Here is a 56,179-nt window from a genome sequence, read left to right as displayed (position 1 = left end):
CGGCCGAAGCCATGGCGCCCGGCGCTTTCATGCTCTGGCTCGGCCTAGCCGCGGCGGTCGTGTTCGGGTTGGTGCTGGTGTTCCCGGGGTTGACCGTGCTGGCCCAGGTGGCCGCATTCGTGTTGCTCAGCTTCGTCTCGATCCAGGTCTACCGCACCTGGTTCCGCGGCCGCGAGCGCCAGAGCGACCGGCCCTTGCTCAACCGCCGCGCCGACCAACTCGTCGGCCGCGTGGTGACCCTGGAGCGCGGCATCGTCCAGGGCAGCGGGCGGGTGCAGATCGCCGATGCGTACTGGGACGTGACCGGCCCGGAGCTGCCGGCCGGAGCCGCCGTGCGCGTGATCGGCACCGACGGCATGACCCTGCGGGTCGAAGCGGTGACCTGAGGCGATGACGGCCCTGCGCACATCGGCGATGGTCGCGTTGCTGTGCACGGTCGTTCCCTGTCCGGCCGGCGAATCGCACGGCAGCGAGACCTGGATCGGGCGCGTGGTGCCGCCGTTCCCGGACGGCTTCAAGTCCAACACCGGCGGCTGCGTCGGCTCCGGGCGCAGTGCCGAGCAGATCTGCGCGCGCAGCATCGGCACCATCGATGACGCCGAGGACCGTTCGCTGAAGTTCTACGCCGCCGAACTGGTCGGCCGGATCGGCAACGAGGCGCGCTGGAAGATCACCGACGTGGTGCCGTACCCGAAGCTGCTGCGCGGCGAACGCGTGTCGATTTCGACCTGTGTCATCGATGGCGTCGGCGATCCCGGTGTGATCGCCGTCATCGATACCGCGGTCGAGAATGCCGAAACACGCGAGATGTTCGACGCCTCGCGTTGGGCGGTGCGCCTGGACCGCCATAAAGGCCGCTTCGTCGAGGTCAAGCCAACCGAAGTAAGTTGTTACAACGAAGGCGCCGAAGGGGAATAGAACCGGCCGCGGAACAGCAGCCAGCGCGCGACCGCGCAGACCGTCGCAGGGCATCCGCCCCGGGCTTCGCGCCAGATCGCCCCGGACTCTTCGCTGCGTGGGCAGCAGCGATGCGAGCCGGGAATGCGGAACCCCGCGTGTTGTCACAGTGTTTTCGCGGTCGCGGCTCGCGCCGTCGCTACCCCGAAAGCAGGCCTTGCGCGTCCATGCGCTTGCGTACCGAAATACGTTGCCACGGGCGGCGCGCGCTTCTGGGATAATCGCCGGCTCAACCTCCCCAGCAGAGCAGGCAGCGCCCCATGAGCCAGAAGACCATCCTCAACGACGCCCATCGCGCACTCGGCGCCAAGATGGTGGATTTCGGCGGCTGGGACATGCCGATCAGCTACGGCTCGCAGATCGAGGAGCATCACCAGGTGCGTCGCGACGCCGGCATGTTCGACGTCAGCCACATGACCGTGGTCGACCTGCGCGGCGCGCGCGTGCGCGAGTTCCTGCGCCACCTGGTCGCCAACTCGGTCGACAAGCTGCAGAAGTCGGGCAAGGCGCTATACACCTGCATGCTCAACCCGCAGGGCGGCGTGATCGACGATCTGATCGTGTATTTCCTCGAGGAAGAATTCTTCCGCCTGGTGGTCAACGCCGCCACCCGCGAAAAAGACCTGGCCTGGATCGGCGAGCAGGCCAAGGCCTACGGCGTCGAGGTCAAGGAACGTCCGGAACTGGCGATGATCGCGGTGCAGGGCCCGAGCGCGCGCGACAAGCTGATCGGCCTGCTGCGCGAGGAAGACCGCGCCCGCATCGGCAAGCTCGGCAAGTTCGTCGCCGGGCAAGCCCGGACCGCCGACGGCATCGAGCTGTTCGTCGCCCGCACCGGCTACACCGGCGAAGACGGTTTCGAAGTGGTGGTGCCGGAAGACCGCGCGGTGGCGCTGTGGGACGCGCTGCTCGCCGCGGGCGTCAAGCCGGCCGGCCTCGGCGCGCGCGACACCCTGCGCCTGGAAGCCGGCATGAACCTCTACGGCCAGGACATGGACGACAGCGTGTCGCCCTACGAAGCCGCGCTGGCCTGGACCATTGCCCTGGACGAAGGCCGCGACTTCATCGGCCGCCAGCCGCTCGAACAGCTCAAGGCCGCCGGCAGCGCGCGCCAGATGATCGGCCTGGTCATGGACGAGAAGGGCGTGTTGCGCCACGGCCAGAAGGTGCTGACCGCGCACGGCGAGGGCGAGATCCTCTCGGGGACCTTCTCGCCGACGCTGAACAAGTCGATCGCGTTCGCGCGCGTGCCGGCCGGCGAGATTCCGTTCGGCAGCGCCGGCAACGTCCGCGTCGACATCCGCGGCAAGGAAGTGCCGGTGCGGGTGGTGAAGTTCCCGTTCGTGCGCGACGGCCAGGCCCAGGACGGCGTGCTGGTCTGACCGGCGCCGCGGCCATGGTCGACATCGAGTACTACTTCAGCCTGATCTCGCCCTATGCCTACCTCGGGCACGCCGCCGTGCTCGAGGCGGCGCAGGCGAGCGGCGCGCGCCTGGTCTACAAGCCGGTGCGCATCTTCGAGCTGTTCGCCGCCAACGGCGGCCTGCCGCTCGGCCAGCGCGCGCCGGCCCGGCAGCGTTACCGTCTGTACGAGTTGCAGCGCGCACGCGAGCAGCGCGCGCTGCCCTTGAACCTGGCGCCGAAGTTCTTCCCGGTCGATCCCGGCCTGGCCGATCGCTGCGCGATCGCCCTGGTCGAGGGCGGCGCCGATCCGGCCGCCTACATGGACGCCGCGTTCCGAGCGATCTGGGCGCACGACCAGGACCTGGCCGATCGCGACACGGTCGCGCGCCTGTTGCGCGATCACGGTCACGATGCGGAGGCGACGATCGCCGCCGCCGGGACCGCCGAGGTCGCCGCGCGCTATCAGGATTACACCGCACAGGCGATCGCCGCCGACCTGCCGGGCCTGCCCGGCTACGTGCTGCGCGGCGAACCGTTCTGGGGCCAGGATCGCGTCGAGGCGCTGCGCGAGGCGCTGCTCAGCGCTCGCGCGCCGTACCGGATCGACGACGGCGGGAGGGCGAGTTGAATGCGCCCGTCCGGCGTCCCGGCCGCCGCCCCTGTGGCATGTCGCGCCCGCATCGTTAAACTACCCGCCATTACCAGCCGCTCCCGTCACGTTCGAGGCCAGCCATGAGTGAAATCCCCGGCGATCTGAAGTTTATGAAATCCCACGAGTGGGCCCGCGTCGAAGGCGACGGCAAAGTCACGGTCGGCATCTCCGACCATGCCCAAGGCCTGCTCGGCGACCTGGTCTACGTCGAACTGCCGAACATCGGCGACCGCGTCGAAGCCGGCACCGCCTCGGCGGTGGTCGAATCGGTCAAGGCCGCCTCCGACGTCTATTCGCCGGTCTCCGGCACCGTGACCGCGGTCAACGCCGCGCTGGCGGACAAGCCGGAAACGATCAACGAAGACGCCTACGGCGAGGGTTGGATCTTCACCGTCGAGATCGACGAGCCGGACCAGCTCAACGAACTGCTCGCTCCGGACGACTACGCCGAGCTGCTCGAAGAAGACGACCACTGATCCCAGCCGATCCGGCACCGTCGCCCTGAGGGCGACGGTAGCGGGGAGCGCAGAACCGGACCGCGATCGCGGCAGCCGGCTCTCCGCTCCCCGTTTTCGTTTTGGGCGGCGCGGTTTCGGAGCGCGCGTTCGATGCCGGTCTCGCCGCCGCGCCCGGCGAACGCAGCCGACGAGCGGTCGTTGTGGAGCGACGAGGCGGCGCTGAGCGGAGGGCGAACCGGAGATCGGCCGACGCGTGCCGGCGGCGTTCGATGTCGCGACGGTACCGATGCCGTCGCGCGCGCCGAGCACGCATCGCCGGTTTGCCGGAACCCGGTCGCGACGGCGCGAACCCGGCCGACGACGGCGCCTCGTACCGACAAGACGCCCGAGCGCGACGCGTGGACTCGAGGTGAAGAGCGCCGCCGCTCGCTCGCTGCGAACCTCGCGTCGCCGGCAGTCGACGCCGCTCGCGACGACTCGCAGCGGAGCGGTCGAGACCGGCGCGGCGCGACCCTTGCCGTGCTCGTCGAGGCAGCGGGCCGAGTCGCGCGCGATCGATGCGCTCAACGCCGAAGTGCCGAAAACAAGCGTTTTTTTGCGAGCCGGCGAATCGTCGCGACGGACCGGCGATGCCGTCGGCGAACGCCGGATGCGGTCGAGGGGTCGGTCGTCGCGGCTGTCGGAAAACGCTTTCCACTTCGCCGCGCTCGCGCTGCGTCGAGGCGCGAGCGCGGCGACTTCGGCAGACGAACGGTCGTCGCCTCGCGTGCCGGCGTTGCCGTTCGTCGGCGCCGCCAAGGTGCAGGCACACATGCTCGGCGACGTCGTTCGTCGCCGTCGTTCGAGCGAGCGAGTCGTCGCGTCGGCATGCTCGTCGCTCCGACGAGGCGGCCGTCGAACGTCGCTGGAGGCCAAAAACGGTTCGCGCAGTTTCGCGCAATTCGGCTTGTGCGACGCGAAATCCGCGCCTGCCGCGGACCGGAATTTTTTCTTCCGGATTCGCCTTCGCAGATCGCCTTCGACAGCCTCGCGCGGCGACGCGCGTTATCGAAAAAACTCCGCGCGAAAAAACATCGCATCGCCGAAACCCGCGCCACGCTTGGGTTTCAGCGATGTCGAAAGAAACGCATCGCGAATCGGTCGGATGCGCGCGCGCGCACTCGACGAACGCGTGCGCCACCGACGCCGCGGTCGCCGGGGCGGGCGGCCCGGAAAAAAAATAGGCTCGGTTGTTGACAGTATGAAAAAGCGTGATTAGGTTTCGCCCAGCAGACGTTTCCTGCAGACGAGAGTGAGAAAACCCAGCGCGACAACATGCAGCACAAAACGGACCTCCGCCCGGACAGTCAAAACGGTGGACGCAGGATTCGCTTCCTCTGCAGAAATGTTGACCGCACTCTCTTCGCCGATGACATCCAAAACCCAGATGACATCGTTGGCGTCCTGTTCCATGCAACCCGGTTCGCGTTCGGCGGGCCGGGTTTTTGTTTGGCCGCGCCCCTTTGCGGCCCCCTCCGTCCGCCTTTCCGGCGGATGCGCCATCGGTCCCGCCGCGCCTGCGGCCGGATGCGATCCCCGATCCGTTCCGGCGCGCAGTGCGCGTCGGCGGTTGCACGCGGGTCCGACTCCCGCGGCTCTGTCTTCACAGAGTCCCTTTCCACTGGGCTTACCGCACCACCACTGATCAATCCCTGATCACCACTGACGAGGAGCCATCACATGGCCGTTAAGAAAGCTGCTAAGAAGTCCGCCGCCAAGAAGGCGACGAAGAAGGCTGTTAAGAAAGCTGGCGCGAAGAAGGTTGCCAAGAAGGCCACCAAGAAGACCGCCAAGAAAGCAGCCAAGAAGACCGTGAAGAAGGCCGCCAAGAAGACCGCACGCAAGGCCACCAAGAAGACGGCCAAGAAGACTGCGAAGAAGGCGACCAAGAAGACTGCTAAGAAGACCGCCAAGAAGGCCGCCAAGAAGGCGACCAAGAAGACCGCCAAGAAGGCTGTGAAGAAGGCCGCCAAGAAGACCGCCAAGAAGGCGGCTAAGAAGGCCCCGAAGAAGGCCGCCAAGAAGGCTGCCAAGAAGACTGCTAAGAAGGCCGCCAAGAAGGCCCCGAAGAAGGCTGCCAAGAAGGCCCGCAAGTCCAAGGCTGCAGCTGCGTTGCCGGCCACCCCGGCTCCGCTGATCTAAATAAGAAAAACCCCGATTAAGCCGTAATCAAGCTCTCTCCCCGCAGCCCAGGCGGGGGGAGAGTTTTTTTTTGGGGTGAGCAAAGGCGCTTGCGAGCCATTGGCTCGCGCCTTTGCGAACGCCCGAGCGCTATGCGCGAGGGCCGGGCGAGCGAAAGACTCCCCAGCCACTGGCTCGCGCCGTCGCGAACGCCCGAGCGCTATGCGCGAGGGCCGGGCGGGCGAAAGACTTCCCAGCCACTGGCTCGCGCCTTCGCGAACGCCCGAGCGCCATGCGCGAGGGCCGGGCGGGCGAAAGACTTCCCAGCCACTGGCTCGCGCCTTTGCGAACGCCCGAGCGCTACGCGCGAGGGCCGGGCGGGCGAAAGACTTCCCAGCCGCTGGCTCGCGCCTTTGCGAACGCCCGAGCGCTATGCGCGAGGGCCGGGCGGGCGAACAGTCCCGGCTGGGTCGGCTTTTACTTTCGCGGACACCCGACTTCCACACGCCGAGGCGCCAAGAGCAAATCTCCCCCCAACTGCTCTTTTTCAAAGAGGGGAGTACTGGCGGCGCCGCCTCTCGTCGGCGAGCCCGGCGCGATCGCTTCCGATCGCCACGGCAGCGGTTAGGATCGGGCCTGGTCCAAAAACCCGGGAAGCGCCATGAAAGCCTTGCTGAAGGGATTGCTGTATCTCGTCGTACTGCTCGCTCTGGTGTTCGTGGTCGGCGGCTTCCTGCTGCCGGACAAGACCCACGTCGAACGATCGATCGCGATCGACCGGCCGCCCGGCGAAGTCCACGCCATGCTCGATTCCTATAAGCGCTTCAACGAGTGGTCGCCGTGGTACGAGCTGGAGCCGACCGCGAAATACGTCTACAGCGGTCCCGAGTCCGGCGTCGGTGCGTCGCTGGCCTGGGAAGGCGCGAAGGTCGGCAAGGGCAGCCAGCGCATCGCCGAGTCGGTGCCGCAGCAGAAGGTCGTCAACGCGCTCGACTTCGACGGCACCCAGGCGGTCGGCACCTTCGACCTCAAGGCCGAGGGCGACGGCACCCGCGTGACCTGGTCGCTGGATAGCGCGCACGGCAACAACCTGGTCTCGCGCTGGTTCGGCCTGGTGCTCGACAAGATGGTCGGCAAGGACTACGACAAGGGCCTGGCCAAGCTCAAGCGGGTGCTCGAAGAACAGCCGCGCTGAGCGCCGTCTACGGTCCGCCAGCGGCCTGCGTCGGGCCGCTTGGTAGCCGTGCCGGCGAGTTTGAAACCCGGCTTGAAACGAAACGGGCCGCGGCATTGCCGCGGCCCGTTTCGTATCCGGCCACCGGTCGCGCCGGTGGAGCGCTCGCGCCTCAGCGCGGCGCGGCGGTCGATTTCTGCGCGTTGCTGCCGTTAGGGTCGCGTTGCTGAGCCGGGTTGGACTCGGCCGCGTACAGACCCGGGTCGTCGAAGCCGACATCGATCCAACGCTCCGGCGGCAGGCCGATGGCGCGGTCGAGGATCGTCGGCAGCATGCCGGTCGGCAAGCCGCTTTCGCTGTTCCAGAGCAGGGCGATGCCGAGATCGCGTTCGGGCAGCAGTGCGACCACGCCGCGATACCCCTGCACGGCGCCGGCATGGAACACCATGCGGTGGCCGGCGTAGTCGTAGACGCGCCAGCCCAGCGCGTAGCCGGCCGAGCTCAGGCGCTGACGGCGCCAGCTCGAACCGCGGATCTCGGTCGGGGTGTCGACCAAGGGTTGGTGCAGCGTCGCCAGCAAGGGCAGCGGCAGCACATCGGGACGGTGGCCGGTCTGGGCGATCAGCCACTGCGCCATGTCGCTGGCGCTGGCATTGACGCCGGCGGCCGGCGGCAGTTGGTAATAGGTCGGCTTCGGCGTCAGCGAGGCCCAGCCGCCGCGAGCGCGTACATGCGGCTTGGCCCAGCGCGCGCTGGCGGTGATGCCTTCCAGGCCGAGGCTGGCATCGTTCATGCCGAGCGGCTTGAACAGACGGCGCTGCACTTCCTGGCTATAGAAGTCGCCGGTCGCGGCGAACACGACGTCGCCGATCAGGCTGAAGGCGATGTTCTGGTAGCCGTAACAGGTGCCGGGCTGGCAGGTCATCGGCGCATAGGCCAGCTTCTGGGTCAGCACGCGGTAGTCGGCGTAGTTCTCCAGATCGCGGTCATAGGTGTTGTGGGTCAGGCCGACGCGATGGCTGAGCAGGTCGGCGACGGTGATCTGGCGCGCGGCGTTCGGATCGACCAGTTGGAAGCTGGGCATGTAGTCGACCAGCTTGCTGTCCCAGCGCAGGGTGCCGTCGTTGACGAGCAGGCCGGTCAAGGTGCCGGCGAAGCTCTTCGACAGCGAGGCCAGGCGGAACACGGTATGGCCGTCGATCGGCTCGGCGTTGCGTACATCGGTGATGCCGTAGCCGCGTGCGCTGAGGACCTGGCCGTTGTGCACGACCGCCATGGCCATGCCGGGAATGCGCTGGTCGGCGACGAGCTGCTGCGCCATCGCCTCGAATTGGCGGATGTCGAAATCGCTCGCAAGCGGCAGCACGCGGCCGTTGGGATTCTGCGCCGAGACGATGTGCTGGCCCGGCGCGAGCGTGCCGTCGAAACCTTGCGCGCGCGCGACCGGCGCCTGCGGTTGCGGGCTTTGCCAGCGCAGGGAAGTTTGTGCGGTCGAACCCAGGGTCAAGGTCAGCAGGGCAGCGAGCGTGCCAAGGCGCCAGGGGTTGAGTGACCGCCGGGGCGAGCCCGGATTCTTGTCGTGTTTCATCGGTCGCAGCGCCTGCGTGAGCCGGGTTACAACGATTCTAGCGCCGATCTCAGGGAATTGGACAACAAGCGCATTCAGGATTCTGATTTTTCAGGCTTTAATGGCCTGATGAACCGGCCTTACTGCGGCTTGGTTCAGGAACTTGTCGGCGCAGGCGACGAGCGGTTGCGGCGGTCCGACTGGAGGGCGCCGCCGTACCCCGATGCGTTGGTTTCGCAGCTCTGATCGATCTGCTCAGAGCCGCCCACTGATCAGGTCGGAAGCGCGCTCGGCTATCATCATCGTCGGCGCGTTGGTGTTGCCGCCGATCAGGCTCGGCATGACCGAGGCGTCGACCACGCGCAACCCTTCGACCCCGCGCACGCGCAGCCGCGAGTCGACCACCGAAGCGTCGTCGTCGCCCATGCGGCAGGTGCCGACCGGGTGGTAGACGCTCTCGGCCTTGGCGCGGACGAACTCGACCAGCTCGGTGTCGCTGAGGTCGTCGCGGGCCGGGAAGATCGGCGCGCCGCGATAGGGGTCGAAAGCCTTCTGCGCGAACACGGTGCGCGAGAGCTTGGCGCACTCGAGCATCATCTTCATGTCGAAGCCTTCCGCATCGCTCAGATAATTGGCTTCGATGCGCGCCTTGTCGCCGGCGCTGGCGCTGGCCAGGCCGATGCGGCCGCGGCTGCGCGGACGCAGGAAGCAGGCGTGGGCGGTGTAGCCGTCGCCGGGGAGACGGTGGCGGCCGTGGTCGTCGAGCATGGCCGGGACGAAATGCATCTGGATGTCGGCGCGCTCGTCCGGCGCCAGCGCCGAACGCACGAAGGCGCCGGCTTCGGCGATGTTGCTGCTGCCCGGGCCGCTGTGGCCGCGCAGGTAATAGTCGAAGGCGATGCGCACATCGCTGACGCGGTCGTAGGTCACGCGTCGGGTCGAGTGCTGCAGGGTGCAGATGTCGAGATGGTCCTGCAGGTTCTGCCCGACCTGCGGCGCGTCGTGCAGCACCTCGATGCCGTGACGGCGCAATTCCTCGGCCGGGCCGATGCCCGACAGCATCAGCAACTGCGGCGAATTGATCGCGCCGCCGCTCAGCAGCACTTCGCGCGTGGCGTGTTGGTGATAGGCGCGGCCGCCGACGCTGTAGGTCACGCCGGTGGCGCGGCCGCGTTCGACGGTGATGCGGTTGACCAGGGCGCCGGTGACGATGTGCAGGTTGTGGCGTTCGCGCGCCGGGTCGAGGTAGGCGACCGCGCTCGAACAGCGCGCGCCGTTCTTCTGGGTCACCTGGTAAAGGCCGAAGCCTTGCTGTTGCGGACCGTTGAAATCCGGATTCGCGGCATAGCCGGCCTGTTGCCCGGCCTCGATGAAGACGCCCGATAGCGGATTGGTGTAACGCAGATCGGAGACATACAGCGGGCCGTGACTGCCGTGCAGGGCGCTGTCGCCGCGGCTGTTGCGCTCGGAGCGGCGGAAATAGGGCAGCACGTCGCTCCAGCCCCAACCGCTGGCGCCGGCGGCGGCCCAGTCGTCGTAGTCGCCGGGCACGCCGCGGATGTAGCACATGGCGTTGATCGAGCTGGAACCGCCGAGCACCTTGCCGCGCGGCCACCACAGCACGCGCTGGTTGAGCTGCGCCTCCGGGGCGGTGTCGTAATCCCAGTTCACGCCTTTCTTGCCGACCAGCTTGGCCAGCCCGGCGGGCATGTGGATGAAGGGATGACGGTCGCGCGGACCGGCCTCGATCAACAGCACTCGGGCGTCGGGATCCTCGCTGAGACGGTTGGCCAGCACGCAACCGGCCGAACCGGCGCCGACGATGATGTAGTCGAACTCTTGGGGCATTCTCGGGCTGCTCTGCATCGGTCGCTTTACCGTGCCGCGAACGTAAGCGCCAAAACTAGAGCATATGCTCCCAATCTGCGCATCGCTGCCGCCCGACGCAGTGCTGGCGGTGGCTGGCGCCTTGGGCTACCGTGCCGGCAACGAACGGGGCCGGAGCTTTCCGGCGCCGCCAGCGGCGAGGAGACCGGGCCCGGCCCGGCCGCGCCGATGACCCGCACAACCGTCGGCCCCGCCGGCAGTCCCACACGGAGCGACGGAATGTCGGCAGTCCAAGGCGCCAGCCTGCAGACCGGGCGCGTCCACAGCGGGGAATGGAGCGCGGTCGCGTTCTCGCTGGCGTATTTCTTCTGCGTGCTGACCGCGTATTACGTGATCCGCCCGGTCCGCGACCAGCTCAGCGCCGCGGTCGGCTCGACCCAACTGCCCTGGTTTTACGCGGCGACCTTCCTGGCGACGCTGGCGCTGACGCCGGTGTTCTCGGCCCTGGTCTCGCGCTATCCGCGCCGGGTGGTGGTGCCGCTGGTGTACGGCTTCTTCATCGCCTGTCTGCTCGCCTTCGTGCCCTTGTTCAGCGCCCACGGCGTGCTCAGCCCGCGCGCGCTCGGCACCGTGTTCTTCGTCTGGATCAGCGTCTTCAATCTGTTCGTGGTGTCGGTGTTCTGGAGCTTCATGACCGACATCTGGAGCGAGGGCCAGGCGCGGCGCTTGTTTCCGCTGATCGCGGTCGCCGGCACGCTCGGTTCGCTCGCCGGTCCGGCCCTGACCCGGTTGCTGGTCGGGGTGATCGGCGTGGCGCCGCTGCTGATGGTCTCGGCCAGCCTGCTCGGCCTGGCACTGGTGTTCGTCGCCTTGCTCGGGCGCTGGTCGCGCATCCACGGCACCCGCCGCTTCGAGGCCTCGCACGAGTCGGCGATCGGCGGCGGCATGCTCGACGGCCTCAAGCAGGTGTTCGCCAACCCCTTCATGCGCTCGATGGCGATCCTGCTGTTGCTCGGCGACTGGATCGGTACGGTCAACTACGGTCTGGTCGTGGACTACTCGAAAGCGACCTTCGTCGACGCGGTCGCACGCACGCGCTTCGCCGCCGACCTGGACCTGATGACCAATATGATCGCGCTGGCGGCGCAGTTGCTGTTGACGCCGTGGCTGCTGGCGCGACGCGGCGCGGCCACGGTGATCGGGGTGTGGTCGGTGGTGACGGTGTCGATCCTGGCGCTGGTCGCGCTGGTCGCCGACCCGCATGCCCCGCTGACCCAATTATTCCCGGGCTACGGCGCGCTGGTCGCGACCCTGCCGCAGGGCATGGCGGCGATGCTGCTGCCGATGCCGGCGGTGGCGATGGCGCTGGTAATCAGCCGCGGGCTCGCCTACGGCATGGTCGGCCCGGCCCGCGAAAGTCTGTTCAGCAGCGCCGCGCGCACCCTGCGCTACAAGGGCAAGAACGCGGTCGATACCGCCGCCTGGCGCTTCGGCGACGTCGCCGTGGCGACGGCGATGGTCGGCTTGCGCGGCGTTGGTGTCGGTGTCGCCGGCCTGGCCGGCATCAGCGCGGCGGTCGCCGCCGGCGCCGGCTTGATCGGTTGGAACGTCGCGCGCTGGGTGCAGCGCGGCGGCGCCTCGGAAACGCGAGAGACCTCGAAAGCATGAAACGCGGTTGGCGGCCGTGGCCGCGTCAGTTATGGCTGCAGCGCTTGTTCGTTGGCCTGGTCCTGTCCGGTGTCGGATGTTTCGCCTGGGGGTTCTTCTGGGAGCCACGGCAACTGGTCGAGCGCGATTACGAATTCCGCCTGCCGCACTGGTCGCGCGACTGCGACGGCCTGCGCATCGACGTCGTCGCCGACTTGCACACCGGCTCGCCGCACAACGGCCTCGACCGGCTCGACCGTATCGTCGAGCGGCTGGTCGCGAGCGACGCCCAGGCGGTGTTGATGGCCGGCGATTACGTGATCCTCAGCGTGCTCGGCGGCACCTATGTCTCCGCCGAACAGATGGCGCCGCATCTGCGGCCGCTGACCCGGCGCAAGCCGGTCTACGCGGTGCTCGGCAACCACGACTGGTGGAAGGACGGCGTCCGCGTGCGCGCCGCGCTGGAGTCGGCCGGGGTGATCGTGCTCGAGGACCAGGCGCAGGCGGTGCAACTGGGCGCCTGCCGGGTGTGGATGGTCGGCATCGGCGACAAATGGGAGACCGCGCACGACATCGACCGCGCCTTCGCCGGGGTCGCCGACGATGCGCCGGTGCTGGCTCTGACTCACAACCCTGACCTGTTTCCCGATGTCCCGCCGCGCGCTTCGCTGACCGTGGCCGGGCACACCCACGGCGGCCAGGTCCGCCTGCCGTGGATCGGCACCCCGGTGCTGCCGGCCGACCAACGTTATGCCGGTGGTTACCTGATCGAAGACGGCAAGTCCTTGTTCGTCTCGACCGGCATCGGCACCAGCATCCTGCCGGTCCGCTTCGGCGTGCCGCCGGAGATTTCGCGCTTGACTCTGAGGGCGGTCGTGCCCGGTCGGGAACGACACGCGCCCGATTGAGCCGTTGTCTCAAGCTGCAGCTCCAGGCTTTCGATAGGCGCTGGCGGCAGCTGAGCAAGCGTGTCGTCGAATCGCTCGGCTGGACTAGACCGGACCGGACTGGGCCGCGGACGGCACCGGTCCGGACCGAGCGGCGGTCGCCTCAGCGTGCGAAAGCCTGCGGTTGCGGATCGTTCGGGCCGCGAAGGCTCTGCGCTTCCTGTGCTTGCGAGGTTTGCTGGAGCTTGCTCAGTCCCTGCGAAACCTGCTCGATCGGCGGGGATTGCGCAGGATCGGCGCTGATATGAAAGCCCGGAGTATGGCCGCCGACCCAGATCTTGCCGCCCACCAGGCCGATCTCGTTCGAGTTCACTTTCGACGGATCGGTCAGGCCGCCTTGCTTGGCCAGCAACATCGCATGCGCCACGGCATTGTCCGGAACGCTGGCCGGCAATTTGTCGCGCAGCAGTTGGAAATATCCGTTATCCGGGTGGCCGACGTCGCGGAAATCGCGCGAGGCTGCTGGAGGCGCGCTCGCCGCGGTTGGGGTGACCGGTGCCGGGGACTCGGCTGGAGCAGGCCCGACTGGAGCAGGCCCGGCTGGGGTCGGGCGGGCCAGGCTCGGGCTGGTATCGGTAAAGCTTGGCGGCAATCTGAGGCCGGTAAGGCCCAGTTCCTTGAGGTTGACCTTGATCTCAGGTGCGGGGTGGCTGGGGTTGCCGACTCGGGCGGCGGCCAGGGTCTCGTTTTCTATCTTGTTGATCAGGGCCAGAGACCGAGGGCCGTAGACCTTCGGATAGCCGTTGGCCTCGTAGAAATGCTCGCCGATGGCGTCGATATTCGCTGTCGTAGCGGCGATCTTGCCGTTCTTGTCGATCGTCAGCCCGGCTTTCGGCGTGTATTTTTCCTTTCCCGGTGTGCCGCTGACATCGAAGTACTGCTCCATCTGGTTGGAGGAGTGAAACAACTTGTCGTAAAGCTGTTCCTTGCTGGCTTTCGGGTTCTCCCTGCGCACGTGCGCGGCCAGCACGTTGAACCCGGCGATCTGGTCGTTGGCCTCGCGCTTGCGGCTCTCGCTGTTGCGATCTTTGACCAGGGAGGTGTAGTCGTGCGGCGACGGGCCTTCGGCGATCTTGCGCACCTTGTCCTCGAAGGCCTTGTTGCCGTCGGCGATGGCCGTCTTGTTGACGGAGTGCTCGATCTCGTGGCCGAACACCAGCCTCAAGGTATTGGCGTTGCGCGGATTGGTGTCGGCGCTGTTGAGCATGTCCATCGGCAGGGCGATGGATTTGTCGACCGGATTGAAACCGCCCATGACGCCTCTGGAGCGCAGGGCCGGGTCCAGCGGTTTGATCGTGTCGAGGTTGCCGAGCTCGATCGATTTGACGATGCGCGCTTGCAGCTCGGGCGTGGACTTGAGCAGGTCTCGCAGGTTCTTGCCACCGGGCGCGTTGGCACTCTCGAAATCCGTGAGCATCGCTTCCAGTTTTTCGGTGGGCGTGGCCATGGCGGTCTCCTTCAAGCCTGAGTGCTGATGGCGAGACTCGAGATGCAGGCCCGGCCTTGCTCGGGGTCTTGGTTGCCGTGGATGTAGACCGCCACTTCGACCTTGCCGCGCACGAAACTCCAGGGCTCGGCCCCGCGGTAGCCGAAGCCGGGGTCGCTGCCATCGCCGCTCGGCAAGGTCTGGGCCTGGAAGCCGGCCGAGGTCAATGCCTGGCTGTAGTCCTTGAAGTCCATGCTACAAATCGGCGCGATGTCGACGGCGCCTTGGGCCTGGCTCAGGAAGCGGAAATCCAACCGTGTGGGTTTTTCCCCCTGCCTGTACGACACCGAGGTCAGGCTGTACGACCATGCGTTTGTCAGCGCGCCGCCGAAACCGTATTCGGTGCGATCCTCGGAATGGATCTCGACCTTGATGCCGGTCTGCTTTTCGATGTTCTCGGGAGAAAGGTCCTGGGCACCGTGAATGCTGTCGATCAGTTTCAGCACTCGCTTGCCGATCTGTTCGGCATCGAGCCGAGCGCTGTCGGCGAGGGTCGGCGATTGCGTGGTCATGGCGGCATTCTCCTTGGCCGATGCTTGGGGTTGGGGCGTGGTGGCGCAGGATGCGATCAGTGCGCAGAACATCAGTGTGCAGAACAGGGCCGGAAGCAGGCCGGCTCCAGCGGCGGTCGCTGCGGTCGCGCGCATGGGCATCCTCCGTTGATGCGATGGGGAATCCGCAGGCTACTGCCGCGATGCCCACTGGACAATCGAACTGGCGCCGAAACCGTGTTTCTCGGACGGCCGATTCAGGCTTTTCCTACAAATCATGCGAATCGGCACGGAAACGACGGCTGGCTTTGCCGAGCTTGTTCAGGCGCCGGGGCGTTCGCTCGATCCGTTTCGGAACCCGACTGAGTCCCCGATCACGGCTTGCGTACACCGGGGCTCGGAACGTTGCCGCCCATGCCGAAGGTCGGTATGACCATCCGCAGGGGCCGCACGCGGGCCCCCCAGCTAGTTTGGGCGGGGGAACGGGAGCAGCGATGATGCGCAAACCGAGCGGGCACGACGAGGGTGGACGCGTATCCGCGTCGTTCGCCACACGCAGCGCTCATACCGATGCGATCAGGGCACGGACATGAGCGCTGCGTCTGCCAACCCGCATCCGACCCGGCGCCTGTCCTCGAATGCGCCGCTGTGGTGGTCGCTGCTGTATTTCTTCTGCCTGCTCTGCGGCTATTACGTCCTGCGCCCGGTGCGCGATGCAATGGGCGCTTCGGCCGATGCGGCCACGGTGTTTCCGCAGGCGATGATCGTCTGGACGCAGGCGCACGGTCTGGAACTCAGGGACTTCGTGCTGCAGGTGCTGTTCACCTGCACCTTCGTGACCATGCTGGCTTTGCAGCCAGTCTACGGTGCCCTGGTCGCGCGGTTTCCGCGGCGGGTGCTGCTGCCGGTGGTGTATGCGTTGTTCATCGCCTGTCTGTTGGCGTTCCATTGGGCGTTCAACGCCGGCGTGCCGGGGCGGGGCATGGTGTTCTTCGTCTGGACCGCGGTGTTCAACCTGTTCGCGGTGACCGTGTTCTGGAGTTACATGGCCGACGTGTTCGACGATGCCCAGGCGCGTCGCCTGTACGGCTATATCGGCGCTGGCGGCACCGCCGGCGCGGTGCTCGGGCCGATCCTGACCCAGTGGCTGGTGCAGCCCTTGGGCGTGGCCAATCTGTTGCTCGTCTCGGTGGCGTTCCTCGCGATCTGCGTGCTGTGCATCGTGCGCCTACGGCCGTGGGCGATCCGGCGCGAGCGCGAGCACGGCCTCGACAGCGGCGAAGGCGCGATGGGCGGCTCGGTCTGGGCCGGCCTCAAGTTGGTCTGGCAGCGGCCGGTGTTGCGGGCGATGGCGGTTACCTTGTTCTTCAGCGTCGGCGCGGCGACCTTGCTCTACAACCAGCAGGCGGCGATCGCACGCGAGTTCTATCCCAGCGCCGAGGCCGCGACGCGCTATTTCGCCCGCATCGACAGCGCGGTCAACTTGCTCGCGATCCTTACCCAATTGCTGTTGACCCGCTGGCTGTTGAATCGGCACGGCGTCGCCCCGGCTTTGTTGATGCCGGGGCTGACCTTGTTGCTCGGCTTCGGCGTGCTGCTGGCCTCGCCGTTGCCGGTGATGGTCGCGATCGTGCAGGTGCTGCAGCGCGCCGGCGAGTTCGCCCTGGCCAAGCCGGCACGCGAGACCTTGTACACGCGAGTCGATCGGCCCTCGCGCTACAAGGGCAAGGCGGTGATCGACACCGCGGTGTTCCGCGGCACCGACCTGGCCTTCGTCTGGATCCACAAGGGCGTGGCCCTGTTCGGCACCCAGGCGGTATTCGCGGCCGGTGTGCTCGCCGCCGCCGGCATGACCGCGAGCGCCTGGAGCATCGTGCGCACCCAACGCGGCCTGCCGGGCGCGGCCGCGAATCTTCCTTCCGACATCCGATCTCTACGAGGTGAAGCATGAAAACCAGTCGTCGCGATTTCCTGGCCGCGGGCGCCGCCGGCGCCGGCCTGCTCGCCTTGCCCTCGTTCGCACGCAGCCTGCGCAAACCGGCGCCGTTGAAACTGCTGGTGCTCGGCGGCACCGGCTTTCTCGGCCCGCATTTCGTCGAGATCGCGCGCAAGCACGGCCACACCCTGACCTTGTTCAATCGCGGCAAGACCAACCCGGGCAAGTTCTCCGGCGAGCAGTTCAGCGACATCGAACAGCTGCACGGCGATCGCAAGACCGACATGAAAGCCCTGGAAGGCGAACGCCGGTGGGACGCGGTGCTGGATACCTCGGCGTACTTGCCGGCGGACGTGACCCGCTCGGCCAACTTGCTGGCGCCGAGGGTGAAGCAGTACGTGCTGGTGTCGACGATCTCGGTGTACGCCAAGAACGATGTCCCCAGCGACGAGAAATCGCCGCTCGCGGTGCTGGCCGATCCCGACATCACCGAGGTCACCGGCGAAACCTACGGTGGCCTCAAGGCCTTGTGCGAGCAGGCCGCCGAGCGTGAACTGCCCAAGCGCACCACGGTGGTCCGTCCGGGGTTGATCGTCGGCCCCGGCGACACCACCGATCGTTTCACCTATTGGCCGGCGCGCGCAGATCGCGGCGGCGAGATCCTGGCGCCCGGCAGCGCGCAGGACCCGACCCAGTTCATCGACGTGCGCGACCTGGCGGCGTTCTTGCTGGCGACGATCGAGCACGGCCATTTCGGCACCTACAACGCCGATGCCGCGCCCGGCGCGCTGACCATGGGCGCGGTGCTGGCCGAATCGCAGCGCGCGGCCAAGGCGAAGTCGACCGTTACCTGGGTACCGGCGGATTTTCTCGAAGCGCAGAAAGTGTCGCCGTGGCAGGACATGCCGGCCTGGATTCCAGCGCGGGGCGAGTACGCCGGCTTCGGCCGCACCTCGGTGGCGAAGGCGCGCGCGGCCGGCCTGAGCTATCGGCCGCTGCGCGAGACCGTGCGCGACACGCTCGCTTATTGGCATGGCCTGCCGGCCGAACGCCGCAGCAAGCCCAAGGCCGGGATAGCGCCGCAACGCGAGGCCGAGGTGTTGCAGGCCTGGCATGCGGGCGCAGACGCGGGGAAGGGGCAGGAGAAGTGAGTGCGGAGGAGTGAGAAGTGAGCGAAAGCCGGCCGCCCGAGGCTTTACTCGTTCCTCACTCCTCGCTCCTCGGCGCCGATTCCCCCCCAGCTGCGCGGCGCCGAGCCAAAGCCTTATGCTGCGGTTCCAACACCCGCCTTAGCCTAGGAGCCAGCCGATGCACTGGATCGCCGTCGCCCTGATCGTCCTGGTCGCGCTGCTGCATCTGTACTTCATGGTCCTGGAGATGTTCCTGTGGACCCGGCCGCTCGGGCTCAAGGTGTTCCGGCAAAGCCTGGAGAAGGCCGAGCAGTCGAAAGTGCTGGCGGCGAACCAGGGCCTGTACAACGGTTTCCTCGCCGCCGGCCTGATCTGGTCGCTGGTGTGCACGCGCCAGGACGTCGCGTTGTTCTTCCTGGCCTGCGTGGTGGTCGCCGGCGTATACGGCGCGGCCACGGTCAATCGCCGTATCTTCTTCATCCAGGCCTTGCCGGCCCTGCTCGGCTTCCTGGCGGTGTGGCTGCACTGAGCGCGGTCGCGGTCTCGCCCGGCATGGCCTGCCGTCGTACGGGCAGGCCGGGTCCGTCTTGCGGCCTCAGCCGCGCAGGATCGAATCGCCCGCGGCGAGGCGCCTGAGCACGCGGCTTTCGTCGAGCACGACGAACTCGTCGATGTCCTGGCCTTCGCGTTCGTCCGCGTCCAGGCCGTCCCATTCCTCGCGATCGAGCACGCCGTCGTCGACGAGTTCGCTGAGGCTGTGCGGAGGCAAGGGCAGGGGTTGCTCGTCGACGATGACGTAGGCGCTGGTGCGCGCCACGCGCAGGCCGTCGGCCCGGTCGAGGGTCAACCAGCCGGCATCGCCGGACAGCAGCACCGGCGCCTGCACCCTGCCGGCGACATGGGCGGTGCTGTCGCCGAGGTCGGCGACCACGGCTTCGCTCGCGATCAGATCGCCGGTGACGACCAAATGGAAATCCTGGGCCACGACCAGGTTGCGGCAGCGCAGGTCGCCGAGCACGATCAACGCGCCCTGGTCGTGCTCGCCGGTGCCGATTATCGCGTTGCCGGCGAGGTCGAGCGAGCCTTCGACGATCAGGAAGGCTTGGCTGGGGCGCCACGCCGCGGCGGACGAGGCCTGGCCCCGGATCGAGGCCCAGCCGACATCCATCGCCAATAGCTCCCGCGCCTGAGTGGCGGCGGCGCCGTCGCCGATCAGCGGCAGGCGTTCGATCAATTCATCTGCGGGGGACGACATCGTTGCGTTCCTTCGACAGGTGCGGGTCCGTGCGCGGCGGAACTGCATGCCGGGAAGCGGCTGCCGATGCGGCGCCGGAGAAGCGCGCGGTGCCATCGGCGGTACCTGTCACACTGTACGTACGCAATCGCGTGTCCGACAGGGCCATGATTTGCCGTAATCGGCCAATGCGGGCGCGAAAGTGCGTCGTCGGCCACACCGAGCTGCCGGCCGCCTGGCCGAGGCCGCCCGCTCAACCGTGCAGTTTCCTGGCCACCTCGGCGACTTCGCGGCCCTGGTAGCGCGCCGCGTCGAGTTCGTTGTCGCTGGGCTGGCGCGAGCCGTCGCTGCCGGCGATGGTGGTGCTGCCGTAGGGCGCGCCGCCGGTGACTTGGTCCAGGCGCGTCTGCCCGGGGAAACCGTAATTGAGGCCGACGATCACCATGCCGAAGTGGAGCAGGTTGGTGATGATCGAGAACAAGGTGGTCTCCTGGCCGCCGTGCTGGGTCGCGGTCGAAGTGAAGGCGGCGCCGACCTTGCCGTGCAGTACGCCCGAGGCCCACAGGCCGCCGGCCTGATCGAGAAAATTGGCCATCTGCGACGACATGCGGCCGAAACGGGTGCCGGTGCCGATGACGATCGCGTCGTAGTCGGCCAACTCGGCGATCTTCGCGATCGGCGCCTGCTGGTCGAGCTTGTAGTGCGACTTGCGCGCGACCTCGTCAGGCACCAGTTCGGGTACGCGCCTGATGTCGACCTGCGCGCCGGCTTCGCGCGCGCCCTCAGCGACGGCCTGCGCCATCGTTTCGATGTGGCCATAGGCCGAGTAATAGAGCACCAGGATCTTCGCCATCGCCATAGCCTCGTCGCCGAATAGGGCATCGAGCCTAGGTCGGCGCGGTTCGAGGTCGTGTGAGGGTGCGATGGCGTGCTGTGACGATGATCGCGCAGAGCTCGCGACGCAGGCCCGACAGCCTGCCGCATCGTGTCGTCATCGACTAGAGCGCGATCCGGGATTGACAGTCCCGAATCGTCGTTAACTCGCGAACGCACGCGGTGGCGCGGCTTGCCGCGATCGTTCGCTGTCCGGAACGATGAAAGCATGGCGATGCGGTTTATCCGCGCGCCGCGATTTTCTAGATTGGTCCCATGCGCCGCACACGGCGCGCCCAGATCTTTCCCCTCATCCCTCCACACCGGCCCGATCGATCGGGCCGTTGCGTCTTCGTCTGCGGAGTCTGTCGTGCTACTGCCTCTTCTGTTGTTGTCGGCGGCCGGTTTTACCGTGCTGACGACCGAATTCATCCTGGTCGGCCTGCTGCCGTCGTTGGCGCGCGATCTCGGCGTCAGCGTGTCGCAGGCCGGCTTGCTGGTGACCTTGTTCGCCTTCGCGGTCGCCGCCAGCGGTCCGTTCCTGACCGCGTATTTCTCGCGTTTCGAACGCAAGCGTTTGTTCATCGTGGTGCTGTTGTTGTTCGCGGCCTCGAACGCGGTCGCGGCGATGGCGCCCAACCTCGGCGTGATGGCGTTGGCGCGCTTGATTCCGGCGCTGGGCGTGCCGGTGTTCTGGGCGCTGGCCAGCGAGACCGCGGTCGACCTGGCCGGGCAGGAGCGCGCCGGTCGCGCGATCTCGGTGATTTCCTTCGGCGTGATCTGCGCCACCGTGATCGGCGTGCCGACCGGCACCCTGATCGCCGATGCCTTCGGCTGGCGCGCGGCCTTCGTCGCTCTGTCGATCGCTTCGCTGTTGAAGGCGACCTTGCTGTTCGTGTTCCTGCCGGACAGCCGCATGGACAAGCCGCAGGTGAAGCTGAGCCAGCAGTTCCGGGTGCTGCGCGATCCGCGCGTGAGTGGGCATGTGCTGCTGTCGGTCTTGTTGTTCACCGGCATGTTCACCGCCTACACCTATCTGGCCGACATGTTCGAGCGCCTGGCCGGCTTCGACGGTTCGGTGGTCGGCTGGGCGCTGATGGCGTTCGGTGCGGTCGGCCTGATCGGCAACACCCTGGGCGGCCGCATCGTCGACCGCAATCCGCTGGCCGCCTCGATGATCTTCAGCGTGCCGATGGCGCTGGGCTTGGTGCTGGTGGTGCCGTCGATCCACTCGCTGCCGCTGTTCGCCGCCACGCTCGCGCTGTGGGGCGTCACCCAGGCGGCCTTGTTTCCGGTCAGCCATGTCCGGGTGATGAAGTCCGCGCCCGAGGCGCCGGCGTTCGCCGCGTCGCTGAACATCTCCGGCGCCAACCTGGGCATCGGCGTCGGCGCCATCGTCGGCGGCCGCGTGATCGATGCGATCGGCGTCGGCGGCCTGGGTTATGCCGCCGCGGCCATCGTCGGGGTGTCGGTGCTGGTGGGGGTGGTGCTGATGTCGATGGGCGCGCGGCCGGAGCCGGTCGAAGCGGTGGATTGCGCGACCTGAGCGGCGAGGGGCTGCGCGGCTCGCCTGAGCGAATCGCACGGTCGGATCGTATTGGCCGGCTCAGACGAACAGGTTGCGACGAGCCGGCCCAGATGAGCAAGCCCAGACGAGCAAGCCCAGACGAGTAAGCTCAGACGAGCAAGGGCATGGCGAAGATCACCGCGCCCAGCACGAACAGCGCAGTCAGCACATGCACCATCGGCCGGTTGATGCGCAGGAACACGAACTGCTCGATGGTGCGGCCGATCCAGAACAGCGACATGCCGACCAGCACCGCGCGGCCCAGCGCGGTGTCTTGCAGTTCGTCGGTGTAGAAGAAGCACAGCGCGGCGATGCCGAGCAGGACGTAAATCAGGCGCAGGTTGAGAATCTGCAGGATGGCGCGGTCGGCGACGGTGGCGGTCTGCAGGCTGCGGCGCCAGCCGAACAGTTTCCAGAACGCCATGTGGAAGGCGGCGAAGGCCAGGCTGTGCAGGCCGCCCAGCCAGATCCAGGCGTTTGCGCTCATCGCGGTTCTCCCGGGTTCGTGAGGATCTGTCGCGGATGGTACGCCGGGGCCCCGGCCGCGGGCTGTGCCGGTAGCGCCAATCAGCCGCGCTTGGGCTTGGGCGAGACGCGCATGGCGATGCGGGCGCGGAACACCGCGTCGCCGGCGGGGTCGGTGACGACGACGTCGACCGGCAGGTCGTAGGCGCTGGCGGATTCGACGATGGGCGCGGCCGGGGTCGCCACCGCGCGTACCTGGCCGACCGCCTTCTTGAGGTATTCCACGCTCATGCCGACCGGGATCCAGCGCATCGAGCGCGGGATGCTGACGTCGGTCATGACGCCACCGGTGAGTTCGGCCAGGTTGCACATGGCGATGGCGTGCACGGTGCCGAGGTGGTTGGTGATCTTGCGGCGGTGGCGCATGGTCGCGCTGCAGCGGCCGGGCTCGAGCGACTCGAAGCGCGGCGAGATGCTGGCGAAGTAGGGCGCGTTCCAGCAGATGGCGCGCGAGAACAGCCAGTGGCCGGCGGGCCAGCGGGTCATCTTGTTGTACAGCTTCAGGACGTCGGTGCTCATGGGCGGTGGCCGGATGGGTGGTGGAAGGGGCGCGCGTTATTTCTTGCCGTCGTCCCCGCGCAGGCGGGGGTGAATGGATGCGCTTGCGAGCCACTGGCTCGCGCATCCATCAACGCCAGGGTGCTGTGCGCCCTGGCTGGGCGGCAGAGACTTCAGAGTCATGTCGCGATGGAGCCCTGGATCCCCGCCTGCGCGGGGATGACGGTAGGAGGAGGCGCGGCGCGGAGTGTTGGAAACCATGCGAGGGATGCCGGAAACCAAAACGGCGAACCCGAAGGTCCGCCGTTTCGATTCATGCAGCGTGTCGCATGTGAGGCCTGCGCTTATGCCGCGGCGCGGGCGTCGCCGTGGTCGGCTTCGTGCAGCGCCTTGTACCCGGCCGAACGCAGCTCGGCGGCGTCGAAGTCGTCGACGCTGATCGCATCGATGGTCATCTCGCGCAGCTCTTCCAACTGCTTGCGCTCTTCGGCAGTGATCCAGCCTTCGCGCACGCCCTCGTCGAGCTGGCTCGGGAAGTCCAGCGCTTCGATGTCGCTGTTCTTGAGCGCCTTGAGGAACTTGCGCTCGACCGGCTCGGCCAGGATGACCTTCTGCAGGTAGCTGTTGATGCGGCCGGCCGGGTTGTTCTCGCAGGGGGTGATGAACAGACCCTCGGCGAGACGGTCGCGCGCGTCGTTCGGCGACATCAGCAAGGACGCGGCGCGATGGCCGAGACGGTCGCTCGGCGCCTGGGCGCGGCGGCCCCAGGGGAAGATCAGCGCCCACAGCAGCCAGCCGACCGGGCGGATCGGGAAGTTGCGCAACGCACCCGACAGCGCCAGTTCGATCTTATGCACGGCGTCGTGGAAGGCCCAGGCCAACAGCGGCTGGTCGCCGGCGGGGCGGCCCTGGTCTTCGTAACGCTTGAGCATGCTGCTGGCGATGTAGAGCTGGCTCAGCACGTCGCCGAGGCGGCCCGACAGCGATTCCTTGAACTTGAGCTTGCCGCCGAGCAACAGCATCGAGGTGTCGGCCATCACCGCCAGCGTTGCCGAATAACGGTTGAGCTTGCGGTAGTAGCGGCGGGTGTAGGCGTCGCCCGGGGCAGCGCCGATGCGCGCGGCGGTCAGGCCGTACCACCAGCTGCGCACGGCGTTGGAGATGGCGAAGCCGATATGGCCGAACAGGTTCTTGTCGAACTCGCGCAGGCGCTCGGTCTCGTCGGGCAGCATCGCCGCCTTCATTTCCTTGAGCACCCACGGGTGGCACAGGATCGCGCCCTGGCCGAAGATCATCAGCGAGCGCGTCATGATGTTCGCGCCTTCCACGGTGATCATGATCGGCAGCGCCTGCCAGTTGCGGCCGGCGTAGTTTTTCGGCCCCAGGATGATGCCCTTGCCGCCGTGGATGTCCATGACGTCCTTGGCGACTTCGCGGGCCATCTCGGTGCAGTGGTATTTGGCGATGGTCGAGGGCACGGCCGGGTTTTCGCCGCGCGCGACCGCCGCGGCGGTGGCCTGCGACAGCGCGCTGACCGCGAAGGCGTGGCCGGCGATGCGCGCCAGCGCTTCCTCGACGCCTTCGAAGCGGCCGACCGACAGGCCGAACTGCTTGCGGATGCGGGCGTAGGCGCCGGTGACGATGGCGCCCATCTTGGCGCCGCCGCTGCCCGAGGAGGGCAGGGTGATCGAACGGCCGATCGACAGGCATTCGACCAGCATCTGCCAGCCCTTGCCGGCGTAGGCTTCGCCGCCGATCAGCTGGCTCAGCGGGATGAACACTTCCTTGCCGCGTACCGGGCCGTTCTGGAAGGTGCAGTTGAGCGGGAAGTGGCGACGGCCGACTTCGACGCCGGCGGTGTCGCGCGGCAGCAACGCCAGGGTGATGCCGATGTCGCGCTTGTCGCCGATCAGGCCGTCCGGGTCGTACATGCGGAAGGCCAGGCCGATCAGGGTCGCGACCGGGGCCAGGGTGATGTAGCGCTTGTCGAAGGTCAGCTTGACGCCGACCACGCGCGCGCCGTTCCAGTCGCCCATGGTGACGATGCCGAAGTCCGGGATCGAGGTCGCATCCGAGCCGGCCCAGGGGCCGGTCAGGCCGAAGCAGGGCACTTCACGGCCGTCGGCGAGGCGCGGCAGGTAGTGGTCCTTCTGTTCCTGGGTGCCGTAGTGCATCAACAACTCGGCCGGGCCGAGCGAGTTCGGCACGCCGACGGTCGAGCTGACCACGCTGGAGACCGAAGCCAGCTTCTGGATCACCTTGTGGTTGGCGAGCGCGGTGAAACCCAGGCCGCCGTATTCCTTCGGAATGTTGAGGCCGAAGAACTTGTTCTTCTTGATGTAGCCCCACAGCTCCGGCGACAGATCGGCATCGATATGGGTGATCTGCCAATCGTTGGTCATCTTGCACAGCTCTTCGACCGGGCCGTCGAGGAAAGCTTGTTCATCGGCGCTCAGCACCGGCTTGGGCTGGGACAGCAATTGCTGCCAGTCGGGCTTGCCCGAGAACAGTTCGCCTTCGAACCCGACCGTGCCGGCCTCGAGCGCGGTGCGCTCGGTTTCCGACAGCGGCGGCAGGATCTTGGTGTAGAAGCCGAGCAGCGGCTTGGTGATCAGCGGCAGGCGGATCGCCGGCACCAGCAGCGGCACTGCGATCAGCGCGACCAGGGTCGCGGCGACGATGGTCGCGACCGGGTTGGCGCCCAGCAGATAACAGCCCACCAGTACCGTCGCGGTCAGCGCGGCCCAGACCGGCAGGCGCAGGCGGTGATAGGCGGCGATGGCGCCGACCAGAAGGAAGGCAAGGAAGGGGATCGCGATACTCATGGCGGCGCTCCGGAGGATGCGGCTAAGACTCAAGCTAATCGGGCACGCGTGATGTCGGTGCGGATGGCGATGCCTCCTGGCGGCGAGCCGATCGGCATTCAAACGCTGGCATCAAACGCTTAACATACGGCCGAGTATGGAATCGCCGTTTCGAGCTGTCAACCGAACCGCCGGGATTCGGGATTGGGGATACGGGATTCGGTGTGGCAGCGGGCGGCAGCGTGGTTTTTTCCGGGCGGGTCCGGGCTCTTGCTGTACCAATCCCGAATCCCGAATCACCAATCCCATCGCTTTTTGCTGCACTGCGTACTGTTCCCGACCGTGGCGTATGGTTAAACTTGTCATCCATGAACCAGCCTGCCTCGAACAAGCCCGAGCCGAAGCTCGACACCCCGCCCGCCGTCTCGGCCGCCGACGCCAAGCCGGAGGCCAAGCCTGAGCGCAGCGGTCGCCTCAGTGCCGACGACTGGGCCCAGGCCGCCCTCGACTTGATCGCCGAACAAGGCGTCGCTGCGGTAGCGGTCGAACCGCTCGCGCGCCGTCTCGGCGTCACCAAGGGAAGCTTCTACTGGCACTTTCCGTCGCGCGATGCGTTGCTCGTCGCCGCGTTGGAGCGTTGGGAAAAAGTCGAGCAGGAAACCGTGTTCGGCCAGCTCGAGCCGATTCCCGATCCGCGCCAGCGCCTGCGCTCGCTGTTCCACCTCGTCGCCCACGAGGTCAAGTCGCACATCATCTATTCCGAGCTGCTCAAGGCACTGGACCATCCCGCCGTGCAGCCGGTGATCGGGCGCGTTTCCGAACGCCGCCTCGATTACCTCACCGCTTCTTTCCGCCAGGCCGGCCTCAGCCGCACCGATGCCCAGCATCGCGCGCGCCTGCTCTACGCCGCCTATGTCGGCTTCCTGCAACTGAACCTGCAGTTGCATCAGACCCGCATGCAACACGACGAATTCGAGGCCTATGTCGAGCACATGATGGCCACGCTGATTCCTTCGTCATGAACCTTGTTTCCACTTGATTCGCTTTTTTTCCCGTTCCCCCGGCTGGAGAGCAATGCCGTGAATGCCAATTTGAAAGACGCCGCCCCCGCGACTGCCGTGCCGGGGAGCGCGGGCAGTCTGCTGGTCGCACTCAACGAATGGGTCGCGCAAGTCGCCGCGCTGACCCGTCCCGACAAGATCCACTGGTGCGATGGCAGCGATGCCGAATACGACGCCCTGGTCGCCCGGATGCTGGCCGACGGCACCCTCGAAACGCTGAATCAGGACACGCACCCGGGCAGCTATCTGCACCGCTCGCATCCCGACGACGTGGCCCGTGTCGAACACCTGACCTTCGTCTGCACCAACGAGCGTGAAGACGCGGGTCCGAACAACCACTGGATGGCGCCGGCGCAGGCGCACGCCCAGATGGACGCCTTGTTCGACGGCTGCATGCGCGGCCGCACCCTGTACGTGATTCCGTACTGCATGGGCCCGATCGACTCGCCGCTGGCGCGTTGCGGCGTGGAAATCACCGACTCGCCGTACGTGGTCGCCAACATGCGCGTGATGACGCGCATGGGCGCGCAGGCGTTGGCCCGCATCGAGCGCGAGGGCAGCTTCGTGCGCGGCCTGCATTCGATCGGCGAGCTCGATCCCGAGCGCCGTTTCATCATGCATTTCCCCGACGAGCTGGCCATCAAGTCGTTCGGTTCGGGTTACGGCGGTAATGCTTTGCTCGGCAAGAAATGCCACGCGCTGCGCATCGCCTCGCACCAGGCGCGCAACGAAGGCTGGCTCGCCGAGCACATGCTGATCGTCGGTATCGAGAACCCGCTCGGCGAGACCCATTACGTCGCCGCCGCGTTCCCGTCGGCCTGCGGCAAGACCAATCTGGCCATGCTGATTCCGCCGGAAGGCTATCGCCACGCCGGCTGGAAGGTGTGGACGGTCGGCGACGACATCTGCTGGATGCGTCCCGGCGCCGATGGCCGCCTGTACGCGATCAACCCCGAAGCCGGTTATTTCGGCGTCGCGCCGGGCACCTCGGCCAAGTCGAACCCGAACGCGCTCAAGTCGATCCAGAGCAACACCATCTTCACCAACGTCGGCGTGACCGCCGACGGCCAGCCGTGGTGGGAAGGCCTGGACGACGGGCAAACCCCGGTCACCGATTGGCGCGGCAATGCCTATGACGCCGCCAAGGGCCCGGCCGCGCATCCGAACGCACGCTTCACCGTGTCGGCCAAGCAGTGCCCGAGCTACTCGCCGGAAGCGGAAAACCCCGCCGGCGTGCCGATCTCGGCGATCGTGTTCGGCGGCCGCCGCGCTTCGCTGGTGCCGCTGGTGTTCGAGGCCCGCGACTGGACCCACGGCGTGCTGGTCGGCGCCGCGATGGGCTCGGAAACCACCGCTGCCGCGACCGGCGCGGTCGGCGTGATGCGCCGCGACCCGATGGCGATGAAGCCGTTCTGCGGCTACAACTTCGCCGATTACTTCAGCCATTGGCTGTCGTTCGACCGCGACGGCGCACAGCTGCCGAAGGTGTTCCACGTCAACTGGTTCCGCAAGGGCGACGACGGCAAGTTCCTGTGGCCGGGCTTCGGCGACAACCTGCGCGTGATCGAGTGGATGATCGGCCGCGTCAAGGGCGAGGCCGGTGCCACCGAGACCCCGATCGGCCACCTGCCGGATGCGCAGGACCTCAACCTGGCCGGTGTGAGCCTCAGCGACGAGGCCTACGCCAAGCTGTTCGGCTTCGATCATGCCGGTTGGAGCGCCGAGTTCGACAGCATCGGCGATTACCTGCGCGAGTACGGCCCGCGCATGCCGCAGGCCTTGCACGACGAGCAGCAGCGCATCGCGGCGGTACTCAAGGGCTGAGTCTGTAGCTTAGGAACGAGTGGAGAGGAACGAGTAACGAGCGGGCCGCGGTCGGGCCTGCTCGGGACTCGTTCCTCTTTCGTTTCAGGCTTGGCCACCGGCGGGCTTCCGCCGCGTCAGGGGAGGGGGCTGCGCGCCCTCGTTGCCGATCTCTGGTTCCTCTCTCGATCAGGCTCCCGACCGGCGGGCTTCGGCCGGGCTCCGGGGAGGGAGCCGGCGCGACGCTCGTTCCTCGTTCGTCGTTCCTGATCCTCTCGTTGCCGCCCTTAAACCCTGAGCCGCGATCGCGCATCGGACTCAGTATGCTGACCGCCGTGAACGACCACATGCCAGACACCGCAGCCTCGATCGAAGTCGACGACGACCGTGCCCTGGTCGCCGCCGCGGCGGCCGGTGGCGTCGCCGCCTTCGAAGCGCTCTACCGCCGCCACGCCGGCCGGGTCCAGGGTGTGATCGCCCGCCTGGTCGGTTACCACGGCGCCCGCGCCGAGGACCTGACCCAGGAGGCCTTCGTCCGCGCCTGGCAGGCGCTGCCGAACTTCCGCTTCGAATCGGCGTTCGGCACCTGGCTGCACCGGCTGGCGGTCAACACCGCCCTGATGGAACTGCGCGGACGGCGCAGCCGGCCGTTCGAGGACAGCGACGAGGACGCGTTCGAGCTGATCGGCAGCGCCGACTCGGCCGGTCATGTGATGGCCTTGTCGATGGACCTGGAACGCGCCGTCGCTACGCTGCCGCCCCGCGCCCGTGCCGTGTTGGTGCTGTACGACGTCGAAGGCTGGAAGCATGAGGAGATCGCCGCCGAGCTCGGCATGGCGGTCGGCAGTTCCAAAGCACAGTTGCATCGCGCCCGCAGTCTGCTGCGGTCGCGACTTGGAGAGCAGGCATGAGCGACCACAACCGAACCCCGGAAGGCCATACCCCCGACGGCGAGCTGCCCGACGCCTTGCGCTGGCAGTTGCGTGCGCTGCGCCGGGATGCGCCGCCGACGCGCGATCTGTGGCCCGGCATCGCCGCGCGCCTCGGCGAGCAGGCCCCGCCGGCCGCTGCGCATACGCCGGCTGTTGCCGCCGAAACGCAAGCGACCGCGCCGGTGACCGCCCTGCGGCCGCGTGAAACCACCCGCAACCGTTGGATGGCGCCGTTCGCGCTGGCGGCCAGCGTCGCCGCATTGGCGATCGGCATCGCCGGGCAGTACCGCGCCCAGCCCGAAACCTCGGTGCCGGTCGCCGCTCAGGCCAAGGCGCCTGCAAGCCTTGTGCAGCGCGAAGCCGACGGCATGACCCGCCAGTACCAGGCCGCGATCCGCGAGATCGCCCCGGCCACCGAACAAGCGAAAGCGATGCAGCCGGCGTTCGACGAACTCGACCGCAATGCCGCGCTGATTCTCGATGCGCTCGCCCACGATCCCGATTCGCGACTGTTGCTCGAACAACTGCGCCGCACTTACGCCCGCCGCCTCGCGCTCGCACAGCGCGTGGTCTACACCTGATCCACGGAGGACGCCACGATGACCACCGCTCACCCCCGCAACCGCAGCGCTCTCCGCAATCGCCGCCACATCGCTCCCGTGCTCGGCCTGTTGGCACTGGCCCTCGTCGCGGCGATGCCGGCCTGCGCCGCGACGCCGATCAACGAGACCCGTCCGCTCGACCCGATGGGCAGCATCGACATCGACAACGTCAAAGGCCTGATCCAGGTCCGCGCCTGGGACCGTCCCGAGGTCAAGATCGAGGGCAGCCTCGGCGAAGGCGTCGAGAAGCTCGAGATCGAAGGCGACCGCGAGCATCTGTCGATCAAGGTCCGCTACCCCAACCGCGGCAGCGGCATGGGCTTCCTGGTCGGCGGCGACAAGAGCGAGCCGACCGAACTGCGCCTGACCGTGCCGCTGCAGGCCAAGCTGGAGATCGATGCGGTCTCGGCCACCGTCGACGTCAACGGCGTCGCCCCGCGCGACCTCAGCATCGACAGTGTCAGCGGCGACGTGATCGTCGCCGCGGCCCCGCGCGAGGCCGAAATCGAGAGCGTCAGCGGCGACCTGCGCCTGACCCTCAACAGCCCGAAAGTCTCGGCCCAGACCGTCAGCGGCGACCTCAGCCTGCGCGGCCGGCTCAACGGCGAGGTCGACATCGAGACGGTCTCCGGCAAGGTCGACGTGACCACCCGCGAATCGCGCTTGGCCAAGCTGTCGGGCAATTCCGTGTCGGGCGACCTGCGCGTGACCGGGGCCCTGGCCGACGGCGGCGAGATCTCGCTGGAAACGGTCAGCGGCGATGTCCGCTTGTCGCTGCCGCGCGCGCTGTCGGCGACCGTGCACGGACAGAGCTTCAGCGGCGACCTGAGCGCGCCCGATGCGCAGATCGTCCGGCCCAAGCACGGCCCGGGTTCGAGCTTCGAGCACCGCTACGGCAACGGCAGCGGTTCGATCAAGATCGAGACCTTCTCCGGCGACGCCACGCTGGAGCTGAACTGAGCGCTGCGCGCGCGCCGGGATCGCCGGAATCGCCTATTTCGCGCGCAGGCCGCCCAGCGCCGCCACTCTGTGCGGCGCAACGCCGCCGGTGTATGTTCCTCGCCTAGGCGCGCCAGGCGCGCCATCGATGCAGTGCCGATCGCGCCCCAGGGACGCGGTCGCAGTTCCGTCCGGCGAGGGAAGCGGTCTTGAACGAACAGGTCAATCAACTCGTCCAGGCCGCCGGCCTGGCCTCGCGCGCGGGCCGCTGGCAGGAAGCCGAAGCGCTCTGGAGCCAGGTGCGCAGCCTCGCGCCGCAGCATCCGCAGGCGCTCTATAGCCTCGGCATCCATGCTCTGCAGCGCGGCGACACCCGCGGCGCGGTCGAACTGCTGCAGGCCGCGCATCGCGCCGCGCCGAACGATCCGATGATCCTGCTCTCGATCGGCATGGTCGAACGCGAACGCGGCGACGCCACCGCCGAATGGGACGCGATCAGCGCCGCGCTCGCCGCCGATCCGTATTTCCTGGCCGGCCTGCTGGCCAAGGCCGCTTTCCTCGAACGCACCGGTAAGTCGCGGGCGGCGGCGCAGGCTTATCGCAACGCCTTGACGGTCGCGCCGCCGGAGCCGCATTGGCCGGACATGCTGAAGACCCAGTTGCTCCACGCCAAGAGCAAGGTCCAGCAGTATTCCGACGAGTTCAGCGAGTTTCTCGCCCATCGCGTCGGCGGTCCGCGCGCCGCGCTGGAGGCCGGCGTGCATGGGCGCTGGGACGAAGCCGCCTCGATCATGGTCGGGCGCAGCAAGCCGTATCATTCCGACTGCAACCAGCTGTGCATACCGCGGCTGCCGGCGATCCCGTTCTACGACCGCGCCCAGTTCCCCTGGGTGCCCGAACTGGAAGCGCGCACCTACGATATCCAGCGCGAGATGCGCGAGGTACTGCGCAACGAGCAGGCCGAGTTCACGCCTTATATCGAGTACCAGCCCGGCGACCCGGTCAACCAGTGGCAGGAGCTCAACCACTCGCGGCGCTGGAGCACCTACAAACTGTGGAGCTACGCGCAGCCGGTGCACGAGCACCTGGCGCTGTGCCCGCAGACCCGGGCCGCGCTGGAAGCGGTGGAGATGGCGCAGATCGCAGACGTCTGCCCGAACGCGATGTTTTCGGCATTGGCGCCGCACACCCACATCCCGCCGCACCACGGCGAGACCAATGCGCGTCTGGTCGTGCATTTGCCGCTGATCGTGCCCGAGCGTTGCCGCTACCGGGTCGGTTTCGAGCGGCGCGAGTGGACGGTCGGCGAAGTACTGATCTTCGACGATTCGATCGAGCACGAAGCGCACAACGACAGCGACGAACTGCGCGTGGTGTTGATCTTCGACGTCTGGAACCCGTTGTTGTCGCTGGCCGAACGCGACATGGTCGACGCGATGATGCGTGCGCACCGGGATTTTTTGGAGGGCTGATTGGCGCTCGCGATGGGCCGGGTCGCCTGGTTGGCGCTTGGCTCGGTGGCTGTTCCAGTTCCAGTCTCAGATTCGCTACAAGCCCTCAGACTAGCTCTAGCCATTGCCGTTGCCGTTGCCGTTGCCGTTGCCGTTGCCGTGGCCGTTGCCGTGGCCGTGGCCGTGGCCGTGGCCGTGGCCGTGGCCATGGCCATGGCCATGGCCGTTGCTGTTGCTGTTGCTGTTGCTGTGCGTAGCTTTGCGCTCGCGAAGGCTAGAGAAGACCCGGAGGGCGGCACGCATGGATGCGTGCCGTTTTTCATCGGGACAGGGATGTCCCGTATGAAAAATCCCTGCGTCGGCATCGCTCGTGCGGGCTAGTGATTCAAGGAAAAGCATTTTTCTTTGGTTACCTTTCTTTTGTTGCTTATGACAAAAGAAAGTAACCCGCCGCTTTAGTGGCGGAAGCTCTTGGAGTTTGATCTTGCTTCGCAAGAAGCAGCAAGCCTCAAGCAAGAGCAAAGCTTCCGTCCGCTGACGCGGCCGGGTTACTTTCTTTTGCTGGCCCAAAAGAAAGCTAACCAAAGAAAAGGCCTTCCTTGACGAAGCTCCCCTGCGAGCACTCAGCTCGCGCCGGGATTTTCCGATAAGACGTCCCTGTCTTATCGGAAAACGCCGCACGTCCTGTGCGGCGCCCTCCGGGTCTCCAGGTGTTCTCGCGAGTTCGATACTGCGCCAAGCTCTTCACGGCAACGGCAACGGCAACGGCAACGGCAACGGCAACGGCAACGGCAACGGCAACGGCAACGGCAACGGCAAGGGGCGCCTCCCCATCACTTTCCAGTCGCCACAAAAAAAGGCGGGCCGAAGCCCGCCTCAATTCGACTCGGATGATGCTTTTTATTAGAAGCGCATCGTCAGGCCCAGGGTGTAGTAGCGACCCAGGGTGTCGTAGTACTGCGGGAACGTGTTGCCGCTGTTGAAGCCGGTGCTGCCGATGTTGCTGCCCACGACCGGCGGCTTCTTGTCGGCGACGTTGTTCACGGTGAAGTTGATGCGAGCGTTCCACGGCAGTTCATAGGCCATGGTCAGGTCGAAGTAGTCGTACGAATCGATCGAGGTGTAGTCCGGGAACCACTCGATCGGACCCGGTTCGACGTCGACCGAGCTCAGGTGACGCCAGTTGAAGCCGAGCTCGAAGTCCTTGATCGACCACACCGCGCGGAAGTTCGACTTGTAGTCGTACACGATGCCGGCGATGACGTTGCACGAGACGCCGTAGACGCCGACGCAGTCGTGCTTGCCGACCTGCGGGTCGCCCTGGTAGTCGTACGTGTCGGTCTTGGTCAGATCGAGCGCGAAGTCCAGGCGGCCCCAATCGTTGCTCAGCGGGATGCCGTAGCGAACGCCCAGGTCCCAACCGTCGGTGGTGATGCGGCCCTTGTTCGAGCGGTTGAGGAACGGACCGCGCGCTTCGCCGTTGAGCGAACCGTCGGCCACTTCGCGCGCGCCGATCATCAGCTGGCACATCGGGTGGGTGATGCTGAGGGTCGGGTTGAACTCGCGGTCGTAGCAACCGAACAGCGCATCGCCGAGCACCGGACGGGTGATCGCGTCCTTGATGTCGATCTTCCAGTAATCGAGGGTGATCGACAGCTCTTCCATCGGCTGCCACACCAGGCCCAGGGTCTGGGTGTCGGCCTTTTCCGGGCCCAGGATCGGGTTGCCGCCGACGAAGGCGTTGGCCTGACCCGCGCTCGGACCGTCGACGCCGCCCTGGCTGTCGAGGATCGCCTGCGGCACGCCGGTCGCGACGCACAGTGCGGCCACCGAGCCGGTCACGCCGCCGTTGAGAGCCAGCTGCGAAGCTTCGCAGGGATCGACCGCGGTGTTGTCCAGGCCGGTGACGACCGGCTGGAACAGCTCATTGATGTTCGGGGCGCGGGTCGCGCGCTGGAACATGCCGCGGAAGCGCAGCGTTTCGATCGGAGCCCATTCCAGGCCGTACTTGTAGCTGCCGTAGTCGGTGTCGGTCTGGCCCGACTTGAACTCGGTGTGGCGGTAGCCGGCTTCGAAGTTCAAGGCGTGCGCGCCGGTCTTGCCGCTGATCAGCGGAACGATCGTTTCGAAGTAGGCTTCACGCAACTTCAGGCTGCCCTCGACGTCGGGATTGGCGCCGCCCGAACCCTGCACTTCTTCCGGATCGCGCGAAGCCGCGTCGGCGCGGTTCAGCGCCGTCATCTTGCGGCCTTCCAGACCGAACGCCATACCGATCGGGTAATCGGCCCACGGGCTCTTGAAGTTGTCGCCCAGGTCGCCGTTGACCGAACCGGACCAGACTTCCTGTTCGACGCGCTGGGTGGCGAAGGTCAGCACTTCGAGGAACTTCTTCGCGTCCTTGCTGATCGTGCCTTCCACGCCCCACAGGTTCAGCGGGATGCAGCCGTTGGTCGGGTCGACGCAGTTGATGCCGTCGGTCGACAACAGGGCCTGCTGGGTGCGGGCCTTGGACAGGAAGCCGGCCGACACGGTCAGCTGATCGGCTTCGCCGTGCGACCAGTAGGCGTCATAGCGCCAACGGTCGTTGATCTCGCCGCGCAGACCCAGGGTGGCCTGGAAGACCTTGTTCTGGAAGTCGGTCGAGCGGGTGCCGAGCTCGGTGGTACGACGGTTCAAGGTGGTGTTGACGGTGGTCGGGCTGCCGACCACGCAGTCGCCTGCGGCCACGCCGAACTGGGTGCAGATCTGCTGACGGGCCGGTTCCGGAATCAGCGGGTTGCCGATGCCCAGATCGAAACGGCCGCCGAACAGGCCGCCCGGAGCGATCTGCGAGAACACGTTCGAACGCGTGTAGAGCAGCTGGGTGTAGGCCTCGGCGTGCTCGTTGATCTCGTAGCGGCCCAGTGCGGTGGCCTGCCAACGATCCAGCGCGGTCTGGTTGAAGTTGTAGGGGTTGTAGTTGAACGGCGTGACGATGCGGTCGAAACGGCCGGTGGCCGGATTGATCTGGCCGAGCGGACCGACGCGGGTCGGGATCGAGGTGCCCGAACCGCCGGCTTCGCCGTTGGTCGAGTCGAGGTTGAACTCGGAGAAGCCGCGCGAACCCTGCAGCAACGGGTCGTTGTCGGTCTTGCCCAGGCTCAGCACGAAGTTGCCGCGGCCGTCGTCCAGGTTCATGCCCAGGGTGACGGTGGTGTTGCGGCGGTCGCCGTCCTGCTTGCTCGACTGGCCGTAGCTGGTGTTGACCTCGACGCCTTCGAAATTGCGCTTGAGGACGAAGTTGACCACGCCCGAGACGGCGTCGGCGCCGTACACGGCCGATGCGCCGCCGGTAACCAGGTCGACGCTGTCGATCAGCGCAACCGGGATGACGTTGGTGTCGACCACGCCGAACAGGTTGAACGGAACGACGCGACGGCCGTCCATCAGCACCACGGTGCGGTTGTCGCCGAGGCCGCGCAGGTTGATCGTGGCGCCGCCGTTGGCGCCGTTGTTGGTGCCGGGGCCGATGGCCGGCACGGCGCCGGGCAGGACCTTGAGGAAGTCTTCGGCGGTGACCGGCTGGTTGCGGTCGATCTCTTCGCGATCGACGGTCATGACCGGGCTGTTGGTGGTCAGGCCGGGAATGGAAATGCGGCTACCGGTGACCTGGATGCGATCCAGGGTGGTGGCGTCTTCGGCGGGCGCAGCGGCGGGTGCCGCGGCGTCCTGGGCGGAGGCAAGGCCGGTGCCGGCCAGGCTGGTCGCGCCCACGCACAACGCGAATACGATCGCGTCGCGCAGTTTGGTGGTCTTCAGGGTCATCTCTCTCTCCAAGTCTGTCCTGAACGAACGGGTCCCAAGCAAAGGGGCTAGCCAAACGGCGCATACGTAAAGGCCTAAATTGGCAAAGCCGGCCCGATAGTAGACGCCTTGGCCGAGTAATTAAAGTGTTGTTAAGTGCTTTTTTGTCGCAAAAGCCCCTGCGACCCGGTTTTCGGGCACAAAAGAAAACGGCCTCCCGAAGGAGGCCGTTCTCGTATTGCGGCAACGCGTGGTGCTTAGAAGCGCTGCTGGTACTTCATGTACACGAAGCGACCGATGTCGAACTGGCCCTGGTAGGACACGTTCGCGCTCGGCTGGCTGTACACGGTCGGGCCGACGTGATCGAACACGTTGTTGGCGCCGAGAGCGACAGTCGCATTCCACGGGGTCGCGAAGCGGACTTCGAGGTCGTGGAAGGTGTTGGAACCGAGCTTGTTGGTCGGACGGGTCTGGGCCGGGTTGGCGGCGCGGAAGGTCGGGTTGTCGCACTCGCTCGGGAAGAGCGTGGCCGACAAGCAGGTTTCCTTCATCGAGGAGTAGTAACGAGCACCCCAGGTTGCGCTGACCGGGCCCTTCTCCCAGCTCAGGCTGGCGTTGGAACGGACACGGAACGTGCCGGTGAAGCCCGGCGACGTCGCGTAGCCGACCAGCTGCTGCGGCAGGGTCGTCGGGTTGGTGTCGGTCTTGATCTCGTCCTTCGTGGTGTAGGTCGACTGCCAGTTCAGGCTGAAGTTGCCGTACTGCGTGGGCAGACGGTAGTTCAGCTCGAGGTCGTAGCCTTCCGCCTCACGATAACCGGCGTTGATGCTGGTGAAGTTCAGGCTGTTGACATAGCCCAGGACCGGATCGCGGGTGAAGCCGGCGCAACGCGCGGCGTCGTTCTGCAGGTAGCAGTCGTTGAGCATCTGCGTCGGCGTGTCGGCGACGATGGTGTCTTCGATCTTGATCGTCCACCAGTCGAGGCTGACGTTCAGGCCTTCGACGAAGCCCGGGCTCCAGACCAGACCCAGCGTCTTCGATTCCGAGGTTTCCGGAATCAGGTTCGGGTTCGAACCGGAGAAGAACGCCACCGGCGTCTGCGCGTTGGTGCCGGTCGCCGGGACGAAGCCCTGCTGCAGCTGACGGAAGGTCGCTGCGTTGACGATGTCGGCCGAGCAACGCGCGTTGCCGCGAGCGGCGCCGAAGGTCGTGTCGCAGGGATCGGTGAAGAACGAGAAGGTCTGCGAACCGCCACCGTACAGATCGTTGATCGTCGGAGCGCGGAAGCCTTCAGCCCAGGTGCCGCGGACCAGCAACGAGTCGATCGGCTTCCACTTGAAACCGAACTTGTTGTTGACCGTGTCGCCGAAGGTGTCGTAGTCCGAGTAACGGCTGGCGACGCTGAAGCTCAGCTCCTTGGCGCCCGGCAGATCGGCGAGCAGCGGGATCGCGAGTTCGACGAAGAACTCGTCGACCTTGTACGAACCTTCGGTCGGACCGCCGGCGAGGGTGGTCGAGTTGCCGGTCACGGCCTGCGCGTCGGGGATGAAGCGACCCTGTTCCTTGCGGTGTTCATAGCCGACCGCGAAGCCCAGGTCGCCGCCCGGCAGGGCGAACAACGAGCCGGCGAGGTTGGCGCTGTACACGCTGGTTTCGGTCTCGCCGCTGGAGTTCAAGCGCTGGAACAGGAAGTCCTGCAGCGCCTGGTTGCCGGTGAGGCCGCCGTCGCCGGTACGGCCGAACGGGATGAACGGATTCCACGGCACGCACTGGGTCAGCGGGATCGGGCTGGCGGCCGAGCCGCACTGGACGACACCGTTGGCATTGAGGAACGACGGGCCCACCGCTTGCTTGGTGCGCTCGATGTTCAGGTTGCCGTAGTTTTCCTGGGTGACCTTGTTGTTGTTGTACAGGTAGCCCACGTCCCAATCGAAGGTGCGCTCGCCGATGTCGAAGTTGCCTTCGAGGCCGGCGGCGAAACGCCAGGTGGTCGAGGTGGGCTTGTCGGTGCGCGGAATTTCCCAGGTACGGCGCCAGAAGTTGACGTCCTGCGGGGTGGCGAAGCCGTGCTTGGTGCCGACCGGGTTGTAGTAGCTGTCGCGCGACATGCGGAAGCCGCCCGGGACCGGACCGGCCGAAGCGCTCTGGAACGGATAGCCGGCGACCTGACGCTCCGCATCGCGGGACGAGTACAGGATGTCGCTGCGGAAGCGCAGCTTGTCGTTGATGTCGAACACGCCGTTGACGAACAACGAGCGGCTTTCCAGCGGCGTACGCAGGTGCGTCTGCAGGTTGGTGTTGCTCTTGTCGATCACCGAACCGTTCGGATCGGCAGCGGTGCCGCCGGTGTTGCTGTTCTGGGCGTGGTAGTTGGCGATGTTGCGGTAGTCGGCGCCGGCGTTCAGCACGCGGTTGCCGCCGAGCGCGGTCGGCAGGTTGATCACGCCCCACTGGCTGACCGTGGTCCAGCCGCGGGTCGGGTGCATGCCGCCCTGCGGATAGGCCGAGAATTCGCGGTCGCCCGAGAACACGGCTTCTTCCTTGCGGTATTCGACGGCGGCGGTCAGCGAACCGCGATCACCGGTGAAACCGAGGACGAAATCGGCACGCGTGGTTGCGCCGTCGCCCTGGCTGTACTGGCCGTAATAGGCGTTGGCGGTGGCGCCTTCGAAGTTGGTGCGGGTGATGATGTTGACCACGCCGGCGATGGCGTCGGAGCCGTAGATCGACGAGGCGCCGTCCTTCAGCACTTCGATGCGCTCGACCGCGGCGGTCGGGATCAGCGAGACGTCCTGGAGACCGCTGGTGCTGATGCCCAGGCGCTTGCCGTTGACGAGGATCAGGGTGCGCGTGGCACCGAGGTTACGCATGCTGATGAACTGGCCGCCGACGTTTTCGCCGGCCGACAGGGGCATAGCGCGGCTGATCGCCGGTGCGCCGACTGCAGAGATGTTCTGCAGGATTTCGGCAACCGACTGGAAGCCTTGCTTTTCGATATCCGCGCGGGTGATCGACAGAACCGGCTGTGCGGTTTCGAGATCGACCTGACGGATGCGCGAACCGGTGACCTCGATACGGTCGAGGGTGGTCGCTTCCTTCTGGGCGGGGGCGCTCGCTTCCTGCGCGCCGGCGGCACCTGCGAGGGCCGTCGAGCCCACAGCGAGCGCGAAGGTAATCGCGTCGCGGAGCTTGGTAGTTTTAAAAGTCATTCTCTCTCTCCGAATCGGTCTGGTGTACCCGTGTATCCCGCCGGAGGAGTCAAATCAGACGCCAAGGCCGGCAAGGTTCGCCGATCCTAACCGCGCCTTCGGAAAAATTAAAGTGTCGTTAAGCGTCTATTTGTGACGTATGCGGCGTGGGGGCTGTGAGCCAGTCTCCACCGTACTTTCGCGTACATTTTCTGGGAGCGGCCATCACGTTCGGCTAATGTGCCTATTCAGCTAGCTGACGCGGCCGAGCGAGGCCGGCATGGCTGGAGAGGAGGCGCGAGCAAGCGTCCGCGGCGCCGTCGATGGGCGAGGTCCGCTCGTCGAAATTTGTTCCAGGATGATCACTTCGCCGCGGCGAGCAGGCAGAACGGCTAGCGACGCCAGGCCGATGCGCAGTTATTGACCACTGCGGCCGGGATGGCCGAGGTCGCTCAGGAAATGGATGGAGGCAGGCGTGCCGCCTCGGATCGATAGAACCGGTCGGGTTGGGACCCGATCAGAGATCCTGCTCGTAGCGGACGTAGGGCACGGTGCCTTCGTCCTTCTCGCCGTTGCCCGGGGCGAACGGATTCTTGCCGCGCGTGACGACGTTTTCGGCGCCGACGGTCAGCTGGCCGCTCCACGGCGTACGCCAGGTCAGGCCGACGCCTAGGCCTTCCCACTGGCCCGGCCCGGGAGTGTCGACGACGCGGCCGATGATGTTGGCGCCGAAATTACCGATGCCGGCACCCACGGTGATGCTCTTGCTGCTCCAGCGATCGGCCAAGCCGGGCATTTCGCCGGCCGGGATCAGGCGCGCGCGCGCCCAGGTGCCGCCGATCGAGACCAGGGCGTCGCCGCGACCGATGTTCTTCTGGCCGTAGACGGTGAGGGTGTTCTGGTCGACGCGGCTGGTACGGCTGTTCGGGCTCAACCAGGCCGGCATGGTGTCGCGGCCGGTACCGACGGCCACGCCGACGCGGCCACCGGGGCGGCTGACGCTGGCGCCCGCGGAGACCTGACGGCTGTCGTTGCGAGCGTCGTCTTCGTCGAGGGAGGCGAGCAGGCAGTGATTGGCGAGATTGCCGACTACGCCGGCCAGGCCGGTCTTGCGATCGCAGACCAAGCCGAGGCCATCGCCGGCGTCGAGGCCGAGCGCGGCGTCGAAGGTGTTATTGCCTGCTTTCCAGCGTATGCCGGCCGCCTGGTTGCTGGCGGGCTCCAACTGCAGCAGGTACTCGAGCTTGCCGTTGTTCTGGTTCCACACCGGCAGATAGGTCGTCTCCGCATGCTTGCCCGGCAGTGCCTGCGCATGCGCGCCCGCAGCCACGCCGAAGGCGAGCGACAGGACAAGCGGCAATTGGCGCAGGTGCTTGAGCATGGATTCTTCAGGAGTGCGGACCGTCGTTATGACCGGGTGAAGCCGGCCAAGTTCCCCATTTCTTGCCGGCCGACTATAGCCGGTTTATGTTTATTTAACAATCGGGACGATGTCTCAAATCCGACCGATTCGCCCTCACTGTAGCCGGTCCGGAGCCTCTATTTCATGGGCTGCGACAGCGAACAGGGCGGCAATTTGGTTGCGGTCGAAACCATAGCGTTGGCCGCAGAACTCGCAGCGGATCTCGGCCTCGCCGTCGGCCGCGGCGGCCTCGGCTTCCTCCTGGCCGAGCGAGACCAGCATGGCCTCGACCCGCTCGCGCGAGCACGAGCAGGCGAAGCCCAGCGGCTTGCCGCCGAGCAACTGGATGCCGTCCTCATGGAACAGCCGGGTCAGCAGGGTGTCGGTCGGCAGCTCGAGCAATTCCTCGGCGCTGAGGGTGTCGAACAGGGCGCCGACCCGGACCCAGCCGTCGTCGTCGCCCTCGTCGCCGGGCAGCTTCTGCAGCATCAGGCCGGCGGCCTGCCGTTCGTCGGCGGCCAGCAACAAACGGGTCGGCAATTGCTCGGACTGGCGGAAATAGCCTTCGAAAGCGCCGGCGAGCGAGTCGGATTCGAGCCCGACCAGGCCTTGGTAACGGACCGGTTCGCGGCCGTGCAGGCCCGGGTTCTCGATGGTGATCGCGAGCATCGCGTCCGGCCCCATGCCGCGCAGGTCGCGCGGCGCCGGGCCGGCGTCCTCGTCGAGCTGGACGATGCCGCGCAGGGTGCCGGCGGCCGTGCATTCGGCGAACAGGGTGCGCAGCGCGCCGTTGCCGCGCAACTGCACCGAGAGCCGGCCGTCGACCTTGGCGTGGCCGGTGAACAAGGCCGCCGCCGCGGCCGCCTCGCCGAGCAACTCGGCCGCGGCGGCCGGGTAATCCGAGCGTTCGCGGATCTGCTGCCAGGTATCGTGCAGGTGGACGCGCACCCCGCGGACGCCGGCGCCTTCGATCAGAAAACGGGTCAGGCGGTCGCGGTCGTCGGTGTGGGCGGCGGGGCGGGCTTCGGTCATCGTCGTACTCTCGGTCGCGCGGATCGTGCGGTTATGCGAATGCGGGACGCGGCATCGCGGATAATGCGCGGGTTCCTGTGAAGGGGGGAGGTAAAGCATGCCGACGCGTTCGGAGCGAATTTCAGCGGTGCTGGCATATGGGCGCTTGCGCGGCCACCGGGCAAGAGTGGGGACGGAGGCGATGCGGTGCAAGGCTTGACCGACCGTGTGTCCGCGCCTCGCGCAGGCGAGCCGGCGGCGCCGGCACCGCGCCCGCGGCGTCTGCGGCGTTGGCTGCGCTGGCTGATCGCCCTGCCGTTCCTGTTCCTGCTGGCCTCGGTGCTGCAGGTCGCGACCCTGCGCTTCGTCGATCCGCCGTTCTCGGCCTTCATGATGATCCGCCAGCTCGAGGCCTGGGGCTCGGGCGATTTCGGGTTTCGCATCGCCCACGATTGGCGCGACCTCGAGGAGATGTCATCGAACGTGCCGGTCGCCCTGGTGGCGTCGGAAGACCAGAATTTCGCCGAGCATTTCGGCTTCGACCTCAAGGCGATCGAAAAGGCGCGCAAGAACAACGCGCGCGGCCGCAAGGTCCGCGGCGGCAGCACGATCAGCCAGCAGACCGCGAAGAACCTGTTCCTGTGGAGCGGACGCAGCTGGATCCGCAAGGGCGTCGAGGCCTGGTACACCTTGCTGATCGAATCGATGTGGTCCAAGCACCGGATCATCGAGATGTACGCCAACTTCGCCGAGTTCGGCGACGGCGTATACGGCGCTCAGGCAGCGGCCCGCACCTACTACCGCAAGGACGCACGCCAGCTCGGCGCGGCCGAAGCCGCGCGTATGGCCGCGGTGCTGCCGAACCCCAAGCGCTACAGCATCTCCCGGCCGGGCCCTTACGTGCAGCGCCGCGCCGGCGCGATCCAGCGGCAGATGCGTTCGATCGGCGGCAACGGCTATCTGAAGCAGATCGAATGAGTACGCAGTGAGCAGGGCCGAGCAGGCCGGTATTGATCGGCCCGGGCCGCTGCGTCTGCGGCACCGCCGACCGGCGGTCACATCGGCGCGGCAGGCCTCGCCGCTACTATGTCGGGCATGAATCGCGATCTAGTCACCGTCGTCCTGGCCGCCTTCGACGAAGCGCTCAGCCTGCCGTTGCTGCAGCCGCGCATCGCCGCGGCACTGGATGCGCTGGCCGCGCAGGGCGTCGAAGGGCGGGTGCTGTATATCGACGATGGCAGCCGCGACCGCACCTGGGAGATCCTGCAAGGCATCGCCGCGGCCGATCCGCGGGTCGCGCTGCTGCGGCTGTCGCGCAATTTCGGCAAGGAAGCGGCCCTGACCGCGGGCCTGGACCGGGTCGAGCAGGGCGCCGCCCTGATCCTCGACGCCGACGGCCAGGACCCGCCGGAACTGATCCCGCAGTTCGTCGCCAAGTGGCGCGAAGGCTACGACGACGTCTACGGCACGCGCCTGGAGCGCGAGGGCGAGGGTTGGTTCAAGCGCGCCACCGCGCACACCTTCTATCGCGTGATCGGAAGGCTCTCGCGCACGCCTATCCCGGCCGACACCGGCGACTTTCGCCTGTTGTCGCCGCGCGCGCTGGATGCGTTGCGGCAACTGCGCGAGCGCCACCGCTTCATGAAGGGCCTGTTCGGCTGGGTCGGCTACAACCGCATCGCCTTGCCCTATCACCGCGAAGCGCGCGTGGCCGGGGCCAGCAAGTTCAACCTGTGGCGGCTATGGAACCTGGCCCTGGAGGGCATCACCAGCTTCTCGACCGCGCCGCTGCGCCTGGCGACCTATCTGGGCCTGGCGACCGCGCTGGTGGCGTTCGCGTTCGGCGCCAAGGTCGTGCTCAAGGCGCTGTTGTTCGGCGACCAGGTCCAGGGCTGGCCGACGATGATGGCGGTGATCCTGTTCCTGGGTGGCGTGCAGCTGATCGCGCTGGGCCTGATCGGCGAGTACCTGGGCCGGCTGTACGAAGAGTCGAAACAGCGGCCGCTTTACCTCATCGACACCTGGCAGCCCGCGCCAGGAGTATCCTCGGATCAGACACGGTTTCCCCAGTTCGCGGAAGGAGACAGTCATGCGCACCGTAAGACAGTTGTTGGAGGCGAAAGCGCCTGAGATCCATGCGATCGGTCCCGACGCGCCGGTCATCGACGCGATCCGGCTGATGGCCGAAAAACGCATCGGCGCGGTGCTGGTGATGGATGGCGTGCGATTGGCCGGGATCCTGTCCGAGCGCGATTACGCCCGCAAGATCGTATTGCAGGGCCGGTCCTCGGCCGATACACCGGTGCGCGCGATCATGACCGCCGAGGTCGTGGTGGTCGGGCTGGGCGACAGCGCCGACCATTGCATGCAACTGGTGACCGACCAGCGCATCCGCCACCTGCCGGTGGTCGACGGCGGCCGCGTCATCGGCGTGGTATCGATCGGCGATCTGGTCAAGGCGGTGATCGAGGACCAGCAGGTCGAACTCGACCAGCTGCAACGCTACATCGCCAGTTAAGAGCCGCGCCAGCTGAGGGCGGGCGGCAGACGATGCCGCCGCGCCGCGATTCGCGGCCGGCAGGCAGCGCCCGCACGGCCGCGACGACGATCCATTCGCAGGAAACCCGCGCGCGATGGGATGATGTCCGTTCCGCGTCATTCCCGTGAAGGATCACCATGAGTCGATACCGTTTCGCCGCCTTGCGCCCGTCGATTGGCGGCTTCTTTGCTGCCTGCCTGCTCGCCGCGGCGATGGCCGGATGCGCCGCGTCGTCCGACGCGCCTGCCGAGGCTGCCCGGACGCCGGACAAGACGGCCGCGGCGAAGCCGCCGGCCCGGCCGCAGCGTCCGGCGCAAGCGAGCGTCGCCGACGACGGCAAGCGCATCGATGTGGCGTCGGCGGTGCTCGATTTCCCGATCGAAGCGGCCGATGTGTTCGACGGCCGCGTGCTGCGGATCGATCGGGTCGCGATTCTGGGGCAGGAAGATCGCGGCGAGCGGTTCGACCTGTTGTTGCGCATCGAGGGGCCGAGCGACCCGAAGGCCGAGGGTGGGCGCTGCCGCGACGGACGCGAGATCGTGTTGCGCGAGATCTCCTTCGACGGCAACGACAACATGATCACCGGCTCGCAGAACTTCGAGTCCTGCCTGAAGCGGATCCGCCCGGTCGCCGAACGCCGCTTTCCCGACGGGCGCGTCGAATACGATCTCAAGCAGACCTATCCTGCCGGCGATACCTGGGACGTGTACCTGAAATACGACCTGGCCCATCCGGGTGCCGGCGTGACGATGTAGATATTTAGTGGGACTTCGTCCGGTATCGCGAATCCTTCCTCTGTAGGAGCGACGTGAGTCGCGACCGCGGAACGCGCAGAGATAACAAGCCGATGCCGCTCATCGAGGCGGCGCGTCGGCGCAAGGGTAGGAGCGGCGCGAGCCGCGACCGCGCCGTTTCGGTTTCGCGACGCATTGCTCAAGCAAGATCAGGATCAGGATCAAACGCCAAGAGCTTCCGCCACTAAAGCGGCGGGTTACTTTCTTTTGTCATAAGCAACAAAAGAAAGGTAACCAAAGAAAAATGCTTCTTTTTGAATCACAAGCCCGCACGAGCGATGCATACGCAGGGCTTTTTCATACGGGACATCCCTGTCCCGATGAAAAACGGCGCGCATCCCTGCGCGCCGCCCTCCGGGTCTTCTATCGCCTTCGCGAGTGCGAGGCGACGCACAGCAACAGCAGCAGCAAGAGCAGTAGCAAGAGCAGCAGCAAGAGCAGCAGCAAGAGCAGCAGCAAGAGCACTGCCACAGCGGCATTGGATGTTTAGGTCATGGTTTAAGCATCAAACGGCAACCGCTCAATTCACCACATGCCCCGCACAGCCCGCATCCTTGCCTGGACCCAGCTCGATGGTGGCCAGCAGTGCCGCCGGCGGCGCGATGCTGCCCAGGGCCACTGCGGCCGCTCCGCGCAGGCCGAGGCGTTTGAAATCCGGGCGGGCGCTAGGGTGTTTGAAGCTGCCGGTGACGGTCAGCGGCGTGCGCAGTGCGAGCAGGCTGCGGTCCTTCGGGCGCGGACGGATCAGCAGGTCGAGTTTCTCCTCGCCCAGGTCGATCGTGCCGCTGCCGACCAAAATCGTGTCGCTGGTGTCGAAGGCCAGCGCGCGCGCGGTCATGATGCCGTCGTCGACGGTGAAGTCGCCGAAGGCGCAGCGGATCGGGATCTTGCGGTCCTGGGTCAGCTTGAACTTGAGGATCTCGGCCAGGTCGAGTCCGGCGAATTCCATCAGCAGGTTGCTGATCTGGCCTGGGCCCATGCCGACGGCGACATTGCCGTCGCTGCTGGCGAGCATGGTCGCGATCGAATTGCCGTTGCCGGTCAGGGCGATGCGCCCGCCGACCTTGCCGACCGCGTCCTGCGCCAGCTTTACCTTCGGCACCAGCTTGGCGAGGGTCAGTTTGCGCGCGGTGATGTCGGCGCGGGTGCGGATCGGGGTGCGGCGCGCGTCCATGGTGATGATCGAGCGGATGTCGCCGTCGGCGACGCCGAAGTTCAGCGGGTCGAGTTTCAGCAGGCCGTTCTCGAGCAGCAGATGCGCTTGCATGTCGTCGAGCGGCCAACCCGGCGCCTCGATGCGTGCGGCCTTGAGTTTCACCTCCGCATCCATCGCCCGCAATTTGTCGAGCCGATACGGCGTGGCGGGCAACAGCTTCGGGCTCGCGTCCAGGCGAGCATGTTCGGCGGCGAGTTCGGGGTTGGTGCTTTCGCCGCGCCCGGTCTGCGGGGGCGCTCCGACGAAACCGGCGAGGTCGTCGAGATCCAGGCGCTTGGACACCAGGTCGGCGCGCAGATAGGGGCGCGGGCCGCCGGTATCGACGCTGGCGCTGCCGGCCAGGTCGCTGTCGCCGACCTTGCCGGTGAAGCGGTCGTAATGCCAGCGCACGCCGTCGCGGCTCAGGCGGCCGTCGAGCGCATAAGGCGGTGTCGGCGGAATCGCGATGCCGATCAGCGGATACAGATCGGCGAGGTTCTTGCCGGCGAGGGCGAGTTGCAGATCGAAATCGCGCAGATGGAAGGGGTCGACGAGTTCGCCGCGGGCATGCGCGCGGGTGGCGCCGGCCGCGGCGCGCAGGTTCAGTCGATACGGGCGCTGCGCATCGCGCAGCGCCAGCGGCGATTCGGCGCGGCCTTCGAGGGTGAAGCGGTTGTTCTTCCAGCGGCCGCCGCCTTCGACCTCGACCGGCGGCGCGGCATCCTGGCGCTGCGCCGCACGGCTGGCGACGGCCAGGTCGATGTCGGTCTTGCCGGCGGCGTCGAGGAAGCGCAGGCGCCCGTCGTCGATCCAGATGCGACGGAACACCGGCAATTCGCCGCCGCTGTCGCGCCCGAATTTCCAGTTGCCGCCGTGCTTGGGATCGCTCTGCAGGTTCAGCCGCGGCTGGATCAGGCGGATGTCGGGGACGCGCACCTCGCCTTTGAGCAAGGGCCAGAATTCCACCGCGATTTCCAGGCGCTGCGCCGAGGCCATCAGCGGCTGTTTGGCCCAGTCGGCATTGGCGAAGCTCAGGCCGTCGGCGCGGATGACCGGCACGCGCCCTAGATCGACATCGAGATTGCCGGCGATCTCGAAACGCCGGCCGGTGCGGGCTTCGACCTGGCGTTCGATCGGGCCCTTGAACCAGTTCCAGTCCCACAGCAGGAGCAGCACGACGATGGCGAGCGCGAGCACGCCGAGCAGCGCGCGCCAGGGATGGCGGCGCAGGCGGGTCTGCCACGACTGCTCGGCAGGCTCGGGCGCAGACTGGGGTGTCGGAGAGTCGCTCATGACATGAAGCGCTTGGGCCGATCGTGCCGGCGATACCTACGCCATCGGCCCGCGCGGCGGGACCTGGTCGCTACGATGGCCTCACCATTGCGGCAGGGCGGTAAAGCGAAGGTGAATACGCCGTGGACGCGGCGTACGGTGTTCAGGCCGGCGAGGGGACGACCTGGGCGAACACCGAGATGTAATGGCAGACACTGCCGGCGACCACGAACAAATGCCAGATCGCATGTGAATAGCGCAACGAGGGACGGTGATAGAACACCGTGCCGAGCGTGTAGCACAGGCCGCCGGCCAGCAGCCAGCTCAGGGTCCAGACGTCGAGCGCGTTGAGCAGGGGTTTGATCGCGACCAGCACCAGCCAGCCCATCGCGATGTAGATCATCGTCGATAGCAGTTTGAAGCGGCCGGTATAGAACAGCTTGAACACGATGCCGGCGAAGGCCAGGCCCCAGATCGCCGCGAACAGGCCCCAACCCCAGGGGCCGCGCAGGCCGATCAGGGTGAACGGCGTGTAGGTGCCGGCGATCAGCAGATAGATCGCGCAATGGTCGAAGACCTTGAGCCGCCCCTTGAGCACGGGATGCTGGATCGCGTGATACAGGGTCGAGGCCAGGTACAGCAGCAGCAGGCTGATCCCGAACACGATCGCGCTGCCGAGTTGCCAGGCGTCGCCGTAGATCGCGGTCAGGGTGATCATGACGGCGCCGCCGGCCAATGCGGCGGTGGCGCCGAGACCGTGGGTCAGCGCGTTGGCGATCTCTTCGCGGATCGAGTGGTCGCCGTGAGCGGGGGCATGGGCGATAGGCATGGTCCCGGCATCCTAGCGCGGTCTGGAGCCAATGCTCGCAGTCAGGATGAAAGGACAGGGACGGTAAGGTGCTCGCGGTCCGGTTTCGCGACCCGGGTCACGGGCGCAGGAAGGCCGGAACGTCTCGGGCCTGCCGGGAAGCACGGCCCTCGCACACAGGGCATGGGCGGGTCGATCCGGCCCGGAGCGGCGAGCCCCGGGCCGGACCGGACCAGATACACGGGTCAGGCGGCCGGGACCGCGGCCATGTGGCTCATCGACGGCATGCCGACGATCAACAGGACGATGCCGACGATATAGATGATCAGCGGAATCTTGTTCTGGGCGAAGTTCATGATCGCGAATACCACGGCCACGAACGGAATCAGCAGCGAACCCAGTCCCCACCAGATGTTCTTGCGAAACGCGTTGACGACGATCCACAGACCGCCGACCAGGCACAACACGATACCCAAGTAATACATACGTCCCCCTCCAGGTTGGATGCCGGCTCGACTGCCCGACCGGCCGATGCTAGTCGATGCTGCCGCGCAGCATCGGCGAAACACGCGGCTTCGTCGCAAACACGCAGGGGAAACCGGACCGCAGGGCGCGCAGGACGGCTACAGGCTGTATCAGGGGGCGTAGACCATGTTGTCGGAGAAGTGCATCTGCGCGATGTTGATCGCAAGAAGCACGGATCCGGCGGCGTACAGCAGCAGCGGGGTCTTGCTCTTATGCCAATGGATGATGCCGAAGACGAGCAGAACGGGTGAAACGAACAACGAACCCAGTCCCCACCAGATGTTTTCCTTGAAGGCCAACACCAACAGCCATAGACCGCCGATCGCGAGCAGGGCCAGGCTGAGAATCAATAGCGCCAACATCATGTCGAACTCTCCTTGTGACCGGCGTCCTGCCGGCGCGGCCATGCTAGCGAATTTCGAGTGTGCAGGGAGCGCCCCGGGAAAGTCGCAGCGCCTGCGGGTTCGATCAATCGAGCGCGTTCAAACGGCGGACCTTGCGCAGTCGTCGCAGAATCTTATGCGGCCGGTCGAAGCGGTATTCCTCGACTTCGACCGTCAGCCCGCTGTCTTCGCCGAACGCCTCGCGCATCGCGTAGAGGCGGCCGTTGCCTTCGAAGGCGAGCCAGCGCTCGCCGTCGCGCACGACCTTGATCTGCGAGACCGAAGGGATGATCTCGTTCAAGCTCGCCAGGTCGAGTCGGCCGCGTGCGAGCAGTTCCTCGCGCCGCGCCCGCAAGGCCTGAGCCCGCGCATGGGTGGCCTGCAGCGCCGATTCGCGGTCGATGCGGTGGATCGGCTGCAGGGCGCGCAGCGGCACCATCGCCTGGGCCTTGCCGCTGCGCAGGCGATGGATGTCCATCACCACCTTGGCCATGTAGGCGTCTTTATAGTCGAGCGCGGCGACTTCGCTGCGCTTGCCCAGCAAGTACAGCCACCATCGCCGCAGCGCCGACATCAGTCCAGCGCCACCGCGTGCGCGTGCTCGCGCGTGGCAAGGAATTCGACGCCGGGCGCGCGCTCTTGGGCGAGCTGCAGGTTGACCCGGGTCGGCGCCAGATAGACCAGTTGCCCGGCCGCGTCGAGCGACAGGTTCAGCGCGTTCTTGTCGCGGAATTCCTCGAGCTTCTTGGCGTCGCTGCAACGGATCCAGCGCGCGGTCGCCACGCCGACCTGCTCGAAGCTCGCGTCCACGCCGTACTCGTCCTTGAGGCGGTAGGCGACGACGTCGAACTGCAGCACGCCGACCGCGCCGAGGATCAGGTCGTTGCTCATCAGCGGGCGGAAGAACTGGGTCGCGCCTTCTTCCGACAACTGCGCCAGGCCTTTCTGCAGCTGCTTGAGCTTGAGCGGATCGCGCAGGCGCGCGCGGCGGAACAGTTCCGGGGCGAAGTTGGGGATGCCGGTGAAGGCGAGCGCCTCGCCCTCGCTGAAGCTGTCGCCGATCGAGATGGTGCCGTGATTGTGGATGCCGATGACGTCGCCCGGGAACGCGCTTTCGGCGATCTCGCGGTCGCTGGCCATGAAGGTCAGGGCGTTGGCGAGCTTCACTTCCTTGCCGGTGCGGGCATGGAAGGCCTTCATGCCGGCGCTGAACTTGCCCGAGCAGATGCGCATGAAGGCGACGCGGTCGCGGTGCTGCGGGTCCATGTTGGCCTGGATCTTGAACACGAAGCCGCTGAGCTTGTTCTCCGCGGGCTGCACTTCGCGGGTGGTGGTCTCGCGCGGCTTCGGCGACGGGGCGTGCTCGATGAAGAAATCCAGCAGCAGCTGCACGCCGAAGTTGTTGACCGCCGAGCCGAAGAACACCGGGGTCTGTTCGCCGGCCAGGTACTTGGCCTTGTCGAACGGATGCGAGGCGCCTTCGACCAGTTCCAGCTCCTCGCGCAGCTCGGCCAGCATCGCCGCGCCGATGCGCGCTTCGAACGCGGGGTCGTCGATGGAGGCGTAGATGGTCGAGTCCTGGCGGGTGAAGTTGCGGCCCTGCTCGTACAGATGCACTTCGCCGCTGATCAGGTGGACCACGCCCTTGAGGCGCTGGCCCATGCCGATCGGCCAGGTGATCGGCGCGCACTGGATGCCGAGCACCGACTCGACCTCGTCGAGCAGATCGATGGGGTTCTTGCCTTCGCGGTCGAGCTTGTTGATGAAGCTCATGATCGGCGTGTCGCGCAGGCGGCAGACTTCCATGAGCTTGATCGTGCGTTCCTCGACGCCCTTGGCGACGTCGATGACCATCAGCGCCGAGTCGACCGCGGTCAGCACGCGGTAGGTGTCTTCGCCGAAGTCGGCGTGGCCGGGGGTGTCGAGCAGGTTGACGATGCGGCCCTCGTAGGGGAACTGCATCACCGAGGACGTGACCGAGATGCCGCGTTCCTTTTCCAGGGCCATCCAGTCCGAGGTGGCATGGCGCGCGGCCTTGCGGCCCTTGACCGAGCCGGCCATCTGGATGGCGCCGCCGAACAGCAGCAGCTTTTCGGTGAGCGTGGTCTTGCCGGCGTCGGGGTGCGAAATGATCGCGAACGTGCGGCGGCGGAGGGCTTCTTGGGAGACTTCGGACATGGGAACGGCGCGCCCGGGGCGCGTCGGGAGGCAAGAGGAAGGGCGGAAGTATACCCGGGCGGCGTGCCGGGGCCGGGCGGGGTGTCGGGCGATGGCCGGATCGCCGAGGGCGAGGCTATCGGGGTAGAGCGGCTCGCGCCGCGACCGCGGGGCTGCGGCAGGTGGTTGCGGGCGAGAGCGTGGTCGCGGCTCGCGCCGCTCCTACCCTGAACCGGCCGGCCTCAGCGCGTGCCGCCGCTCAAGCGCAGCGGGCCTTGCGGGCCGCTCATGCGGAAGGGAATCGATTCGAGCTTCATGCCGCGATTGATCTGCACGGCGAAATGCAGATGCGGGCCGGTGCTGAAGCCGGTGTTGCCGGACAGGCCGATCTGCTGGCCGGCGCGCACGCGCTGGCCGGTGCGAACCAGCACGCCGCCGTCGGCCTTGAGGTGGGCGTACAGGGCCATGCTGCCGTCGTCGTGGAGGATGCGGACGAAGTTGGCGCGGTCGCCGAACTTTTCCAGGTTGAGCCCGGCCTTGTCGAAATCGGACTCGACCTGCATCACCGAGCCGTCGCGCGCGGCCAGCACCGGCGTGCCGATGTCGGCGGCGAAATCGACGGCGTAGCGGTGTTCGGGCTCGGTGTGGCTGAAATGGCCGCCGTAGCCCTGGTCGATGCGGAACTGCTGCTGTTGCAACGGCAGCAAGTAGTCGACGTTCTGCGCGCGCGCCGCCGGGTCGCCCGGCGTGCTGCGCAGGCTGAGTTCGAAGTCGCCGCCGCGGGTCGGGTCCTGGGCGCTGAGCACCGCCACCACCGCGCTGCCGCGTGCGGCCACGGTTGCGTAGGCGGGCAACGAGGGCGAGCCGGCGATGTTGTTGCTGTGGGTGAAATCGAGGCGGACTTCGATCGGCCCGGACAGGCTGTTGTCGGCCCAGGCCAGATAACGGTCGCCGTCCTGCTGCACGCGCAGACGTGCGATCGCGCCGGGTTCGGTGCGGAACGGGATCACCTGGACTTCCGACGGCGGCGCGGCCCCCGGCGGGCGATCGCCGTAATGGCTGATGCCGCTGCGGTCGGTCCAACGGTAGAGCTTGGCCGCCTGCACTGCCGGTACGGCGAGCAGGCTGGCGCAAAGGAGAGTGGCGAGCAGAGCGGAAAGGCGCGGCATGGTCGGGTTCGAAGGACGGCGTCGGTGCAGCGTGGAACGGTCGGTATCTAAGGTGTCAGTTCAGGCAGCCGGACTGCAGTTGCAGGGAGCGGGCGATGTCGCCGAGGTCGAACGCGGTCACCGATCGGTCGTCGTGCACCGCGTACAGGGCACCGGTCGGGAACGCCGTGGTGCCGGCGGCGTGCAGGGCGATGCCGTCGGTGTGGGCGGTGACCTCGCCGCTGAAGCTGCCTTGCGGCACCAGGGTGACGCGGTCGAACACATGGAAGATCGTACGCGGCATTAGCTGGTCCACGGCGATCCAGTAGCCGGCGCCGTTCGGGCAGCTCCACAAGGCCACGCCCTCGGCCTGGGCGTCGAAGCTGCGGTCGGGCAGGCGGCGGCCGGTGTAGCGGCCGGCCAGGGTGTATTCGCGCAGGGTCGAGAGATGGCGGTCGTCTTCGTCGGCGATCAGCAGGCGGTCGTTGGCCGGGTCGCCGGCGATCGACTCGACCACGCGCAGGGCGGCGTCCTCGGTGGTGTCGCCGAACGAACCGACGTACTCGCTGCGCATCGCATCGCCGTCGTCGAAGTGGATCTTGTAGCGGCGCACGCGCTGGTCGAGCTCGGTCAGCGCCGGCACCTGATCGTATTTATCGCCATACATGAAGCTGTCGGTGATGTAGGCCTCGAGCTCGCCCGGGGCGAGCTCGTTGATCCACACGCCGTAGGGGCTGCGCAACTCGACGTCGCCGAAGCTGCCGACCGGGGCGAAGTCGGGCAGGCGCAACACCTGCACGCGGTGGTTGTCGCGCTCGACCACGAACAGGTGATCGCCGAACACGGTCAGCCCGTTCGGGCGCTTGAACTGGCCGGGTGCCTGGCCTTTCGCGCCGACCGTGCGCAGGCGCTGGCCGCTGTCGGCATCGTAAACCGCCAGACGGTGGGTCGACTTGGCGCTGGCGATCAGCCAGGTGGCGCCGTTCTCGGTCGGCCAGGTCGCCAGCGAATCGAGTTCGTCCTCCGGGCTTTCGGCCGAAACGAAGCGTTCGGGGACGATCCGCACCCCGGTCGGCCCGGCGCTGGTGATGCGGGTTTCCGATTCCAGGACGGGACGGGTGGCGCAGGCCGACAGCAGGACGGTGGCCAGGACGGCGGCAACGAGGCGGCTATTCATCATTCCAAGTGTATGCGCGGGCGGTGGCAACGGGGTGGCGACCGTGAAGGTCGAGTGAGGCTACATGATAAATCGCTATATGCGGATGAAGCGATTGACACGCCTTCCGCCGGTCGGCAGACTGAGGCCATCCATCGAGACCGGCTGAGGGACAGGCCCTTAGAAGCCGGGGCAACCCAACGCAGCGCAAGCTGCGTGAAGGTGCCAATTCCTGCGGCCCGCCTCATGGCGTTGGTCGGAAGATGGTTGCGAAGTGCGCTTCCGGCGCACTTGCGACTTGCAAGCTCGGTGGCCCGTTCACTTCGGATGACCGCCATGAGCTTCGCCAACAGCCCCGCCGCCACGTTCGAACGCAGCGACAGCTTCGTTTCCTATGCCTCGCCCGCGATCGTTTCCCCTGACGTGTTCGAGCGCACGGGCCGTGCCGCCGCCACCCGCGGCGAGATCGCCGTCGAACTGGAACTGCGCCATTCCGGCCGCCGCAACCTGATCCTGCGCTACGAAACTCAGGGCGATCGCAGCCTGCCGGCCTTGTTCGTGGCCGGCGGCATCTCCGCCCACCGCCACCTCGCGCCGAGCCGCGAATTCGGCGAACAGGGCTGGTGGCAGAGCCAGGTCGGCCATGGCCGTTCGCTGGATCCGTCCCAGCATTACTTGATCTCGTTCGACTGGATCGGCGCCGACGGCACGCTCGACGTGGCGCTGGATCCGGCCGACCAGGCCGACGCCATCGCCGCGCTGCTCGACGCGCTGCGTATCGAGCGCCTGCAGGCTTTCATCGGCTATTCCTACGGCGCCATGGTCGGCCTGCAGTTCGCTTCGCGGCATGCCTCGCGCCTGGGCGAACTGGTCTCGATCAGCGGCACCCATCGTGCCCATCCCTATGCCGCCGCCTGGCGTGCGCTGCAACGTCGCGCGGTCGCGCTCGGCGCGCTGCAGTGCGACGAGAGCCAGGGCCTGGCGCTGGCGCGCGAACTGGCGGTGCTGAGCTATCGCACCCCGGAAGAATTCGCCGAGCGTTTCGGCAACGCCGAAGTGCGCGACGGCCGCGTCCGCGTCGCCGCCGAGGACTATCTCGACCATTGCGGCAACAAGTACGTCGCGCGCACCCCGACCACCGCTTTCCTGCGTCTGTCCGAATCGATCGACCTGCAGCAGATCGACCCCTCGACGATCCGCGTGCCGGTCACCGTGGTCGCGGTCAGCGAGGATCGCCTGATCCCGCTCAGCGAGTCCTACGACCTGATCGAACGCCTGCGCGGCGAAACCCGCCTGCGCGTACTGCGCTCCATCTACGGGCACGACGCGTGCCTGAAAGAAGAATCCGACATCAACACCATCCTGCGCGAAGCGCTGGCCGACTGTACGCAGGTGGCCGCATGAGCACTCAGAACAACGGAGCGGCACCAGTGACCACGACCCCCAGCACGACCAGCACCCGCAGCACCTGCACCGCCGCCGTGCGCGCCGGCATCGACCGCGACACCGCCTATGGCGCGGTGACGCCGCCGATCGTGCTGTCGTCGAACTTCAGCTTCGCCGGCTTCAACGACAAGCGCCAGTACGACTACACCCGCAGCGGCAACCCCACCCGCGACCTGCTCGGCGAAGCGCTGGCCGAACTCGAAGGCGGCGCCGGCGGCGTCATCACCTCGACCGGCATGTCGGCGATCACCCTGGTGCTGCACGCCTTCCTCAAGCCCGGCGACCGCATCGTCGTGCCGCACGACGGCTACGGCGGCAGTTGGCGTCTGTTCAATGCGCTGGCGGCCAAGGGCGCGTTCGAGCTGATCACCGCCGACCTGACCGACCCGCGTTCGCTGACCGAAGCGCTGGCGACCAAGCCGGCCGTGGTCTGGATCGAAACTCCGTCGAACCCGCTGCTGCGCATCACCGACCTGCGCTTCGTCATCGAGGCTGCGCACGCCCAGGGTGCGCTGACCGTGGTCGACAACACCTTCCTGTCGCCGGCGCTGCAGCGTCCGATCGCCTTCGGCGCGGACCTGGTGGTGCATTCGACCACCAAGTACATCAACGGCCACAGCGACGTGGTCGGCGGCGCGGTGGTCGCCAAGAGCGCCGAGCATCACCAGCAGCTGACCTGGTGGGCCAATGCGCTCGGCCTGACCGGCTCGCCGTTCGACGCCTTCCTGACCCTGCGCGGCCTGCGCACCCTCGATGCGCGTCTGCGCGTGCACCAGGAAAACACCCAGGCCATCGCGACCTTGCTCGACAACCATCCGGCCGTGCGCGTGGTGCATTACCCGGGCCTGGAATCGCATCCGGGCCATGCGCTCGCCGCGCGCCAGCAGAAGGGTTTCGGCGCGATGCTCAGCGTCGAGATCGAGGGCGGCGAAGATGCCGTGCGCGCCTTCGTCGAAGGGCTGACCTGTTTCACCCTGGCCGAATCGCTGGGCGGCGTCGAAAGCCTGATCGCGCATCCGGCGACCATGACCCATGCCGCGATGTCGCTGGAAGCGCGCACCGCCGCCGGTATCAGCGACGGCCTGCTGCGCCTGTCGATCGGCATCGAGCATGTCGACGACCTGGTCGCCGACCTCGAAGCCGCGCTCGAACGTGCCGCCGCTGCGGTGGCCACGGCGGCGCGCGTCAAACGATGAGCGTCGCGGCCAGCGCCCTGCACGGGCAGGTTTCGCAGGCGCGGCCGCGCT

50 protein-coding genes and 1 riboswitch (1 of these 51 running past the window's edge) are annotated in these 56,179 nt (G+C 67.0%); of the genes, 27 read left to right on the top strand and 23 right to left on the bottom strand.

The genetic code is table 11. The annotated features are described in order from the left end of the window. From GLA29479_RS19420 to GLA29479_RS24815, 6 genes are all read left to right on the top strand, one after another. Positions 1–386, top strand: the 3' portion of a protein-coding gene (locus GLA29479_RS19420; protein WP_057917166.1) for an NfeD family protein. 55 nt of this gene lie to the left of the window's left edge; only the last 386 of its 441 coding nucleotides appear in the window; the start codon falls outside the window, past its left edge; the stop codon is at positions 384–386. A gap of 4 nt (positions 387–390) precedes the next feature. After that, a complete protein-coding gene (locus GLA29479_RS19415) occupies positions 391–918 on the top strand; it encodes a hypothetical protein (RefSeq protein ID WP_144436627.1) in 528 nt (175 codons plus the stop codon). A 299-nt stretch (positions 919–1,217) separates the two neighbouring features. Beyond that, positions 1,218–2,339 (top strand): glycine cleavage system aminomethyltransferase GcvT, encoded by a 1,122-nt coding sequence (gene gcvT / locus GLA29479_RS19410; protein WP_057972550.1) that lies wholly within the window; start codon positions 1,218–1,220, stop codon positions 2,337–2,339. A gap of 14 nt (positions 2,340–2,353) precedes the next feature. Continuing rightward, positions 2,354–2,989 carry a 2-hydroxychromene-2-carboxylate isomerase gene (locus tag GLA29479_RS19405; RefSeq protein ID WP_057972549.1) on the top strand — a complete coding sequence of 212 codons (636 nt, stop codon included), beginning with the start codon at positions 2,354–2,356 and terminating at the stop codon, positions 2,987–2,989. A gap of 104 nt (positions 2,990–3,093) precedes the next feature. Next, positions 3,094–3,489 (top strand): glycine cleavage system protein GcvH, encoded by a 396-nt coding sequence (gcvH, locus tag GLA29479_RS19400; RefSeq protein WP_031373060.1) that lies wholly within the window; start codon positions 3,094–3,096, stop codon positions 3,487–3,489. A gap of 391 nt (positions 3,490–3,880) precedes the next feature. Next, entirely contained in the window at positions 3,881–4,729 is an 849-nt protein-coding gene (locus GLA29479_RS24815; protein WP_144436626.1) for a hypothetical protein, read from the top strand. Here the strand turns inward: GLA29479_RS24815 and GLA29479_RS19395 are convergent. Then, complete coding sequence (locus GLA29479_RS19395) at positions 4,726–4,923, bottom strand: hypothetical protein (protein ID WP_057917171.1); 198 nt, start codon at positions 4,921–4,923, stop codon at positions 4,726–4,728. The two genes, GLA29479_RS24815 and GLA29479_RS19395, sit on opposite strands and share 4 nt — an antisense overlap. 267 nt (positions 4,924–5,190) lie before the next feature. Here GLA29479_RS19395 and GLA29479_RS25835 point away from each other — a divergent pair, with 267 nt between their 5' ends. Both GLA29479_RS25835 and GLA29479_RS19385 read left to right on the top strand, forming a co-directional pair. Beyond that, complete coding sequence (locus GLA29479_RS25835) at positions 5,191–5,652, top strand: hypothetical protein (RefSeq protein ID WP_082638818.1); 462 nt, start codon at positions 5,191–5,193, stop codon at positions 5,650–5,652. Between the two features lie 640 nt (positions 5,653–6,292). Next, on the top strand, positions 6,293–6,826 hold the full coding sequence (locus GLA29479_RS19385) for an SRPBCC family protein (protein ID WP_057917172.1): 534 nt from the start codon (positions 6,293–6,295) through the stop codon (positions 6,824–6,826). Between the two features lie 151 nt (positions 6,827–6,977). On the opposite strand, the gene GLA29479_RS19380 is transcribed toward GLA29479_RS19385, so the two are convergent. Then, positions 6,978–8,393: a serine hydrolase domain-containing protein gene (locus GLA29479_RS19380; RefSeq protein WP_057972547.1), complete on the bottom strand. Its 1,416-nt coding sequence runs from the start codon at positions 8,391–8,393 to the stop codon at positions 6,978–6,980. On the opposite strand from GLA29479_RS19380, the gene GLA29479_RS24810 reads away from it, so the two are divergent. Continuing rightward, on the top strand, positions 8,385–8,618 hold the full coding sequence (locus tag GLA29479_RS24810) for a hypothetical protein (RefSeq protein WP_144436625.1): 234 nt from the start codon (positions 8,385–8,387) through the stop codon (positions 8,616–8,618). The genes GLA29479_RS19380 and GLA29479_RS24810 overlap by 9 nt on opposite strands. 9 nt (positions 8,619–8,627) lie before the next feature. On the opposite strand, the gene GLA29479_RS19375 is transcribed toward GLA29479_RS24810, so the two are convergent. Further along, positions 8,628–10,220, bottom strand: a complete 1,593-nt coding sequence (locus tag GLA29479_RS19375; protein ID WP_057972546.1) for a GMC family oxidoreductase — start codon at positions 10,218–10,220, stop codon at positions 8,628–8,630. A gap of 258 nt (positions 10,221–10,478) precedes the next feature. Between GLA29479_RS19375 and GLA29479_RS19370 the strand changes: the two genes are divergently transcribed. Next, positions 10,479–11,867, top strand: coding sequence for an NTP/NDP exchange transporter (locus tag GLA29479_RS19370; protein ID WP_057972545.1), 1,389 nt, complete (start codon positions 10,479–10,481; stop codon positions 11,865–11,867). Further along, positions 11,864–12,754 carry a metallophosphoesterase gene (locus GLA29479_RS19365; protein ID WP_057972544.1) on the top strand — a complete coding sequence of 297 codons (891 nt, stop codon included), beginning with the start codon at positions 11,864–11,866 and terminating at the stop codon, positions 12,752–12,754. Before GLA29479_RS19370 ends, GLA29479_RS19365 begins: the two co-directional genes overlap by 4 nt. Positions 12,755–12,896: 142 nt before the next feature. On the opposite strand, the gene GLA29479_RS19360 is transcribed toward GLA29479_RS19365, so the two are convergent. Further along, positions 12,897–14,240 carry a hypothetical protein gene (locus tag GLA29479_RS19360; RefSeq protein WP_057917177.1) on the bottom strand — a complete coding sequence of 448 codons (1,344 nt, stop codon included), beginning with the start codon at positions 14,238–14,240 and terminating at the stop codon, positions 12,897–12,899. A gap of 11 nt (positions 14,241–14,251) precedes the next feature. Next, the gene (locus GLA29479_RS19355; protein ID WP_057917178.1) at positions 14,252–14,926 is read right to left on the bottom strand and encodes a hypothetical protein; all 675 of its coding nucleotides are present in this window, start codon (positions 14,924–14,926) and stop codon (positions 14,252–14,254) included. Positions 14,927–15,359: 433 nt separating this feature from the next. Here GLA29479_RS19355 and GLA29479_RS19350 point away from each other — a divergent pair, with 433 nt between their 5' ends. The 3 genes from GLA29479_RS19350 to GLA29479_RS19340 all read left to right on the top strand — a co-directional run bounded on the left by GLA29479_RS19350 (position 15,360) and on the right by GLA29479_RS19340 (position 18,365). Next, the gene (locus GLA29479_RS19350) at positions 15,360–16,721 is read left to right on the top strand and encodes an NTP/NDP exchange transporter (protein ID WP_057972542.1); all 1,362 of its coding nucleotides are present in this window, start codon (positions 15,360–15,362) and stop codon (positions 16,719–16,721) included. After that, positions 16,718–17,857, top strand: coding sequence for an NAD-dependent epimerase/dehydratase family protein (locus GLA29479_RS19345; protein ID WP_057972541.1), 1,140 nt, complete (start codon positions 16,718–16,720; stop codon positions 17,855–17,857). Before GLA29479_RS19350 ends, GLA29479_RS19345 begins: the two co-directional genes overlap by 4 nt. A gap of 157 nt (positions 17,858–18,014) precedes the next feature. Beyond that, complete coding sequence (locus GLA29479_RS19340) at positions 18,015–18,365, top strand: DUF1304 domain-containing protein (RefSeq protein ID WP_057917181.1); 351 nt, start codon at positions 18,015–18,017, stop codon at positions 18,363–18,365. A gap of 66 nt (positions 18,366–18,431) precedes the next feature. Here the strand turns inward: GLA29479_RS19340 and GLA29479_RS19335 are convergent, their stop codons facing one another. Both GLA29479_RS19335 and wrbA read right to left on the bottom strand, forming a co-directional pair. Continuing rightward, positions 18,432–19,091 carry a polymer-forming cytoskeletal protein gene (locus GLA29479_RS19335; protein WP_144436624.1) on the bottom strand — a complete coding sequence of 220 codons (660 nt, stop codon included), beginning with the start codon at positions 19,089–19,091 and terminating at the stop codon, positions 18,432–18,434. A 232-nt stretch (positions 19,092–19,323) separates the two neighbouring features. Continuing rightward, the gene (wrbA, locus tag GLA29479_RS19330) at positions 19,324–19,923 is read right to left on the bottom strand and encodes an NAD(P)H:quinone oxidoreductase (RefSeq protein WP_057919952.1); all 600 of its coding nucleotides are present in this window, start codon (positions 19,921–19,923) and stop codon (positions 19,324–19,326) included. A gap of 390 nt (positions 19,924–20,313) precedes the next feature. Between wrbA and GLA29479_RS19325 the strand changes: the two genes are divergently transcribed. Continuing rightward, positions 20,314–21,489, top strand: coding sequence for an MFS transporter (locus GLA29479_RS19325; protein ID WP_057972540.1), 1,176 nt, complete (start codon positions 20,314–20,316; stop codon positions 21,487–21,489). Positions 21,490–21,619: 130 nt separating this feature from the next. On the opposite strand, the gene GLA29479_RS19320 is transcribed toward GLA29479_RS19325, so the two are convergent. The 3 genes from GLA29479_RS19320 to GLA29479_RS19310 all read right to left on the bottom strand — a co-directional run bounded on the left by GLA29479_RS19320 (position 21,620) and on the right by GLA29479_RS19310 (position 25,358). Then, positions 21,620–21,997, bottom strand: coding sequence for a hypothetical protein (locus GLA29479_RS19320; protein ID WP_057917184.1), 378 nt, complete (start codon positions 21,995–21,997; stop codon positions 21,620–21,622). Between the two features lie 80 nt (positions 21,998–22,077). Then, positions 22,078–22,554: a hotdog fold domain-containing protein gene (locus GLA29479_RS19315; RefSeq protein ID WP_057972539.1), complete on the bottom strand. Its 477-nt coding sequence runs from the start codon at positions 22,552–22,554 to the stop codon at positions 22,078–22,080. Between the two features lie 323 nt (positions 22,555–22,877). Next, positions 22,878–25,358 carry an acyl-CoA dehydrogenase gene (locus GLA29479_RS19310; protein WP_057972538.1) on the bottom strand — a complete coding sequence of 827 codons (2,481 nt, stop codon included), beginning with the start codon at positions 25,356–25,358 and terminating at the stop codon, positions 22,878–22,880. A 347-nt stretch (positions 25,359–25,705) separates the two neighbouring features. Between GLA29479_RS19310 and GLA29479_RS19305 the strand changes: the two genes are divergently transcribed. From GLA29479_RS19305 to GLA29479_RS19280, 6 genes are all read left to right on the top strand, one after another. After that, positions 25,706–26,359: a TetR/AcrR family transcriptional regulator gene (locus tag GLA29479_RS19305; RefSeq protein WP_051885191.1), complete on the top strand. Its 654-nt coding sequence runs from the start codon at positions 25,706–25,708 to the stop codon at positions 26,357–26,359. 57 nt (positions 26,360–26,416) lie between these two features. Next, positions 26,417–28,222 (top strand): phosphoenolpyruvate carboxykinase (GTP), encoded by a 1,806-nt coding sequence (locus GLA29479_RS19300; protein ID WP_237051749.1) that lies wholly within the window; start codon positions 26,417–26,419, stop codon positions 28,220–28,222. Positions 28,223–28,548: 326 nt separating this feature from the next. Then, positions 28,549–29,112 carry an RNA polymerase sigma factor gene (locus GLA29479_RS19295; RefSeq protein WP_144436623.1) on the top strand — a complete coding sequence of 188 codons (564 nt, stop codon included), beginning with the start codon at positions 28,549–28,551 and terminating at the stop codon, positions 29,110–29,112. After that, entirely contained in the window at positions 29,109–29,714 is a 606-nt protein-coding gene (locus tag GLA29479_RS19290) for a hypothetical protein (RefSeq protein ID WP_057972537.1), read from the top strand. The genes GLA29479_RS19295 and GLA29479_RS19290 overlap by 4 nt, the downstream gene beginning before the upstream one ends. An 18-nt stretch (positions 29,715–29,732) precedes the next feature. Continuing rightward, positions 29,733–30,695 (top strand): DUF4097 family beta strand repeat-containing protein, encoded by a 963-nt coding sequence (locus tag GLA29479_RS19285; RefSeq protein ID WP_057972536.1) that lies wholly within the window; start codon positions 29,733–29,735, stop codon positions 30,693–30,695. Positions 30,696–30,883: 188 nt separating this feature from the next. Further along, complete coding sequence (locus tag GLA29479_RS19280; protein ID WP_057972535.1) at positions 30,884–32,146, top strand: aspartyl/asparaginyl beta-hydroxylase domain-containing protein; 1,263 nt, start codon at positions 30,884–30,886, stop codon at positions 32,144–32,146. Positions 32,147–32,242: 96 nt separating this feature from the next. Here GLA29479_RS19280 and GLA29479_RS25615 read toward each other — a convergent pair whose 3' ends face one another. From GLA29479_RS25615 to hslO, 5 genes are all read right to left on the bottom strand, one after another. After that, the gene (locus GLA29479_RS25615) at positions 32,243–32,428 is read right to left on the bottom strand and encodes a hypothetical protein (RefSeq protein WP_057972534.1); all 186 of its coding nucleotides are present in this window, start codon (positions 32,426–32,428) and stop codon (positions 32,243–32,245) included. Positions 32,429–33,028: 600 nt separating this feature from the next. Further along, positions 33,029–35,929, bottom strand: a complete 2,901-nt coding sequence (locus GLA29479_RS19270; RefSeq protein ID WP_057917191.1) for a TonB-dependent receptor domain-containing protein — start codon at positions 35,927–35,929, stop codon at positions 33,029–33,031. A 236-nt stretch (positions 35,930–36,165) separates the two neighbouring features. Further along, a complete protein-coding gene (locus GLA29479_RS19265) occupies positions 36,166–39,117 on the bottom strand; it encodes a TonB-dependent receptor (protein WP_057917192.1) in 2,952 nt (983 codons plus the stop codon). 496 nt (positions 39,118–39,613) lie between these two features. Further along, a complete protein-coding gene (locus GLA29479_RS19260; RefSeq protein ID WP_057972533.1) occupies positions 39,614–40,477 on the bottom strand; it encodes an XOO1806 family protein in 864 nt (287 codons plus the stop codon). A gap of 135 nt (positions 40,478–40,612) precedes the next feature. Further along, a complete protein-coding gene (gene hslO / locus GLA29479_RS19255) occupies positions 40,613–41,530 on the bottom strand; it encodes an Hsp33 family molecular chaperone HslO (protein ID WP_057972532.1) in 918 nt (305 codons plus the stop codon). A gap of 207 nt (positions 41,531–41,737) precedes the next feature. Here hslO and mtgA point away from each other — a divergent pair, with 207 nt between their 5' ends. The 4 genes from mtgA to GLA29479_RS19235 all read left to right on the top strand — a co-directional run bounded on the left by mtgA (position 41,738) and on the right by GLA29479_RS19235 (position 44,803). Further along, positions 41,738–42,487 carry a monofunctional biosynthetic peptidoglycan transglycosylase gene (gene mtgA / locus GLA29479_RS19250; RefSeq protein ID WP_057919954.1) on the top strand — a complete coding sequence of 250 codons (750 nt, stop codon included), beginning with the start codon at positions 41,738–41,740 and terminating at the stop codon, positions 42,485–42,487. A 117-nt stretch (positions 42,488–42,604) separates the two neighbouring features. Beyond that, complete coding sequence (locus GLA29479_RS19245; RefSeq protein ID WP_057917195.1) at positions 42,605–43,639, top strand: glycosyltransferase family 2 protein; 1,035 nt, start codon at positions 42,605–42,607, stop codon at positions 43,637–43,639. Beyond that, complete coding sequence (locus GLA29479_RS19240; protein ID WP_057919955.1) at positions 43,599–44,027, top strand: CBS domain-containing protein; 429 nt, start codon at positions 43,599–43,601, stop codon at positions 44,025–44,027. The genes GLA29479_RS19245 and GLA29479_RS19240 overlap by 41 nt, the downstream gene beginning before the upstream one ends. A gap of 158 nt (positions 44,028–44,185) precedes the next feature. Beyond that, positions 44,186–44,803 (top strand): hypothetical protein, encoded by a 618-nt coding sequence (locus GLA29479_RS19235; RefSeq protein WP_057972531.1) that lies wholly within the window; start codon positions 44,186–44,188, stop codon positions 44,801–44,803. Between the two features lie 559 nt (positions 44,804–45,362). On the opposite strand, the gene GLA29479_RS19230 is transcribed toward GLA29479_RS19235, so the two are convergent. The 8 genes from GLA29479_RS19230 to GLA29479_RS19195 form a co-directional block, all read right to left on the bottom strand. Then, the gene (locus GLA29479_RS19230; protein WP_057972530.1) at positions 45,363–47,330 is read right to left on the bottom strand and encodes an AsmA family protein; all 1,968 of its coding nucleotides are present in this window, start codon (positions 47,328–47,330) and stop codon (positions 45,363–45,365) included. Between the two features lie 142 nt (positions 47,331–47,472). Beyond that, positions 47,473–48,138 (bottom strand): PAQR family membrane homeostasis protein TrhA, encoded by a 666-nt coding sequence (trhA, locus tag GLA29479_RS19225; RefSeq protein ID WP_051885392.1) that lies wholly within the window; start codon positions 48,136–48,138, stop codon positions 47,473–47,475. A gap of 224 nt (positions 48,139–48,362) precedes the next feature. Continuing rightward, complete coding sequence (locus GLA29479_RS19220) at positions 48,363–48,602, bottom strand: hypothetical protein (RefSeq protein ID WP_057917198.1); 240 nt, start codon at positions 48,600–48,602, stop codon at positions 48,363–48,365. A gap of 150 nt (positions 48,603–48,752) precedes the next feature. Beyond that, positions 48,753–49,007 (bottom strand): hypothetical protein, encoded by a 255-nt coding sequence (locus GLA29479_RS19215; RefSeq protein WP_057972529.1) that lies wholly within the window; start codon positions 49,005–49,007, stop codon positions 48,753–48,755. Between the two features lie 103 nt (positions 49,008–49,110). After that, positions 49,111–49,599, bottom strand: coding sequence for a hypothetical protein (locus GLA29479_RS19210; protein WP_057917200.1), 489 nt, complete (start codon positions 49,597–49,599; stop codon positions 49,111–49,113). Next, positions 49,599–51,203 (bottom strand): peptide chain release factor 3, encoded by a 1,605-nt coding sequence (locus GLA29479_RS19205; protein ID WP_057917201.1) that lies wholly within the window; start codon positions 51,201–51,203, stop codon positions 49,599–49,601. Before GLA29479_RS19205 ends, GLA29479_RS19210 begins: the two co-directional genes overlap by 1 nt. Before the next feature lie 221 nt (positions 51,204–51,424). Then, entirely contained in the window at positions 51,425–52,351 is a 927-nt protein-coding gene (locus GLA29479_RS19200; protein WP_082638817.1) for a peptidoglycan DD-metalloendopeptidase family protein, read from the bottom strand. A 55-nt stretch (positions 52,352–52,406) separates the two neighbouring features. Further along, positions 52,407–53,507 (bottom strand): NHL repeat-containing protein, encoded by a 1,101-nt coding sequence (locus GLA29479_RS19195; protein ID WP_144436622.1) that lies wholly within the window; start codon positions 53,505–53,507, stop codon positions 52,407–52,409. Positions 53,508–53,635: 128 nt separating this feature from the next. Further along, a riboswitch (SAM riboswitch) is annotated at positions 53,636–53,756 on the top strand. Between the two features lie 66 nt (positions 53,757–53,822). On the opposite strand from GLA29479_RS19195, the gene metX reads away from it, so the two are divergent. Both metX and GLA29479_RS19185 read left to right on the top strand, forming a co-directional pair. Beyond that, a complete protein-coding gene (metX, locus tag GLA29479_RS19190) occupies positions 53,823–54,890 on the top strand; it encodes a homoserine O-succinyltransferase MetX (RefSeq protein WP_057973277.1) in 1,068 nt (355 codons plus the stop codon). 26 nt (positions 54,891–54,916) lie between these two features. Next, positions 54,917–56,128, top strand: a complete 1,212-nt coding sequence (locus GLA29479_RS19185) for an O-succinylhomoserine (thiol)-lyase (protein ID WP_057917204.1) — start codon at positions 54,917–54,919, stop codon at positions 56,126–56,128. The last annotated feature ends 51 nt before the right edge of the window (positions 56,129–56,179 follow it).

The sequence above is a fragment of the Lysobacter antibioticus genome (assembly GCF_001442535.1).
Classification (GTDB): domain Bacteria; phylum Pseudomonadota; class Gammaproteobacteria; order Xanthomonadales; family Xanthomonadaceae; genus Lysobacter; species Lysobacter antibioticus.
Note: the sequence above shows the minus strand (reverse complement) of the source record. Positions and strands in the feature narration are given on the sequence as shown.

Excerpts from the sequence above, each read along its gene's own strand:
- GLA29479_RS19385 (WP_057917172.1), top strand. The coding sequence starts at position 6,293 with ATGAAAGCCTTGCTGAAGGGATTGCTGTATCTCGTCGTACTGCTCGCT.
- GLA29479_RS19415 (WP_144436627.1), top strand. The coding sequence starts at position 391 with ATGACGGCCCTGCGCACATCGGCGATGGTCGCGTTGCTGTGCACGGTC.
- gcvH (WP_031373060.1), top strand. The coding sequence starts at position 3,094 with ATGAGTGAAATCCCCGGCGATCTGAAGTTTATGAAATCCCACGAGTGG.
- GLA29479_RS19355 (WP_057917178.1), bottom strand. The coding sequence starts at position 14,926 with ATGCGCGCGACCGCAGCGACCGCCGCTGGAGCCGGCCTGCTTCCGGCC.
- GLA29479_RS19265 (WP_057917192.1), bottom strand. The coding sequence starts at position 39,117 with ATGACTTTTAAAACTACCAAGCTCCGCGACGCGATTACCTTCGCGCTC.
- GLA29479_RS19290 (WP_057972537.1), top strand. The coding sequence starts at position 29,109 with ATGAGCGACCACAACCGAACCCCGGAAGGCCATACCCCCGACGGCGAG.
- GLA29479_RS19350 (WP_057972542.1), top strand. The coding sequence starts at position 15,360 with ATGAGCGCTGCGTCTGCCAACCCGCATCCGACCCGGCGCCTGTCCTCG.
- GLA29479_RS19360 (WP_057917177.1), bottom strand. The coding sequence starts at position 14,240 with ATGGCCACGCCCACCGAAAAACTGGAAGCGATGCTCACGGATTTCGAG.
- GLA29479_RS19345 (WP_057972541.1), top strand. The coding sequence starts at position 16,718 with ATGAAAACCAGTCGTCGCGATTTCCTGGCCGCGGGCGCCGCCGGCGCC.
- GLA29479_RS19230 (WP_057972530.1), bottom strand. The coding sequence starts at position 47,330 with ATGAGCGACTCTCCGACACCCCAGTCTGCGCCCGAGCCTGCCGAGCAG.
- GLA29479_RS19340 (WP_057917181.1), top strand. The coding sequence starts at position 18,015 with ATGCACTGGATCGCCGTCGCCCTGATCGTCCTGGTCGCGCTGCTGCAT.
- trhA (WP_051885392.1), bottom strand. The coding sequence starts at position 48,138 with ATGCCTATCGCCCATGCCCCCGCTCACGGCGACCACTCGATCCGCGAA.
- GLA29479_RS19370 (WP_057972545.1), top strand. The coding sequence starts at position 10,479 with ATGTCGGCAGTCCAAGGCGCCAGCCTGCAGACCGGGCGCGTCCACAGC.
- wrbA (WP_057919952.1), bottom strand. The coding sequence starts at position 19,923 with ATGGCGAAGATCCTGGTGCTCTATTACTCGGCCTATGGCCACATCGAA.
- GLA29479_RS19320 (WP_057917184.1), bottom strand. The coding sequence starts at position 21,997 with ATGAGCGCAAACGCCTGGATCTGGCTGGGCGGCCTGCACAGCCTGGCC.
- GLA29479_RS19365 (WP_057972544.1), top strand. The coding sequence starts at position 11,864 with ATGAAACGCGGTTGGCGGCCGTGGCCGCGTCAGTTATGGCTGCAGCGC.
- GLA29479_RS19195 (WP_144436622.1), bottom strand. The coding sequence starts at position 53,507 with ATGAATAGCCGCCTCGTTGCCGCCGTCCTGGCCACCGTCCTGCTGTCG.
- GLA29479_RS19335 (WP_144436624.1), bottom strand. The coding sequence starts at position 19,091 with ATGTCGTCCCCCGCAGATGAATTGATCGAACGCCTGCCGCTGATCGGC.
- GLA29479_RS19210 (WP_057917200.1), bottom strand. The coding sequence starts at position 49,599 with ATGTCGGCGCTGCGGCGATGGTGGCTGTACTTGCTGGGCAAGCGCAGC.
- GLA29479_RS19405 (WP_057972549.1), top strand. The coding sequence starts at position 2,354 with ATGGTCGACATCGAGTACTACTTCAGCCTGATCTCGCCCTATGCCTAC.
- GLA29479_RS19380 (WP_057972547.1), bottom strand. The coding sequence starts at position 8,393 with ATGAAACACGACAAGAATCCGGGCTCGCCCCGGCGGTCACTCAACCCC.
- GLA29479_RS19270 (WP_057917191.1), bottom strand. The coding sequence starts at position 35,929 with ATGACCCTGAAGACCACCAAACTGCGCGACGCGATCGTATTCGCGTTG.
- GLA29479_RS19285 (WP_057972536.1), top strand. The coding sequence starts at position 29,733 with ATGACCACCGCTCACCCCCGCAACCGCAGCGCTCTCCGCAATCGCCGC.
- GLA29479_RS19215 (WP_057972529.1), bottom strand. The coding sequence starts at position 49,007 with ATGATGTTGGCGCTATTGATTCTCAGCCTGGCCCTGCTCGCGATCGGC.
- GLA29479_RS25615 (WP_057972534.1), bottom strand. The coding sequence starts at position 32,428 with ATGCGTGCCGCCCTCCGGGTCTTCTCTAGCCTTCGCGAGCGCAAAGCT.
- GLA29479_RS25835 (WP_082638818.1), top strand. The coding sequence starts at position 5,191 with ATGGCCGTTAAGAAAGCTGCTAAGAAGTCCGCCGCCAAGAAGGCGACG.
- GLA29479_RS19375 (WP_057972546.1), bottom strand. The coding sequence starts at position 10,220 with ATGCCCCAAGAGTTCGACTACATCATCGTCGGCGCCGGTTCGGCCGGT.
- GLA29479_RS19315 (WP_057972539.1), bottom strand. The coding sequence starts at position 22,554 with ATGAGCACCGACGTCCTGAAGCTGTACAACAAGATGACCCGCTGGCCC.
- GLA29479_RS19235 (WP_057972531.1), top strand. The coding sequence starts at position 44,186 with ATGAGTCGATACCGTTTCGCCGCCTTGCGCCCGTCGATTGGCGGCTTC.
- GLA29479_RS19305 (WP_051885191.1), top strand. The coding sequence starts at position 25,706 with ATGAACCAGCCTGCCTCGAACAAGCCCGAGCCGAAGCTCGACACCCCG.
- GLA29479_RS19295 (WP_144436623.1), top strand. The coding sequence starts at position 28,549 with ATGCCAGACACCGCAGCCTCGATCGAAGTCGACGACGACCGTGCCCTG.
- GLA29479_RS19200 (WP_082638817.1), bottom strand. The coding sequence starts at position 52,351 with ATGCCGCGCCTTTCCGCTCTGCTCGCCACTCTCCTTTGCGCCAGCCTG.
- GLA29479_RS19245 (WP_057917195.1), top strand. The coding sequence starts at position 42,605 with ATGAATCGCGATCTAGTCACCGTCGTCCTGGCCGCCTTCGACGAAGCG.
- GLA29479_RS19260 (WP_057972533.1), bottom strand. The coding sequence starts at position 40,477 with ATGCTCAAGCACCTGCGCCAATTGCCGCTTGTCCTGTCGCTCGCCTTC.
- GLA29479_RS19220 (WP_057917198.1), bottom strand. The coding sequence starts at position 48,602 with ATGTATTACTTGGGTATCGTGTTGTGCCTGGTCGGCGGTCTGTGGATC.
- GLA29479_RS19395 (WP_057917171.1), bottom strand. The coding sequence starts at position 4,923 with ATGGAACAGGACGCCAACGATGTCATCTGGGTTTTGGATGTCATCGGC.
- gcvT (WP_057972550.1), top strand. The coding sequence starts at position 1,218 with ATGAGCCAGAAGACCATCCTCAACGACGCCCATCGCGCACTCGGCGCC.
- GLA29479_RS19205 (WP_057917201.1), bottom strand. The coding sequence starts at position 51,203 with ATGTCCGAAGTCTCCCAAGAAGCCCTCCGCCGCCGCACGTTCGCGATC.
- GLA29479_RS19310 (WP_057972538.1), bottom strand. The coding sequence starts at position 25,358 with ATGAGTATCGCGATCCCCTTCCTTGCCTTCCTTCTGGTCGGCGCCATC.
- metX (WP_057973277.1), top strand. The coding sequence starts at position 53,823 with ATGAGCTTCGCCAACAGCCCCGCCGCCACGTTCGAACGCAGCGACAGC.
- GLA29479_RS19240 (WP_057919955.1), top strand. The coding sequence starts at position 43,599 with ATGCGCACCGTAAGACAGTTGTTGGAGGCGAAAGCGCCTGAGATCCAT.
- hslO (WP_057972532.1), bottom strand. The coding sequence starts at position 41,530 with ATGACCGAAGCCCGCCCCGCCGCCCACACCGACGACCGCGACCGCCTG.